The organism is Arenimonas metalli CF5-1, from assembly GCF_000747155.1.
Lineage (GTDB): Bacteria > Pseudomonadota > Gammaproteobacteria > Xanthomonadales > Xanthomonadaceae > Arenimonas > Arenimonas metalli.
Genome location: NZ_AVCK01000064.1, coordinates 1 through 54,854, shown reverse-complemented (window position 1 = coordinate 54,854; position 54,854 = coordinate 1). Strand labels below are relative to the sequence as shown.

At 71.4% G+C, this 54,854-nt stretch carries 55 protein-coding genes; 29 read left to right on the top strand and 26 right to left on the bottom strand.

Features of this window, described 5'->3' with window-relative positions:
- The first annotated feature begins 318 nt into the window (after positions 1–318).
- Together serA and N787_RS13830 are read left to right on the top strand one after the other, a co-directional pair.
- The gene (serA, locus tag N787_RS13835; protein WP_052575497.1) at positions 319–1,881 is read left to right on the top strand and encodes a phosphoglycerate dehydrogenase; all 1,563 of its coding nucleotides are present in this window, start codon (positions 319–321) and stop codon (positions 1,879–1,881) included.
- A complete protein-coding gene (locus N787_RS13830; RefSeq protein WP_034215401.1) occupies positions 1,881–2,531 on the top strand; it encodes a histidine phosphatase family protein in 651 nt (216 codons plus the stop codon). The genes serA and N787_RS13830 overlap by 1 nt, the downstream gene beginning before the upstream one ends.
- A 15-nt stretch (positions 2,532–2,546) precedes the next feature.
- On the opposite strand, the gene N787_RS15165 is transcribed toward N787_RS13830, so the two are convergent.
- Positions 2,547–2,720 carry a hypothetical protein gene (locus N787_RS15165; protein WP_169742314.1) on the bottom strand — a complete coding sequence of 58 codons (174 nt, stop codon included), beginning with the start codon at positions 2,718–2,720 and terminating at the stop codon, positions 2,547–2,549.
- A 79-nt stretch (positions 2,721–2,799) separates the two neighbouring features.
- Here N787_RS15165 and folC point away from each other — a divergent pair, with 79 nt between their 5' ends.
- The 6 genes from folC (at position 2,800) to N787_RS14540 (ending at position 8,903) form a co-directional block, all read left to right on the top strand.
- Complete coding sequence (folC, locus tag N787_RS13825; RefSeq protein ID WP_034215398.1) at positions 2,800–4,050, top strand: bifunctional tetrahydrofolate synthase/dihydrofolate synthase; 1,251 nt, start codon at positions 2,800–2,802, stop codon at positions 4,048–4,050.
- Between the two features lie 60 nt (positions 4,051–4,110).
- The gene (locus tag N787_RS13820; RefSeq protein ID WP_034215395.1) at positions 4,111–5,136 is read left to right on the top strand and encodes an SPOR domain-containing protein; all 1,026 of its coding nucleotides are present in this window, start codon (positions 4,111–4,113) and stop codon (positions 5,134–5,136) included.
- Positions 5,137–5,155: 19 nt separating this feature from the next.
- A complete protein-coding gene (locus N787_RS13815; protein WP_052575496.1) occupies positions 5,156–5,722 on the top strand; it encodes a CvpA family protein in 567 nt (188 codons plus the stop codon).
- Positions 5,723–5,725: 3 nt separating this feature from the next.
- The gene (gene purF, locus N787_RS13810; RefSeq protein ID WP_034215392.1) at positions 5,726–7,195 is read left to right on the top strand and encodes an amidophosphoribosyltransferase; all 1,470 of its coding nucleotides are present in this window, start codon (positions 5,726–5,728) and stop codon (positions 7,193–7,195) included.
- A 242-nt stretch (positions 7,196–7,437) separates the two neighbouring features.
- Positions 7,438–8,211 carry a ferritin-like domain-containing protein gene (locus N787_RS13805; protein WP_052575495.1) on the top strand — a complete coding sequence of 258 codons (774 nt, stop codon included), beginning with the start codon at positions 7,438–7,440 and terminating at the stop codon, positions 8,209–8,211.
- Positions 8,208–8,903, top strand: a complete 696-nt coding sequence (locus N787_RS14540; RefSeq protein ID WP_052575494.1) for a hypothetical protein — start codon at positions 8,208–8,210, stop codon at positions 8,901–8,903. The genes N787_RS13805 and N787_RS14540 overlap by 4 nt, the downstream gene beginning before the upstream one ends.
- Positions 8,904–8,905: 2 nt before the next feature.
- Here N787_RS14540 and lpxH read toward each other — a convergent pair whose 3' ends face one another.
- Both lpxH and N787_RS13790 read right to left on the bottom strand, forming a co-directional pair.
- Positions 8,906–9,634 carry a UDP-2,3-diacylglucosamine diphosphatase gene (gene lpxH, locus N787_RS13795; protein ID WP_034215386.1) on the bottom strand — a complete coding sequence of 243 codons (729 nt, stop codon included), beginning with the start codon at positions 9,632–9,634 and terminating at the stop codon, positions 8,906–8,908.
- Entirely contained in the window at positions 9,631–10,308 is a 678-nt protein-coding gene (locus N787_RS13790) for a peptidylprolyl isomerase (protein WP_034215425.1), read from the bottom strand. The genes lpxH and N787_RS13790 overlap by 4 nt, the downstream gene beginning before the upstream one ends.
- A 355-nt stretch (positions 10,309–10,663) precedes the next feature.
- Between N787_RS13790 and gltX the strand changes: the two genes are divergently transcribed.
- From gltX to N787_RS13775, 3 genes are all read left to right on the top strand, one after another.
- The gene (gene gltX / locus N787_RS13785; RefSeq protein ID WP_034215383.1) at positions 10,664–12,064 is read left to right on the top strand and encodes a glutamate--tRNA ligase; all 1,401 of its coding nucleotides are present in this window, start codon (positions 10,664–10,666) and stop codon (positions 12,062–12,064) included.
- Between the two features lie 64 nt (positions 12,065–12,128).
- Positions 12,129–12,617 (top strand): transcriptional repressor, encoded by a 489-nt coding sequence (locus tag N787_RS13780; RefSeq protein WP_034215380.1) that lies wholly within the window; start codon positions 12,129–12,131, stop codon positions 12,615–12,617.
- Positions 12,593–13,879 (top strand): succinylglutamate desuccinylase/aspartoacylase family protein, encoded by a 1,287-nt coding sequence (locus N787_RS13775; RefSeq protein ID WP_052575493.1) that lies wholly within the window; start codon positions 12,593–12,595, stop codon positions 13,877–13,879. The genes N787_RS13780 and N787_RS13775 overlap by 25 nt, the downstream gene beginning before the upstream one ends.
- Positions 13,880–13,897: 18 nt before the next feature.
- Here N787_RS13775 and N787_RS13770 read toward each other — a convergent pair whose 3' ends face one another.
- A complete protein-coding gene (locus N787_RS13770) occupies positions 13,898–15,970 on the bottom strand; it encodes a TonB-dependent receptor (RefSeq protein WP_034215377.1) in 2,073 nt (690 codons plus the stop codon).
- A 72-nt stretch (positions 15,971–16,042) separates the two neighbouring features.
- Here N787_RS13770 and N787_RS13765 point away from each other — a divergent pair, with 72 nt between their 5' ends.
- Both N787_RS13765 and N787_RS13760 read left to right on the top strand, forming a co-directional pair.
- Positions 16,043–16,453 carry a MerC domain-containing protein gene (locus N787_RS13765; RefSeq protein WP_052575492.1) on the top strand — a complete coding sequence of 137 codons (411 nt, stop codon included), beginning with the start codon at positions 16,043–16,045 and terminating at the stop codon, positions 16,451–16,453.
- Positions 16,454–16,533: 80 nt separating this feature from the next.
- Complete coding sequence (locus tag N787_RS13760; protein ID WP_034215374.1) at positions 16,534–16,728, top strand: 30S ribosomal protein THX; 195 nt, start codon at positions 16,534–16,536, stop codon at positions 16,726–16,728.
- 70 nt (positions 16,729–16,798) lie between these two features.
- Here N787_RS13760 and hutI read toward each other — a convergent pair whose 3' ends face one another.
- Positions 16,799–18,037, bottom strand: coding sequence for an imidazolonepropionase (gene hutI / locus N787_RS13755; protein ID WP_034215371.1), 1,239 nt, complete (start codon positions 18,035–18,037; stop codon positions 16,799–16,801).
- Positions 18,034–19,194, bottom strand: coding sequence for a CaiB/BaiF CoA transferase family protein (locus N787_RS13750; RefSeq protein WP_034215368.1), 1,161 nt, complete (start codon positions 19,192–19,194; stop codon positions 18,034–18,036). The genes hutI and N787_RS13750 overlap by 4 nt, the downstream gene beginning before the upstream one ends.
- Before the next feature lie 48 nt (positions 19,195–19,242).
- On the opposite strand from N787_RS13750, the gene N787_RS13745 reads away from it, so the two are divergent.
- The 4 genes from N787_RS13745 to N787_RS13730 all read left to right on the top strand — a co-directional run bounded on the left by N787_RS13745 (position 19,243) and on the right by N787_RS13730 (position 23,112).
- Positions 19,243–20,505, top strand: coding sequence for a formimidoylglutamate deiminase (locus tag N787_RS13745; protein WP_052575491.1), 1,263 nt, complete (start codon positions 19,243–19,245; stop codon positions 20,503–20,505).
- 97 nt (positions 20,506–20,602) lie between these two features.
- Positions 20,603–20,983, top strand: coding sequence for a hypothetical protein (locus N787_RS13740; protein WP_034215365.1), 381 nt, complete (start codon positions 20,603–20,605; stop codon positions 20,981–20,983).
- A 64-nt stretch (positions 20,984–21,047) separates the two neighbouring features.
- Positions 21,048–22,718: a urocanate hydratase gene (hutU, locus tag N787_RS13735; RefSeq protein ID WP_034215362.1), complete on the top strand. Its 1,671-nt coding sequence runs from the start codon at positions 21,048–21,050 to the stop codon at positions 22,716–22,718.
- A gap of 16 nt (positions 22,719–22,734) precedes the next feature.
- Positions 22,735–23,112, top strand: coding sequence for a VOC family protein (locus N787_RS13730; RefSeq protein ID WP_034215359.1), 378 nt, complete (start codon positions 22,735–22,737; stop codon positions 23,110–23,112).
- An 18-nt stretch (positions 23,113–23,130) separates the two neighbouring features.
- Here N787_RS13730 and N787_RS13725 read toward each other — a convergent pair whose 3' ends face one another.
- On the bottom strand, positions 23,131–23,349 hold the full coding sequence (locus N787_RS13725; RefSeq protein WP_034215356.1) for an RNA-binding S4 domain-containing protein: 219 nt from the start codon (positions 23,347–23,349) through the stop codon (positions 23,131–23,133).
- A 473-nt stretch (positions 23,350–23,822) separates the two neighbouring features.
- Between N787_RS13725 and N787_RS13720 the strand changes: the two genes are divergently transcribed.
- A complete protein-coding gene (locus N787_RS13720; protein ID WP_034215354.1) occupies positions 23,823–24,848 on the top strand; it encodes a fatty acid desaturase in 1,026 nt (341 codons plus the stop codon).
- On the opposite strand, the gene N787_RS13715 is transcribed toward N787_RS13720, so the two are convergent.
- From N787_RS13715 to N787_RS13705, 3 genes are all read right to left on the bottom strand, one after another.
- A complete protein-coding gene (locus tag N787_RS13715) occupies positions 24,849–26,135 on the bottom strand; it encodes an NTP/NDP exchange transporter (protein WP_034215351.1) in 1,287 nt (428 codons plus the stop codon).
- Positions 26,135–27,049 (bottom strand): aldo/keto reductase, encoded by a 915-nt coding sequence (locus tag N787_RS13710; RefSeq protein WP_034215348.1) that lies wholly within the window; start codon positions 27,047–27,049, stop codon positions 26,135–26,137. The genes N787_RS13715 and N787_RS13710 overlap by 1 nt, the downstream gene beginning before the upstream one ends.
- Positions 27,050–27,129: 80 nt before the next feature.
- Positions 27,130–28,653, bottom strand: coding sequence for an esterase/lipase family protein (locus tag N787_RS13705; protein ID WP_034215345.1), 1,524 nt, complete (start codon positions 28,651–28,653; stop codon positions 27,130–27,132).
- A gap of 71 nt (positions 28,654–28,724) precedes the next feature.
- Between N787_RS13705 and N787_RS13700 the strand changes: the two genes are divergently transcribed.
- Positions 28,725–29,945: a cyclic di-GMP phosphodiesterase gene (locus N787_RS13700; RefSeq protein WP_034215342.1), complete on the top strand. Its 1,221-nt coding sequence runs from the start codon at positions 28,725–28,727 to the stop codon at positions 29,943–29,945.
- Positions 29,942–31,210 (top strand): putative bifunctional diguanylate cyclase/phosphodiesterase, encoded by a 1,269-nt coding sequence (locus tag N787_RS13695; RefSeq protein ID WP_052575490.1) that lies wholly within the window; start codon positions 29,942–29,944, stop codon positions 31,208–31,210. The genes N787_RS13700 and N787_RS13695 overlap by 4 nt, the downstream gene beginning before the upstream one ends.
- On the opposite strand, the gene N787_RS13690 is transcribed toward N787_RS13695, so the two are convergent.
- Positions 31,207–31,716: a response regulator gene (locus N787_RS13690; protein ID WP_052575498.1), complete on the bottom strand. Its 510-nt coding sequence runs from the start codon at positions 31,714–31,716 to the stop codon at positions 31,207–31,209. The genes N787_RS13695 and N787_RS13690 overlap by 4 nt on opposite strands.
- 235 nt (positions 31,717–31,951) lie before the next feature.
- Here N787_RS13690 and N787_RS13685 point away from each other — a divergent pair, with 235 nt between their 5' ends.
- Entirely contained in the window at positions 31,952–32,497 is a 546-nt protein-coding gene (locus N787_RS13685) for a YaeQ family protein (RefSeq protein WP_034215339.1), read from the top strand.
- Here the strand turns inward: N787_RS13685 and N787_RS13680 are convergent.
- The 8 genes from N787_RS13680 to ygiD all read right to left on the bottom strand — a co-directional run bounded on the left by N787_RS13680 (position 32,494) and on the right by ygiD (position 38,511).
- Complete coding sequence (locus N787_RS13680) at positions 32,494–33,420, bottom strand: DMT family transporter (RefSeq protein ID WP_034215337.1); 927 nt, start codon at positions 33,418–33,420, stop codon at positions 32,494–32,496. The genes N787_RS13685 and N787_RS13680 overlap by 4 nt on opposite strands.
- Complete coding sequence (locus N787_RS13675; protein WP_034215334.1) at positions 33,417–33,668, bottom strand: GIY-YIG nuclease family protein; 252 nt, start codon at positions 33,666–33,668, stop codon at positions 33,417–33,419. Before N787_RS13675 ends, N787_RS13680 begins: the two co-directional genes overlap by 4 nt.
- A 1-nt stretch (position 33,669) precedes the next feature.
- Entirely contained in the window at positions 33,670–33,963 is a 294-nt protein-coding gene (locus tag N787_RS13670) for a YkgJ family cysteine cluster protein (RefSeq protein WP_034215332.1), read from the bottom strand.
- Positions 33,964–34,060: 97 nt separating this feature from the next.
- Positions 34,061–34,978, bottom strand: a complete 918-nt coding sequence (locus N787_RS13665) for a peptidylprolyl isomerase (protein WP_034215329.1) — start codon at positions 34,976–34,978, stop codon at positions 34,061–34,063.
- 246 nt (positions 34,979–35,224) lie between these two features.
- A complete protein-coding gene (locus tag N787_RS13660) occupies positions 35,225–36,214 on the bottom strand; it encodes a serine/threonine protein kinase (RefSeq protein WP_034215326.1) in 990 nt (329 codons plus the stop codon).
- A gap of 45 nt (positions 36,215–36,259) precedes the next feature.
- A complete protein-coding gene (locus N787_RS13655; protein WP_034215323.1) occupies positions 36,260–36,853 on the bottom strand; it encodes a class I SAM-dependent methyltransferase in 594 nt (197 codons plus the stop codon).
- Positions 36,850–37,716: a bile acid:sodium symporter family protein gene (locus N787_RS13650; RefSeq protein ID WP_034215319.1), complete on the bottom strand. Its 867-nt coding sequence runs from the start codon at positions 37,714–37,716 to the stop codon at positions 36,850–36,852. Before N787_RS13650 ends, N787_RS13655 begins: the two co-directional genes overlap by 4 nt.
- 6 nt (positions 37,717–37,722) lie before the next feature.
- The gene (gene ygiD, locus N787_RS13645; RefSeq protein WP_211252170.1) at positions 37,723–38,511 is read right to left on the bottom strand and encodes a 4,5-DOPA-extradiol-dioxygenase; all 789 of its coding nucleotides are present in this window, start codon (positions 38,509–38,511) and stop codon (positions 37,723–37,725) included.
- Positions 38,512–38,652: 141 nt separating this feature from the next.
- On the opposite strand from ygiD, the gene N787_RS13640 reads away from it, so the two are divergent.
- Positions 38,653–39,018 carry a PadR family transcriptional regulator gene (locus N787_RS13640; RefSeq protein ID WP_034215314.1) on the top strand — a complete coding sequence of 122 codons (366 nt, stop codon included), beginning with the start codon at positions 38,653–38,655 and terminating at the stop codon, positions 39,016–39,018.
- Positions 39,015–39,926, top strand: coding sequence for a sensor domain-containing protein (locus N787_RS13635; RefSeq protein ID WP_034215311.1), 912 nt, complete (start codon positions 39,015–39,017; stop codon positions 39,924–39,926). Before N787_RS13640 ends, N787_RS13635 begins: the two co-directional genes overlap by 4 nt.
- A gap of 50 nt (positions 39,927–39,976) precedes the next feature.
- Here the strand turns inward: N787_RS13635 and N787_RS13630 are convergent, their stop codons facing one another.
- The gene (locus tag N787_RS13630; RefSeq protein ID WP_034215308.1) at positions 39,977–40,372 is read right to left on the bottom strand and encodes an MAPEG family protein; all 396 of its coding nucleotides are present in this window, start codon (positions 40,370–40,372) and stop codon (positions 39,977–39,979) included.
- Between the two features lie 100 nt (positions 40,373–40,472).
- Here N787_RS13630 and N787_RS13625 point away from each other — a divergent pair, with 100 nt between their 5' ends.
- Together N787_RS13625 and N787_RS13620 are read left to right on the top strand one after the other, a co-directional pair.
- Positions 40,473–41,774, top strand: coding sequence for an NADH:flavin oxidoreductase/NADH oxidase family protein (locus N787_RS13625; protein ID WP_034215306.1), 1,302 nt, complete (start codon positions 40,473–40,475; stop codon positions 41,772–41,774).
- A gap of 8 nt (positions 41,775–41,782) precedes the next feature.
- On the top strand, positions 41,783–42,358 hold the full coding sequence (locus tag N787_RS13620) for a DUF1415 domain-containing protein (protein ID WP_425387883.1): 576 nt from the start codon (positions 41,783–41,785) through the stop codon (positions 42,356–42,358).
- A gap of 48 nt (positions 42,359–42,406) precedes the next feature.
- Here N787_RS13620 and N787_RS13615 read toward each other — a convergent pair whose 3' ends face one another.
- The 4 genes from N787_RS13615 to N787_RS13600 form a co-directional block, all read right to left on the bottom strand.
- Entirely contained in the window at positions 42,407–42,940 is a 534-nt protein-coding gene (locus tag N787_RS13615) for a DUF2059 domain-containing protein (protein WP_034215303.1), read from the bottom strand.
- A gap of 72 nt (positions 42,941–43,012) precedes the next feature.
- The gene (locus N787_RS13610; protein WP_034215300.1) at positions 43,013–44,794 is read right to left on the bottom strand and encodes an acyl-CoA dehydrogenase C-terminal domain-containing protein; all 1,782 of its coding nucleotides are present in this window, start codon (positions 44,792–44,794) and stop codon (positions 43,013–43,015) included.
- A gap of 146 nt (positions 44,795–44,940) precedes the next feature.
- Positions 44,941–46,728 carry a vWA domain-containing protein gene (locus tag N787_RS14535; protein ID WP_084590818.1) on the bottom strand — a complete coding sequence of 596 codons (1,788 nt, stop codon included), beginning with the start codon at positions 46,726–46,728 and terminating at the stop codon, positions 44,941–44,943.
- Positions 46,729–46,828: 100 nt separating this feature from the next.
- Positions 46,829–48,007, bottom strand: coding sequence for a BaiN/RdsA family NAD(P)/FAD-dependent oxidoreductase (locus N787_RS13600; RefSeq protein WP_034215298.1), 1,179 nt, complete (start codon positions 48,005–48,007; stop codon positions 46,829–46,831).
- 95 nt (positions 48,008–48,102) lie between these two features.
- On the opposite strand from N787_RS13600, the gene N787_RS13595 reads away from it, so the two are divergent.
- Positions 48,103–48,759 (top strand): hypothetical protein, encoded by a 657-nt coding sequence (locus N787_RS13595; RefSeq protein WP_034215296.1) that lies wholly within the window; start codon positions 48,103–48,105, stop codon positions 48,757–48,759.
- Between the two features lie 60 nt (positions 48,760–48,819).
- Here N787_RS13595 and N787_RS13590 read toward each other — a convergent pair whose 3' ends face one another.
- The gene (locus N787_RS13590; RefSeq protein ID WP_034215294.1) at positions 48,820–50,718 is read right to left on the bottom strand and encodes a DEAD/DEAH box helicase; all 1,899 of its coding nucleotides are present in this window, start codon (positions 50,716–50,718) and stop codon (positions 48,820–48,822) included.
- 181 nt (positions 50,719–50,899) lie between these two features.
- Here N787_RS13590 and N787_RS13585 point away from each other — a divergent pair, with 181 nt between their 5' ends.
- Together N787_RS13585 and N787_RS13580 are read left to right on the top strand one after the other, a co-directional pair.
- On the top strand, positions 50,900–51,694 hold the full coding sequence (locus N787_RS13585) for a M48 family metallopeptidase (RefSeq protein ID WP_034215291.1): 795 nt from the start codon (positions 50,900–50,902) through the stop codon (positions 51,692–51,694).
- Between the two features lie 33 nt (positions 51,695–51,727).
- Positions 51,728–52,147 carry a CopD family protein gene (locus N787_RS13580; RefSeq protein ID WP_034215289.1) on the top strand — a complete coding sequence of 140 codons (420 nt, stop codon included), beginning with the start codon at positions 51,728–51,730 and terminating at the stop codon, positions 52,145–52,147.
- Positions 52,148–52,210: 63 nt separating this feature from the next.
- On the opposite strand, the gene N787_RS13575 is transcribed toward N787_RS13580, so the two are convergent.
- On the bottom strand, positions 52,211–53,284 hold the full coding sequence (locus tag N787_RS13575) for a calcium/sodium antiporter (protein WP_034215287.1): 1,074 nt from the start codon (positions 53,282–53,284) through the stop codon (positions 52,211–52,213).
- Positions 53,285–53,406: 122 nt separating this feature from the next.
- Between N787_RS13575 and N787_RS13570 the strand changes: the two genes are divergently transcribed.
- Positions 53,407–54,681, top strand: coding sequence for a dicarboxylate/amino acid:cation symporter (locus N787_RS13570; RefSeq protein ID WP_034215284.1), 1,275 nt, complete (start codon positions 53,407–53,409; stop codon positions 54,679–54,681).
- The last annotated feature ends 173 nt before the right edge of the window (positions 54,682–54,854 follow it).

Here is a 54,854-nt window from a genome sequence, read left to right as displayed (position 1 = left end):
ATTGCGTACCTTGGGGTCGTTGGTCCTGGACTCCCATGCTCATGAAGCCCCGTCTCCAGACCCGCAGTCACGCCGGTGGCGTCGTTCCGCATCGGCTTTCTGAAGGTCACAGCGCAATCGCGCCATCCGATCGCCCCCGGGCGTCGATGCTCCTTGCCCGCACGTCCGTGCGCCGGCAGACGGTGGAATTCCTGCGTATCCCCCCGGCCGCTCCCGCGGTCGCCGGCGTGTCCGTGGCCTGAATCCGGGCGCGTCGCCGCGTCCCGGCAACGGGGCGGGGCGGCGGGCTCCCACCGCTGTTGATCCGAGGAGATGGCAATGCGCGTTCTGGCCTGTGATGGCATCCATGAAGACGGTCTGGCCCTGTTCAAGCAGGCGGGCTGGACGGTCGAGGTTTCCGATCCGATCAAGGACCCCAAGGTCCTCGCCGGCAAGCTCGAGGGGTTCGACGCCGTGCTGGTGCGCTCGGCCACCCAGGTCCCGGCCGAGGCGCTGGCCAGCGCCGGCAAGCTGCGGGTGATCGGACGTGCCGGCGCCGGCGTGGACACCATCGACGTGGACGCGGCCACCGCCCGCGGCATCGCCGTGATGAATGCGCCCGACGGCAACACCCTCGCCGCCGCCGAGCACGCGCTGTCGCTGCTGTTCGCGCTGGCCCGGCACGTGCCGCGCGCCGATGCCGGCATGAAGGCGGGCGAGTGGCCCAAGGCCGGCCTCACCGGCTTCGAGCTGGAAGGAAAGAAGCTGGGCGTGATCGGCCTGGGCCGCATCGGCGCCACCGTGGCCCGCAAGGCGCAGGGCATCGGCATGGAAGTGGCCGCGCACGATCCCTTCCTGCCGGCCTCGGCCGCGGGCAAGGGCAGCGTGCCGCTGATGTCGCTGCCGGACCTGCTGGCCTGGGCGGACGTGGTCACGCTGCACATCCCGCGTACCAAGGACACCACCAACCTGCTCGACGAAACCCGCCTGCGCGGCATGAAGCCCGGCGCCTTCCTCATCAACGCCGCCCGCGGCGGCCTGGTGGACGAGGACGCGCTGCTGCGCCTGCTCGAGGAAGGCCACCTCGCGGGCGCCGCGCTCGACACCTTCGTGACCGAGCCGCTGCCCAAGGACTCGCCGCTGCGCGGCAATCCCAAGCTCATCCTGACCCCGCACCTCGGCGCGAGCACCGGCGAGGCGCAGCAGGCGGTGAGCACCATCCTCGCGCGCCAGATCATTGATTTCGTCGCCACCGGCGCCGTGGCCGGCTGCGTCAACCTGCCGCCGCTGACGCCGGAAACCGCGCGCGAAGTCGGCCCGTGGATGCCGCTGATGACCGCGCTGGGCAAGCTGGCCGCGCGGCTGGTGCCGGCGCCGACGCGCCTGCAGGTCACCTACGCCGGCCGCACCGAAGGCCTGGACACCCGGCCGCTGACGCGCCTGCTGGTGGCCGCGCTGCTGGGCCCGGCCTCGGGCCGCGTGACGCCGGTGAACGCGCTGCACGAGGCCGCCGCGCGCGGCCTCGAAGTGGCGGAAACCTTGGGCGGCGACGGCGACGGCTTCGACCGCCTGCTGCGCATCCGCGTCGAGGGCGGCGGCACCGTGCGCGAGATCGAGGCCACGCTGCACCGCGGCCCGCGCGTGGTGCGGCTGGACGGCGTCGAGCTCGACTTCGACCCGCTGGCGCACATCCTGCTGATGCGCAACGAGGACAAGCCCGGCGTGATCGGCCTGGTCGGCTCGCACCTGGGCGCGGCCGGCGTGAACATCGTGAACTTCTCGCTCGGCGCCACCGGCGACGGCGGCGCCATCGCCGCGATCACGGTGGACCGCGAAGTGCCGGCGCCGCAGCTGGCCTCGCTGCGCGGCATCCCGGGCATCCTGGCGATGGAGCAGGTCTGATGAAGGTCCTGCTCGCCCGCCACGGGGAAACGCCGTGGAATGCCGAAGGCCGCTACCAGGGCCAGCGCGACATCGCCCTCTCGCCGGTCGGCGAAGAGCAGGCCCGCAAGCTTGGCCAGCGCCTGGCCGGGGTGGACATCACCCGCGCGGTGGCGTCACCGCTGTCGCGCGCGCGCCGCACCGCCGAGCTCGCACTCGGCGAGGCGCGCGCGGCGTCGCTGGCGTTCGATCCCGGTCTGCAGGAAATCGGCCACGGGGAGTGGGAGGGCCTGCTGGCCGCCGAGATCCGCGCGAAGGACCCGGTGCGCCTGAAGGCCTGGCGCGACGCACCGGAGACCGTGCAGATGCCGGGCCCGGGCGGCGAGTCGATCGTCGAAGTGCTCGACCGTGCCTGGCCCGCCTTCCAGCGCGCCTGCGAAGGCCTGGGCGCCGACGACACGCTGCTGGTGGTCGCCCACGACGCGGTGAACCGCGTGATCCTGTGCCGCATCCTCGGCCTGCCGCTGTCGCGGATGTGGAGCTTCCGGCAGGCGCCGACCACGCTGAACCTGCTCGAGGGGGAGTCCGCGCTGTCGCTGGACGTGGTGCGCCTCAACGACTGCAACCACCACACCGGCTTGTTCGGCGAAGCGGTGCACCGGGCGCTCTAGCGCCCGGCCTCGGGGTCAGTCGGCGGACGGGGTGGTCTCGTTGCCTTCGTCCGCATCGGCGTCGTCCTGCGCGTCGGCCGGCTGGCCGGCGCGCTTGCGGGCGGCCTTCTCGGCTTCCTTTTCGGCCTTTTTCTTGGCCTTGGCGAGCTCGCGCTGGCGCTTTTCGAACGAATAATTGGGCTTGGCCATGGGCGGGCTCGGTGCGGGAAGGCGTCCAGTCTAACCGCTGGGATGCGCCGGCGGCCCGCGCGCGGCGGATAATGTGGCCATGAAGCGAACCCTCGAGCAGTGGCTGGCGTACCAGCAGCAGGTCCATCCCCGCGACGTGGCCCTGGGCCTGGAGCGCGTGGGCGAGGTCTACCGGCGGCTGGCGCCGGGCCGGCCCGGGCGCCAGGTCGCGGTGGTCGGCGGCACCAATGGCAAGGGCTCCACCGTGGCCTTCCTCGAGGCGATGGCGCGGGCCGCGGGGCTGCGGGTGGGCGCGTTCACCTCGCCGCACCTGCTGCGCTACAACGAGCGCATCCGCATCGACGGCCGCGACGCCGATGACGCGGCCCTGGTCGATGCCTTCGAGCGCATCGAGGCGGCGCGCGGCGCGATCGCGCTGACCTATTTCGAATTCGGCACGCTGGCGGCGCTGCTGCTGTTCGCCGAGGCCGGGCTGGACCTGGCGATCCTCGAGGTCGGGCTCGGCGGGCGCCTGGACGCGGTGAACATCATCGATGGCGACGTCGCGATCATCACCACCGTCGACCTGGACCACCAGGACTACCTCGGCCCGGACCGCGAGGCCATCGGCGCCGAGAAAGCCGGCATCCTGCGCGCGGGCAAGCCCGCGGTGCTGGCCGAGAAGGATCCGCCGTCCTCCGTGCTGCGCCGTGCCTACGCGATCGGCGCCTTCGCAATCCGCGGGCACTCGGACTACCTCATTGATGACCTGGGCGCCGAGGGCTGGCGCTGGCGCGAGCCCGGCTACGAGATCGTGCTGCCGAATCCCGGCCTGGAAGCGCCCGCCCAGCGCGGCAACGCCGCGGCGGCGATCGCGGCGCTGCGGGCGCTGGACCTGCCGGTGTCCGACGAGGCGCTGCGGGAGGGCGTGCGCGACGCGCGCGTGCCTGGCCGCCTGCAGCGCCAGCCCGGCCCGCCCGAGCGCGTGCTGGACGTCGCCCACAACCCGCAGGGCGCGCGCCAGCTGGCCGAGTGGCTGGCGGCCAACCCGCGCCCCACGGTCGCGGTGTTCAGCGCGCTGGGCGACAAGGACATCGCCGGCATCGTCGGGCCGGTGGCGCCGCACGTGCAGGCCTGGCACCTGGGGCCCATCACCGACGCCGGTCCGCGCGGCCTGCCGGTGGCTGAACTGGCAAGGCGCGTCGCGGAGGCCCTGCCGGACGCCGCCGTCCAGCCGCACGAAAGCCAGGGCGCCGCGCTGGCCGCCGCCGCCGCGGCCTGCGGGCCGGACGGGCGCGTGCTGGTGTTCGGTTCATTCCACACCGTCGCTGAAGCCCTGGCCGCGCGCTGAGCCGGAGCGGGCGGCAACCCGGCTATAATTCGCGCCACTCCCCGGCCGGACCGCGCCCCGATGGATTCAGCCCTGAAACAGCGCCTGATCGGCGCCGCCGTGCTGGTGGCGCTGGCGATGATCTTCCTGCCCATGCTGCTCAAGGGCCCCGACACCACCGAACCCGACGCCGCGCGCGTGCCGCTGGAAATGCCGGGCGCGCCCGACCAGGCCTTCGAGACCCGCGAAGTGCCGCTGACCCTGCCGGCGCCCGAGGCCCCGGAGGGCGGCGTGCTCGGCATGGATCCCCGCCCGGCGGCCAGCGACGACCCGAACGCGGTGGCCACGGTCGACCAGACCGGCCTGCCGCCCGCGCGCACCGACGTCGAACCCGAGCCCGAGGACGCGCCCGCGCTGGCGGTCGATGCCGCCACCGGCCTGCCCGAGCCGGCGCCCGCGCCGGCGCCGGTAGCCACCGCACCGGCCCCCGCGGCCGCGACGCCGACGCCCGAACCCGCGCCGGTCGCCGCGCCCGCGCCGGTCGAACCCGCGCTGCCTGCCACCGCCGCCGGCGGCCGCTACGTGGTGAACGTGGGCAGCTTCTCCAACCTCGCCAACGCCCGCAGCCTGGCCGACAAGCTGCGCTCGCGCGGCCTGCCGCTGACCAGCGAGTCGGTGGATGTCGGCGGCAAGCCGGCGATGCGCCTGCGCGTCGGTCCCTACGGCGACCGCACCGCCGCCGAGGCGGCGCGCCTGCGGGTGGAGTCGGTCACCGGCGGGTCCGCCGCCGTGGTCGCGCTCGACGCCGCGCCGGCGGCTGCCTCGTCTACTCCCGCGCCGGCCCCGGCGCGCGCCAGCACCGCGCCCAGCGTCGGTTTCGCCGTGCAGCTCGGCGCGCTCAGCTCCGAGGCCGACGCCAATGCGCTGCGCGACCGCGCCCGCGCCGCCGGCTTCGTCGCCTTCCACCAGCGCGTGAACACCGACCGCGGCGCCGTCTGGCGCGTGCGCGTGGGCCCCGAGGCCGACCGCGCCGCCGCCGACCGCCTGCGCGACGCCGTGCGCAGCCAGCTCGGCCTGCCCGACGCGATCGTCGTGCCGCACCCGTGATCCTGCGCGCGCGCCACCGATGAACTGGGCCGACTACGCACTGCTGACCGTGCTGCTGGTGTCGATGGGCGTCGGCCTGTGGCGTGGCTTCGTGGTCGAGGTGCTGTCGCTGACGGTGTGGGTCGCCGCGTTCTGGCTCTCGATGGGTTTCGGCGCCGACGTGGCGGCGTGGTTCACGGGCGTCGGGGAACCTTCGGCCCGCCTGTTCCTGGGCTACGCCGGCGTGTTCGTGGGCGTGCTGCTGCTCGGCGGCCTGGTCACCTGGGCGCTGGGCAAGTTCATCGCCAACACCGGGCTGTCGGCCACCGACCGCGTGCTGGGCGTGGGCTTCGGCCTGCTGCGCGGCCTGGTGCTGGCCTGCGTGGCGGTGCTGCTGATGGGCTTCACCTCGCTGCCGTCCGAACCCTGGTGGCAGTCCTCGAAGCTGATGCCCGGCGTGCAGCTGGGCGCGGAATGGATGCAGGGCTTCCTGCCCGCCAGCGCCGCGGAAGAACTGCGTTTCGCGCCGCCGGCCCCGGCGACGCCCGAAGTGATCGACCTGGTCGTGCCGCATGAAACGGCCGATCCCCCTGTTCCGGAGAACTGAACCATGTGCGGCATCATCGGAATCGCCGGCGCCACCGACGTGGCGGCCGCCCTGTACGACGGCCTGACGGTGCTGCAGCACCGCGGCCAGGACGCGGCCGGCATCGCCACCATGGACGGCAACCGCGTGCACCTGCACAAGGGCAACGGCCTGGTGAAGGAAGTGTTCGACGAGCGCGCGATGGCGCTGCTCACCGGCCGCGTCGGCATCGGCCACTGCCGCTACCCGACCGCCGGCTCGGAGGGTTCCGATGAAGCGCAGCCGTTCTACGTGAATTCCCCCTACGGCATCGCGCTGGCCCACAACGGCAACCTGATCAACACCGACGCGCTGCGCCGGCTGGTGTTCGAGGAAGACAAGCGCAACGTCAACACCGAGTCCGACTCCGAAGTGCTGCTCAACGTGTTCGCGCACGAGCTGGCGCAGCAGGGCGCGCTGACGCCGCAGGCCGCGGTGGCCGCGGTGGCTGGCGTGCACCGCCGCTGCACCGGCGGCTACGCGGTGGTGAGCATGGTGCTGGGCCTGGGCCTGGTGGCCTTCCGCGACCCGCACGGCATCCGCCCGCTGGTGCTGGGCAAGCGCGTCGGCCCGAACGGCACCGAGTACGCGGTGGCCTCCGAATCGGTGGCGCTGGACATCCTGGGCTTCGTGCGCGAGCGCGACGTGCAGCCGGGCGAAGCCGTGGTCATCAACTTCCGTGGCGAGCTGCACGCCGAGGTCTGCGCCGCGCCGCGGCCGCATGCGCCCTGCATCTTCGAGTACGTGTACTTCGCGCGCCCGGACTCGATGATCGAGAATATCTCGGTGCACAAGGCGCGCATGCGCATGGGCGTCACCCTCGGCCAGAAGATCCTGCGCCTGCGGCCCGACCACGACATCGACACGGTGATCCCGATCCCCGACACCTCGCGCGACGCCGCGCTGGAGATCGCCAACGTGCTGGGCGTGAAGTACCGCGAGGGCTTCATCAAGAACCGCTACGTCGGCCGCACCTTCATCATGCCGGGGCAGGGCGAGCGCGTGAAATCGGTGCGCCGCAAGCTCAACCCGATCCCGCTGGAGTTCAAGGACCGGGTGGTGCTGCTGGTGGACGATTCGATCGTGCGCGGCACCACCAGCCAGCAGATCGTGCAGATGGCGCGCGACGCCGGCGCCAAGAAGGTCTACCTGGCCTCGGCGGCGCCGCCGGTGCGGCACCCGAACATCTACGGCATCGACATGCCCTCGGCCGACGAGCTGGTGGCGCACGGCCGCACCGAGCAGGAAATCGAGACGCTGCTCGGCTGCGACTGGCTGATCTACCAGGACCTGGCCGACCTCGAGGCGGCGGTCGCCGGCCCGAAGTTCCCGAACCGCCCCTTCGACAGCTCCTGCTTCAGCGGCGAGTACGTGACGGGCATCGAGCCGGGCTACTTCGAACGCATCCAGCAACTCCGCTCCGACGACGCCAAGCGCAAGCGCCGCGCGCCCTGAGCTGGATTTTTGTTTCTTCAGACGCGGATTAACGCGGATAAAAGCAGGTCGAATGGGTCGAGGCCGGATCATTCCGATCGACCGTGACTTGAATCGATAGGAGCAACGGTGCGCCATGAGCAACATCTGCCTTCGCTCGATCCGCGTTTATCCGCGTTAATCCGCGTCTAGATATCTGGTCCCCGAACGTGCCTAGTCCCTCGCCCACGCCATCGCTGCACGAAGCTGCCCTGGCCTGCCTGATGGCGCGGGAGCCGGGGGAGAAGCTGCGGATGACGCATGCGGTGGCGGCGGCGTTTCGGGCGGGGGAGTTGGCGGTGCCGGACGAGGCGCCGGCCGCCGAGGTGATCGCGGTGCCCGGGCGGCCGGACGCGCCGGTGCTGGTGTCGCCGCGGGAAGTGCCGCAGCGCGGGCTGGGCAGCGTGGCCGGGCGGGCGGCGTTCCTGCATGCAGTGGCGCACATCGAGTTCAATGCGGTGAACCTGGCCTGGGACGCGGTTTACCGCTTCCGCGGGATGCCGCGCGATTTCTACGCCGATTGGGTGGCCGTGGCCGACGACGAGGCGCGCCACTTCGCGATGCTGTCCGCGCGGCTCACCGCGCTGGGCGCGGCCTACGGCGACCACCCGGCGCACAACGGGCTGTGGGAAATGGCCGTGGCCACCGCCGACAGCTGCCTGCGGCGGATGGCGCTGGTGCCGCGCGTGCTCGAGGCGCGCGGGCTGGACGTGACGCCCGGCATGATCACGCGGCTGCGCCTGAATGGCGACGACGCCTCGGCGGACGTGCTCGAAGTGATCCTGCGCGAGGAAGTGGCGCACGTCGCCGCCGGCACCCGCTGGTTCCACTGGTGCTGCGAGCGCGAGGGGCTGCCGCCGGGGCGCGAGTTCATCCGGCTGGTGCGCGAGGCCGCGCGCGGCTCGCTGCGCGGCCCGTTCAACCGGCCGGCGCGGCACGCCGCCGGCTTCGATGATTACGAAATGAGCGAACTGGAAGCGATGGAGCCCGCGCGATGAAACGACTGCTGCTGCCCGCCGTGCTGCTGCTGGCTGCCTGCCAGCCGCAGGAAGTGGATCCGGCCTACGACGAGGCCAAGGGCGCCGAGCTGCTGGCCGCCTACGAGGCCGCGCGCGCCGACGGCGACTTCGAGATCGCGGAGGCCCGCGGCGACGAGCTGCGCCAGCGCCACGGCGAGACGAAGGCCGCGGCGACCATGCGCGAAACCCTGGAGCAGGTGCGCGTGGAGGCCGAGGCCATGCGCGAGCGCCGCCGGCTGGTGCAGCTCTGGGATTACCAGGCCAACCCGGCGGCCGGCGGCATCCAGCACACGGCCGGCCTGTACAGCCGCGTGGCCGTGGACCCCGAGACCGGCCGCGGCCTCGCCATTCCCGACGCCCAGCTGATCCTGCGCCGCCACCCGGAATGGGGCGAGAGCGCCTACCTCGTGCTGACGCAGAAGACGCTGCAGTGCGGGCCGCCGTGCCGCCTGAAGATCCGTTTCGACGACGGCGAAACGCTGTCCTTCGAAGGCGACCCGGCCGATACCGGCACCGGGCCGGCGCTGTTCATCGTCGACCGGGACCGTTTCCTGGCCGCGATGACCGAAGCCACGCGCGTGCGCATCGAGCTGCCGCGTTCGGGCGCGCTGGTGCCGGTGTTCGAATTCGAGGTGGGCGGCTTCCAGCCGGCGCGGCACCTGCGCGACTGAGCTCAGCTGGCCGGCGCGAGCGCCTCGAGCCGCAGCCCGTCGCCGTCGAGGCGCAGCACGCTGCCCTGGTCGTACCAGTCGCCGAGCACGATGCGCTGGGCGCGCCGGCCCGCGATTTCCAGCGCGTGGATCGCCGGCCGGTGCGTGTGGCCATGGATGAGCCGCGTCACGCCGTGGCGCGCCATCACGGCGTCCACGGCGTCCGGCGTGACGTCGGTGATGGTTTCCGACATGCCTTTCTGGTGCTGCTGGCTGGCGGCGCGCGCCTGCGCGGCGAAGGCCTGGCGCGCGGCCAGCGGCTGGGCCAGGAAGTTCGCCTGCCAGGCCGGGTCGCGCACCTGGCGGCGGAAGGCCTGGTAGGCGGTGTCTTCGGTGCAAAGCAGGTCGCCGTGCATCAGCAGGGTCGGCACGCCGTGCAGGTCCACCACGCAGGGGTCGGGCAGCAGCGTCGCGCCGCAGCGTTCGGCCATGCGCTGGCCGTACAGGAAGTCGCGGTTGCCGCGCATCAGGAATACCGGCACGCCGCTGTCGGCCACCGACTTGAGCGCCGCGCAGACCGAGGCCCCGGGCTCGCCCGGATCGTCGTCGCCGACCCAGGCCTCGAACAGGTCGCCCAGCACGTAAAGCGCTTCCGCCGAGCGCGCTTCGCCGGCCAGGAAGTCCAGGAACAGCCGGGTGATGCCCGGGCGCGCGGCATCCAGGTGCAGGTCGGAAACGAAGAGCACGGTCATGGCGTCGCGGCTTCCGCGTCGGCCGGCGCGGCCGCGTCGGCGGGCGCCGGGCGGGCGGGCAGCGGGTCGAGCACCTGCACGCGTTCGATCACCACCGGCACCACCGGCACCCAGGCCGCGAACGGGCCCTCGGCCCCGGTGGGCACTGCGGCAATCCGGTCGATCACCTCAAGCCCCTGCAGCACCCGCCCGAACACCGCATAGCCGGCGGTGTAGGGATCGCCCGGCGCGGTCTGGTCCAGCTTCGGGTTGTCGACGAGGTTGAAGAAGAACTGCGACGTCGCCGAATCCAGCACGCCGCGATCGCGCGCCGCCGCGACGGTGCCGCGGCGGTTCGACAGCCCGTTGCCGCCTTCGTGCGGCACCGGCGCCCGGCTCGGCTTCTGCTGCAGGTCGGGCGTGAACGCGCCGGCCTGCACCAGCAGCCCCGGGATGACGCGGTGGAACACGGTGCCGTTGTAGTGGCCGTCGCGGGCGTAGTCGAGGAAGTTCTCGACCGTCTTCGGCGCCTCGGCGGCATCGAGCTCCAGCGTGATCTCGCCCAGCGTCGTCACCAACAGCACCCGCACGGGCGGCGGTGCCGGCGCGAACTCCGGCGTGGGAAGAGCAGGACTCGCCTGCGCGCTGCAGGCCATCAGCGATAGAAACAAAGTCAGGGCAAGGCGGAAAGGCATCGGCACACCGGTTCAAAACCCGCCGCCATGGTACCCCACCCCTGTGGGAGGGACTTCAGTCCCGATGCTTCCGCGGATGGGACAGCCCGGCCCGGATTGCCCGCGGTCCGTCGTGCGCGAGGTCACTTTCCCGGGGTTTCGAAAACATGGACGTTTTCGAAAAGCCTACATGGACGTATTCACGGCGTCCCCGGGAAAGTGACCTCGCGTACGGCGGACCTTCGCGACGGACGAGCCCGGCACCAGAAACCTGGAGGCATCGGGACTGAAGTCCCTCCCACAGGGGTGGGGTGGGGCGGGGGCGGGTGGGGAAATGGCGTAAAATGCGGGGCCCTTTGATCCCGAGCCCGGCCCGATGACCTGCCGCACCCGCTTCGCCCCCAGCCCGACCGGTTTCCTGCACATCGGCGGCGCCCGCACGGCGCTGTACTGCTACCTGGAGGCGCGCCGCCGCGGCGGCCAGTTCATCCTGCGCGTGGAGGACACCGACCGCGAGCGCAGCACCCAGGCCGCCATCGACGCCATCCTCGAGGCGATGGACTGGCTGGGCCTGGAGTACGACGAAGGCCCGGTCTTCCAGACCGCGCGCCTGGACCGCTACCGCGAAGTGGCCGAGCAGATGGTCGCCGCCGGCACCGCCTACTACGCCTACGAGACCAAGGAAGAGCTGGAGGCGATGCGCGAGGCTGCCATGGCCGCGAACCTCAAGCCCCGCTACAACGGCTACTACCGCGACCGGAACGAACCCTTCCGCGACGACCCGAACCGCGTGATCCGCTTCAAGAACCCGATCGGCGGCACGGTGGTGTTCGAGGACAAGATCAAGGGCCGCATCGAGTGGAGCAACGACGAGCTCGACGACCTCGTCATCTTCCGCTCCGATGGTTACCCGACCTACAACTTCGCCGTGGTGGTGGATGACCTGGACATGGGCATCACGGACGTCATCCGCGGCGACGACCACGTCAACAACACCCCGCGCCAGATCAACATCTACAAGGCGCTGGGCGCGACCGTGCCGCACTTCGCGCACATGCCGATGATCCTCGACCCCGAGGGCGCCAAGCTGTCCAAGCGGTCCGGCGCGGCCAACGTGATGTCGTACAAGGAAGAGGGCTACCTGCCGCACGCGCTGGTCAACTACCTGGCGCGCCTGGGCTGGTCGCACGGCGACCAGGAGATCTTCAGCCGCGACGAGCTCAAGCAGCTGTTCGCGATCGAAGACGTGAACCAGAAGGCCTCGCGCCTCGATCCCGCCAAGCTCGGCTGGCTCAACCAGCACTACCTCAAGACCGACGATCCGGCGGAGGTCGCGAAGCATTTCGAGCCGCAGCTGCTCGCGCACGGCTACGACCTGTCCAAGGGTCCGAAGGCCGCCGACGTGGTGGTGGCCCTGCGCGACCGCGTGCAGACGCTGAAGGAAATGGCCGAGCGCGCTGCCGTCTGGTACCAGCCGCTGACCCAGTACGACGAGGCCGCCGTGGCCAAGCACCTGGTGGCGGCCGCCAGGGTTCCGCTGGAAACGGTGCGCGGCGAACTGGCCAAGCTCACCGACTGGTCGGCGGCTTCCGTGCACGGTGCGCTCGAAGCCACCGCCGCGGCGCTCGGCATCGGCCTGGGCAAGATCGCCCAGCCGCTGCGCGTGGCCATCACCGGCACGCAGGTCAGCCCGTCGATCGACCACACGGTGTTCCTGGCCGGCCAGGCCGAGGCGCTGGCCCGCATCGACGCCGCGCTGGCCCGTTTGCCCGCCTGAACCGCGGCCGCGCCTTCACCCGCCGCGAATTGATTTCGCGCCGGGCAGGGGCCACCCTAGCGCCATGCCCAAGACCGCCCGCGAGCACGACTGCACCAACCCCGAGCATCACGTGCACGATGCCGGCGGTTACCTGCAGGCGGTCGAAAAGGCCTGCGAGGAGCGCGGCGTCCGCCTGACGCCGCTGCGCGCCCAGGTGCTGGGCCTGATCGCCGAGGCCGGCCGCCCGGTGAAGGCCTACGACCTGCTCGATTCGATGAAGGCGCTCAATGGCTCCAGCGCGCCGCCCACCGTGTACCGGGCGCTGGACTTCCTGCTCGAGCAGGGCTTCATCCATCGCCTGGCCTCGATGAACGCCTTCGTCGGCTGCCACCACCCGCACGAGCGCCATTCGGTGCCTTTCCTGATCTGCGACGGCTGCCACTCGGCGGTCGAGCTCGAGGACGAGCGCATCACCCGCCTGCTCGACGCGCAGGCCAAGGCCATGGGCTTCTCGCCCCGCGCCCAGACCCTCGAGGTACACGGCCTGTGCGCCCACTGCTCCGCGGCCTGAGCCACACCCTGCTGGCGACCGCCGTGGCCCTGGCCGCGGCCGGCGCGCAGGCGCAGGACTATCCGATCGATCCGCCGGGCACCGGGCCCGGGCAGGGGCCGGTGCCGCCCGTCGGCATCGCGGCGCCGGAGCTGCTGGCGCCCCCGCCCGAGCTGGTGACGCCGCTGGCCCTGCTCGATCGCCTGGTGGTGCCGGGCACGCGCCTGCAGCTGGAATGGCGCCCCGGCGGCGGCATCAGCAATGCCGAGATCCCCAGCCCGGTGATCGTCGCCCGCGGCGCCAAGGCCGGCCCCGTGCTGTGCCTGGTGGCTGGCATCCATGGCGACGAGATCAACGGCGTCGAGATAGTCCGCCGCCTCTCGCACGGCGTCGATCCGACCCGGCTGTCGGGCACCGTGATCGGCGTGCCGATCGTCAACGTGTTCGGCTACTCGCGCGGCAGCCGCTACCTGCCGGACCGGCGCGACCTCAACCGGCACTTCCCGGGCAGCCGCAGCGGCTCGATCGCCTCGCGCATCGCCAACGCCTTCTTCCAGGACATCGTGCGCCACTGCGACGTGCTGGTGGATTTCCACACCGGTTCGTTCGACCGCAGCAACCTGCCGCAGGTGCGCGCCGACCTCACCAACCCCGACGTACTCGAGTTCACCCGCGGCTTCGGCGCCACCGTGGTGCTGCACAGCCCGGGCAACCGCGGCATGCTGCGCGTCGCCGCCACCAAGGTCGGCATCCCTTCGGTCACGTTCGAGGCCGGCGCGCCGACCCGGCTCGAGCCGGCCGAAATCGCGCAGGCCGTGGCCGCCATCGACCGGCTGATGATCAAGCTGGGCATGCGCGAGGATCCGAGCGCGGGCCAGCTGGTCACCGTCGACGCCCCGCTCGTCGTGGCGGAAGCGCCCGAGCCGGCGCCGATTTTCCTGGACTCACGCTGGGTGCGCGCCAACTCCGGCGGCCTGCTGATCAGCGACGTGTCGCTGGGCCAGCGCGTGCTGGCCGGGCAGCGGCTGGGCAAGGTGATTGATCCGGTCAGCAACGTCGAGCGCTACATCCTGGCGCCGGTGCCGGGCCGCGTGATCGGCATGGCGCAGAACCAGGCCGTGCTGCCCGGCTACGCCGCCTTCCACCTGGGCACCGAGACCAGCGAGCAGCAGGCCGTGCAGGAAGCCGCCGCGCCGGGCCCCGCGCCGGCCGAAGCCGTGGCCGAGGATCCCGAGGACCGGCCCGAGGCCGTGGACGTCGAGGACGGCGAGGACTACGAGTAGCCCCCGCCGCGCCGCGCGTCAGAAGTCGACGCGCACGCCGACCGCGATGTTGCGACCCGCCAGCGGCGCGACGTCCTTGAGGTAGGACGTGTGTGCGCGCGCTTCCTCGTCGCCGAGGTTGCGGCCTTCGACGAAGGCTTCCCAGCCGGCGCCGCCGACGTCCCAGTGATAGGTCAGTCCCGCGTCGAACAGCGTGTAGCCGTCGGTCGCCGATTCCAGCGCGGCCACGTCGTCCTGGTCGGCGACGCGGATGGCGCCGACGCGGGCGCGCCAGTTGCCGCGCGTCCACGACAGGTCGGTGCCGACGCGCGAGGGCGCGATGCGCGGCAGCTTGCCACCGGCGTCGAGCTCGGCGTCCACCGCATCGGCGAACACGCGCAGCGTCCACAGGCCGGTCGCGTTCTCGACCAGGTCCACCTGGCCCTCGGCTTCCCAGCCGGTGAAGGTGGCGTCGCCCTGCACCCAGGCGCGAACCGGCAGCTCGTCGAGCTCGAGGCCGGTGTCGGCGAGGTAGATGAAGTCGTCGAAGCGCGACTGGTACACCGAGACCTTGCCCTCGAAGCGGCCGGCGTGCACGTGCAGGCCGAGCTCGCCGCTCAGCGCGGTCTCGGTGTCGAGGCCGGCGTCGCCGATCTCGTAGCTCTGGGTGGCGATGTGCGGGCCGTCCGAGAACAGCTCCTCGGCCGAGGGCGCGCGCTGGGCGCGGTCGAGGTTGGCGCTCAGGTGCATGTTCTCGCTGAAGCGCCAGAGCGCGCCGACGGCGAGGCTGGTGGCGTTCTGGTCCACGGTCGGCAGGTCGCCGGCCGGGTCGATGCTGACGCGGTCGTGGCGCGCGCCGAGCTCAAGCTTCACGTCGCCGAAGTCGCGCTCCTGCACCACGAAGACACCGAGGTCGCGGCTCACCGACGGCGGCACGAAGGCCTCGTCGCCGATCGCGGAGAAATCGCGGTCGCCGTACTGCAGGCCGAAGGCGCCGCGCCAGCCGTTGATTTCGTTCTGCACGGCCTCGAGGCGCGCCTCGGTGCCGCGGTTCTCGAACACCGTGCCCACTTCCTCGCCCTCGAACTCGGTGTGCTCGTACTGGCTGCGGGTGACGCGGTAATTCAGCTCCTGCAGTGGGCCGATACCGCGGATGCCGCCGCGCACGTCGAGGCGGTCCTGCAGCATGTCCAGGCGCACGACTTCCTCTTCTTCCTCCTCCCCGCCGCCGTGGTCCTCGCCTTCCTCCTCGTGCGCATGCGCGCCCGGCGGGATGCCGTAGTCGGTGCGATAGGTGCTGACCGAGGCACCAAGCCAGCTGCGCTCGCCGAACCAGGTGGCGCCGACGGCACCGCCCAAGGTCGAGAGCGAGCTGTTGGGCAGGCGGCCCTGGGCGAGCTCGTCCGGCGACACGCCTTCCTCGATTTCCTCGGCCACCAGCTCCGGCGAGTAGGCGAAGCCCGGGATGCGGACGTCGCTGGCCTCGCGGCGGAAGCCGTCGGCGTGGAAGGTCCACGGGCCGGCGTCGGCGTCGAGGCGGAACATCGCGGTGTTCTCGTCGGCGGCGCTGCCGTGGCGGACCTCGGCGCGGCCGGCGACGTCGCGGCCGACGCGGCGGGTCGGCACGCGCCCGTCCACCACGTTCACCGCGCCGCCGATGGCGCCGCTGCCGTAGAGCAGGGTGGCCGGGCCCTTGAGCACTTCGATCTGCTCGGCCAGGAAGGGCTCGATGGTGACCGCGTGGTCGACGCTGACGGTGGACACATCGAGCGAGCCGGTGCCGCTGCTGAGCACCTGCACGCGGGCGCCGTCCTGGCCGCGGATGATCGGGCGGCCGACACCGGCGCCGAAGAAGGAGGACTGCACGCCGGTCTGGCGCTCCAGGGTTTCGCCGAGGTTGCCGGCCTTGCGGGCGTCGAGCTCTTCGCCACGAAGGACGTCGACCGGACGGGTCAGGTCGTCGATGGCGTTGCGCAGCGGGGAGGCGGTGACTTCGACCGCGTCCAGCACGCGGGCGTCTTCATGCTGGTGGCGGTCGGCGCGCTCGTCGGCCTGGGCGAACAGGGGCAGGGCCAGCAGGATGGCGGCGGTCAGCGGAGCGTGGCGGGGCATCTCTGGGGTCCGGTTGATTGGCGTCGGGCCGCAATGTTATATTGTTCCAACCTCAGCGCAAGCCCCCAAGCCATGGTCGCGATCGTCAAACGCCGCAAGCTGCAGCTGCCGCCCTGGGCCGACCGCCTGGGCGCGATCGGCGCCTTCATCTGCGCCCTGCATTGCGCCCTGATCCCGATCGCGCTGGCGCTGATCCCGACGCTGGGCCTGGGCCTGGTGGCCTGGCACGGCGCCGAGATCGGCTTCAGCGTGCTGGCCACGGTGCTGGCCATCACCAGCCTGGTGCTGGGCTACCGCAACCACCGCGCCTACCACGCCTGGCTGCTGGTGGCGCCGGGCCTGGCCCTGATCTGGGGCTCGCTGCTGTACCCGCCGCTGCACGCCTCGGTGCTGCCGCATGCGGTGGCGATGACCGTGGGCGGCGTGCTGATCGCGCTGGCGCACCTGGTCAACCTGCGCCTGTCCTACGGCCACACCCACTGAACCCCGCGCCCCGGCTTGGTGGGGCGGGCACGCGGTGATAGGCTACGCGCCTCACCGGACACCACTTTCAAGGAATCACCATGGGTAGGGGCGACAAGAAGACCGCCAAGGGCAAGCGTTTCACCGGCAGCCACGGCAATGCGCGACCGCAGACCAGCAAGAAGCCGACCGCCGGCAAGACCGCGGCCACGGTGAAGGCCCCGGCCAAGGCCCCGGCCGCCGCCAAGGCGCCCGCGAAGAAGGCCCCGGCCAAGAAGGCCGCCGCCGCGAAGTAATTCGCCGCGCACCGGCTGCACCGCACGAAGCCCCGCCATCGCGGGGCTTCGTCGTTTCGGGGCGTCGGCGTCAGGCGCCCACGCGGCGGCCGGCGATGTGCACGGCGTGCACGAGGTCGCCGCCGAGCCAGTAGGCCAGTTCGGCGGGGTGCGCGATGTTCCACTGCACGAAGTCGGCGCGCTGGCCGGGCAGCAGGCGGCCGCGGTCGTGCAGACCGAGCGCGAGCGCGGCGTTCACGGTGGCGCCGCGCAGCGCTTCCTCGGGCGTGAGGCGGAAGTGGGTGCAGGCCAGGCTCATCGCCAGGCGCAGCGACTGCAGCGGCGAGGTGCCGGGATTGAGGTCGGTGGCGACGGCCATGGGCACGGCCTGCTCGCGCAGCGCCGCGATCGGCGGCAGCTTCGTTTCGCGCAGCACGTGGAAGGCACCGGGCAGCAGCACGGCGACGGTGCCGGCGGCGGCCATCGCGCGCACGGCGTCTTCGCCGGTGTATTCGATGTGGTCGGCGGAGAGGCCGCCGAATTCCGCGGCGAGCGCCGCGCCGCCGAGGTCGCTGAGCTGGTCGGCGTGCAGCTTCACCGGCAGGCCGAGGGCGCGCGCGGCCTCGAACACGCGCCGGGTCTGCGCGGGACTGAAGCCGATGCCTTCGCAAAAGGCGTCGACGGCATCGACCAGGCCTTCCGCGTGCAGGCGCGGCAGCCAGGCGCAAACCTCGGTGATGTAGTCGTCGGCGCGGCCGGCGAACTCGGGCGGCAGCGCGTGGGCGGCCAGGTAGGTGGTGCGCACCGTGAGTCCGAGCGATTCGCCGACGTCGCGCGCGACCTGCAGCATCTTCCGCTCGTTGTCGAAATCCAGGCCATAGCCCGATTTGATCTCTAGCGTGGTCACGCCGTCGGCACGCAGCGCGCGGGCGCGGGGCAGGGCCGCGGCCAGCAGCTGTTCGCGCGAGGCGGCGCGGGTGGCGCGCACGGTGGAGACGATGCCGCCGCCCTCGCGTGCGATCTGCTCGTAGCTGGCGCCCTGCAGCCGGCGTTCGAATTCGGGGGCGCGGTCACCGGCGAACACGAGGTGGGTGTGGCAGTCGACCAGGCCCGGCGTGATCCAGCGGTTGTCGGCGGATTCGATGCGGGCGGCCAGCGCGGCGGGTTCGCCGGGCAGGTCGGCGCGCGGGCCGGCGTAGGCGAGCAGGCCGTTCTTCCAGGCCAGCGCGGCGTCTTCGATCGCGCCCCAGGCACCGAGATCGTCGCGCAGCGTCACCAGCCGCGCATCGAGCAGCAGCTTGTCCCAGGGCGGCGCGAGGCGGCCGATCATCGGATCGCACCTTCGTGGCGCAGCAATTCGGGCACGAAGCCGTACTCGCGCGCGATCTCGTCGCTGTGCTGGCCCAGGGTCGGCGGCGCGCGCTCCAGCCGCAGCGGCGAAGCCGACAGCCGCAGCGGACTGCCCACCATCGGGATGCCGTCGATCACCACGCGCATGCCGCCGGCGGTGGCCACCGGGTGGTCGAGCGCCTGGCGCACGGTGTTGATCGGCGCCGCCGGCACGCCGGCCTGGCTGAATAGGTCGAGCCAGTGCGCGGCGTCCTCGGTGGCGAACAGTTCGGCCATCGCCGCGCACAGCGCCTGCCGGTGCTGCACGCGCGCGGCGTTGTTGCCGAAGCGCGGGTCGCGCAGCCAGTCCTCGCGGCCCAGGGCCTGGCAGGCCTGGATCCACAGCTTCTCGCTGGCGACGGCGAGCACGAACTCGCGGTCGCGCGCCATGAAGGCCTGGTAGGGCACGATGCTGGCGTGCGCATTGCCCTGGCGCGGCGCGTCGGCGCCGGTGAACAGCGCATTGCTGCCGACGTTGGCCAGCATCGCCAGCTGGCTGTCGAACAGCGAGACATCGATGCGCTGGCCGCGGCCCGTGCGGTGCCGCTGCAGCAGCGCGGCCAGGATGGCCGTCGCGGCGTTCTGGCCGGTGGCGAGGTCGGCCACCGCGACGCCGGCCTTGTAGGCGCCGCCGTCGGCCGGCCCGGTGATGGCCATCATGCCGGCCTCGGCCTGCACCACGTAGTCGTAGCCGGGCAGCTTCGCGCCGGGGCCGGTGCGGCCGTAGCCCGAGATCGAGCAGTAGACGAGGCGCGGGTTGATCGCGGCCATCGCCTCGTAGCCCACGCCCAGCGCCTCGGCGCCGCCGGTGCGGTAGTTCTCCACCAGCACGTCGGCTTCGCGCACCAGGGCTTCGAGCAGGGGGCGCGCGGACGGCGCGCGCAGGTCGATCGCCAGCGAGCGCTTGTTGCGGTTGCAGCAGGCGAAGTAGGCCGACATGCCGTCGAGGAAGGGCGGGCCGAGGCCGCGGGTGTCGTCGCCGTCGAAGGACTCGAGCTTGATCACGTCGGCGCCGAGGTCGGCCAGCACCATGCCGCACCACGGGCCGGCCAGCACCCGCGACAGCTCCAGTACCCGGACACCGGTCAACGCATTCATGGCCGGGATTGTATGCGCCCCGCGCGGCCGCATGCGAAACTCGCGGCCATGCCCGCCGCCGCCGCCCCGACTTTCCCGACCGCCGCCGGGCCCGACGGCCACTGGCGCCTGCCGGGCCTGCCGAACCTGCATTCGCATGCCTTCCAGCGCGCCATGGCCGGGCTGGCCGAGCGCCAGAGCGACCCGCAGGACAGCTTCTGGACCTGGCGCGAGCTGATGTACCGCTTCGCCGGCCGCGTCGACCCGGACTCGCAGTACGCCATCGCCACCCAGCTCTACGCCGAGATGCTGGAAGCCGGCTACACCAGCGTCTGCGAGTTCCACTACCTGCACCACGCGCCGGACGGCCAGCCCTACGCCGATCCCGCGGCGATGTCGCACTCGCTCATCGCCGCCGCGCGCGACACCGGCATCCGCCTGACCCTGCTGCCGGTGCTGTACATGAGCGGCGGCTTCGACGGCCGCCCGCTCGGCGAACGGCAGCGCCGTTTCGGCCATTCGCTCGAGGCCTACCTGGCGCTGCTGCAGTCGCTGCGCGCGCAGGAGTCGGCCACGTTGAAAGTCGGCGTCGCCTTCCACAGCCTGCGTGCGGTGCCGCCGCCGGCACTCTCCGCCGTGCTGCAGGCGATCGGCGACGCGCCGATGCCGATCCACATCCACGTGGCCGAACAGGTGGGCGAAGTGCAGGACTGCCTGGCGCTGCGCGGCGCCCGCCCGGTCGAATGGCTGCTGGCCAATGCGCCGGTGGACGCGCGCTGGACCCTGGTGCACGCCACCCACCTCGAGCCCGCGGAAGTGCAGGGCATCGCCCGCAGCGGCGCCACGGTGGCGATCTGCCCGACCACGGAAGCCAACCTTGGCGACGGCCTGTTCCCGCTGCGCGACTACCTGCAGGCGGGCGGGCACTGGGGCATCGGCTCGGATTCGCATGTGTCGGTGTCGCCGGTCGAGGAGTTGCGCTGGCTGGAGTACGGGCAGCGCCTGGTGACGCGCCGCCGCAACATCGCCGTCAGCGCGGACCAGCCCAGCACCGGCGCGCTGCTGTACGCGCAGGCCCTGGCCGGCGGGCGGCGCGCCTGCGGCCAGGGGTCCGACGCCGCCGCCGACACCGTCGTGCTGGACGGGCAGGCCCCGGCCCTGGCCGGCGCGCGCCCGGCCGACCTGCTTGATCGCGTGGTCTTCGGCGGCAACCGCCCCCTGGTGCGCGAAACCCATGTCGCCGGCCAACGCGTGGTCGCCGACGGCCGCCACCGCGACGGCGAGGCCATCGCCGCGCGCTATCGCCGCACCCTGGCCGACCTGCTGGCCTGACCGGCTCGATTTTCCTGAACGTCGCCGGTCAGCCGAAAGCCAGCTTTCCGGCGCGGGCGGGCGTAGTCTGGCGGCAACGATCCACCGGGAGCCCGCCGTGAACCGTGCCGTCCTGACCCTGTTGTTCGTGCTTTCCCCGCTGGCCGTGCTGGCGCAATCGCCCGCCGCGCCCGCGCCCGAAGCTCCGGTGCCGACCCCTGCGGCCGGGCGCGTCGCGGTCACCGACGCCACCCCACCGGCCGAACCCGCGGCCGAAGGCAACGCCGAAGCCCGCCCCGAATCCGAAGACCTCGCCGAATCCGAGGCCACGCACGACCGCCACTGCCTGCGCGACACCGGCACCCGCATCCAGCGCCGCGACCGCCGCGGCTGCACCCCGGGCATCGGCGAGTCCTACACCGGCGAGGAGCTGCGCCAGACGGGCGCGACCTCCACCGCCGAGGCCCTGCGCCTGCTGAGCCCGCGCGTCGGCGGCTGAACCCCTGGGCGCGCCGCGCCCGCACGGGAACCTATAATCGGCGCCTGCCTTCCCGGAGCCGCCGATGCCCACGTCCCCGCGCCACGATCCCTCCCGCCTGGTCCGCGCCCCGCGCGGCAACCAGCTCAGCTGCCGCAGCTGGCTGACCGAAGCGGCCTACCGGATGCTGCAGAACAACCTCGACCCCGACGTGGCCGAGAACCCGGCCGGCCTGGTGGTGTACGGCGGCATCGGCCGCGCCGCCCGCGACTGGGCCTGCTACGACAAGCTCCTCGAAACCCTTCGTACGCTCGGCGACGACGAGACCCTGCTGGTGCAGAGCGGCAAGCCCGTCGGCGTCTTCCCCTCGCACCCCGATGCGCCCCGCGTGCTGATCGCCAACTCCAACCTGGTGCCGCACTGGGCCACCTGGGAGCACTTCAACGAACTCGATGCCAAGGGCCTGATGATGTACGGCCAGATGACGGCCGGCAGCTGGATCTACATCGGCTCGCAGGGCATCGTCCAGGGCACCTACGAAACCTTCGTCGAGATGGGCCGCCAGCACTACGGCGGCAGCCTCTCTGGCCGCTGGATCCTCACCGCGGGCCTGGGCGGCATGGGCGGCGCGCAGCCGCTGGCCGCCTCGCTGGCCGGCGCCTGCTCGCTCAACATCGAATGCCAGCAGAGCCGCATCGACATGCGCCTGCGCACCCGCTACGTGGACGAGCAGGCCACCGACCTGGACGACGCCCTCGCGCGCCTCGAAAAGTACTGCGCCGCCGGCGAGGCCAAGTCGATCGCGCTGCTGGGCAATGCCGCCGAGATCCTGCCCGAGCTGGTGCGCCGCGGCGTGCGCCCCGATGCCGTCACCGACCAGACCAGCGCCCACGACCCGCTGCACGGCTACCTGCCGGCCGGCTGGACGCTCGAGGAGTGGTTCAGCGAGCAGAAGAACAACCCGCAGCGCGTCATCGACGCCGCCAAGCACTCGATGCGCACCCACGTGGAGGCGATGCTCAACTTCGAGGACATGGGCATCCCCACCTTCGACTACGGCAACAACATCCGGCAGATGGCCTTCGATGTCGGCTGCAAGGATGCGTTCGATTTCCCGGGCTTCGTGCCGGCCTACGTGCGGCCGCTGTTCTGCCGCGGCATCGGGCCGTTCCGCTGGGTCGCGCTCAGCGGCGACCCGGAGGACATCTACAAGACCGACGCCAAGGTGAAGGAGCTCATCCCCGACAACCCGCACCTGCACCGCTGGCTCGACATGGCGCGCGAGCGCATCGAATTCCAGGGCCTGCCGGCGCGCATCTGCTGGGTCGGCCTGGGCGATCGCCACCGCCTGGCGCTGGCCTTCAACGAGATGGTGAAGAACGGCGAAGTCAGCGCGCCGATCGTGATCGGCCGCGACCACCTCGACTCCGGCTCGGTCGCCAGCCCCAACCGCGAGACCGAGGCCATGATGGACGGCAGCGACGCCGTGTCCGACTGGCCGCTGCTCAACGCCATGCTCAACGTCGCCGGCGGCGCCACCTGGGTGTCGCTGCACCATGGCGGCGGCGTCGGCATGGGCTACAGCCAGCACAGCGGCGTGGTGATCGTGGCCGACGGCACCGCCGCCGCCGCCGCGCGCCTGGGCCGCGTGCTGTGGAACGACCCCGGCACCGGCGTGATGCGCCACGCCGACGCCGGCTACGACATCGCCAAGGCCTGCGCCCGCGAGCAGGGCCTGAAACTTCCCATGCTGTAAGCACCGGAGCATCCCGATGATTGGCTACGTCACGATGGGCACCAACGACCTGCCGCGCGCGGTCGCGTTTTACGACGCGCTGTTCGGCGCGATGGGCGGCAAGCGCTTCATGGAGCACGAAGGCGTCTTCGTGGCCTGGGTCACCGACCCCAAGGGCGCGGGCCTCAGCGTCACCAAGCCCTTCGACGGCCAGCCGGCCACGGTGGGCAACGGCGTGATGGTGGCGCTGGACGCCCCCAACCCGGCCGAAGTGGACCGCCTGCATGCGCTGGCGCTGTCGCTGGGCGGCACCGACGAGGGTGCGCCGGGCCCGCGTGGCGACAGCTTCTACTGCGCCTACTTCCGCGACCTGGACGGCAACAAGCTCAACTTCTTCTGCTTCACGGGCGGATAAGCCCGCCGCGTCCCCGGCTCAGCCGGGGATGACGTGGATCTCGATGTCGTCCAGGCGCACGACCTGGCCGGCGCGGATCTTGGCGGTCTTGCGCAGTTCCTGGACCTCGTCCACCGTCACTTCGCCGGTGGCGACGATCTGCTTGCCCATGCCGCCACTGTCGCAGACGCCCGCCAGCTTCAGCAGCTGGTTGAGCTCGACAAACTCCCGATCCAACTCGAAATCAATGCGCGGCATGGCGACCCAAACTCCCGGTGGGCCGCCATTGTGCGCCACCGCGCCAAACGCGGGGCAAAAAAATGGCAGGGCCGCCTGTCCCGAAAACAGTCGATTGCCCTGCCCAAGGTCGTCAACGCCAGGGGGCTGTTGAACGTAAAACCACCGGCCCGAATCGACGAGGAAGAAGTCGTGCCGGCCGCGTGGGAGGCAATGGACCACCGACCCGGGGTCACCGGCAAGGGGGTGGGGCAATAGCCGGGGGTGTTGGCTGTCCTTGCCTGCTCAAAGCCACTAACGACCCGGTCTTCATGCCCCGTTTATCCGGGCGAATCGCTCGAACTAGCAGTAAATCAGGACAACTTGTGCCTAGTGCTGCTTACTACGTCCTGTTTTGCTGACATCCGCGGGTCGGTTGCGCGTTTCCATCAAGCGCTTGAAGTTGCCCTTGGCCGGGACCGCCCACACAATACAGTTGTCCTCCAGGAGCCCCGATGAGTAATCCCGCCGAAGCCTCGCCCCAGACCGTCAACCTGCGCCAGCTTTGCGCGCAGTTCGCGAAACCCCAGCTCGGCAAGGCCGTCTGGCAACTCATCAACACCCTGCCGCTGTTCGCGGCGATCTGGGCCCTGATGGCCTGGAGCATCCACGCCGGCTGGCACTACGGCTTCACCCTGCTGCTGGCGCTGCCGGCGGCGGGCCTGTACGTGCGCACCTTCATCATCCAGCACGACTGCGGCCACGGCAGCTTCTTCGCCAGCACCCGCGCCAACAACATCGTCGGCGGCGTGCTCGGCCTGATCACCCTGTTCCCCTACGGCTACTGGAAGAAGACCCACGCCGTGCACCACGGCACCTCGGGCAACCTCGACCGCCGCGAGATGGGCGACATCGACACGCTCACCGTCGCCGAGTACCAGGCGCTGCCGGCGTTCAAGCGCTTCTGCTACCGGTTCTACCGCAGCACCCCGGTGCTGCTGGGCATCGGCCCGGCCTACCAGTTCGTGATCAAGCACCGCTTCCCGTTCGACCTGCCGTTCACCTGGAAGAAGGAATGGGCCAGCGTGCTGGTCAACAACCTGATGCTGCTGCTGGTCGGCGGCCTGATGGGCTGGGCGATCGGCTGGAAGACGGTGCTGATGGTGCACCTGCCGATCGTGCTGATCGCCGGTGCGCTGGGCGTGTGGCTGTTCTACGTGCAGCACACCTTCGAGAACGCGTACTGGAAGCGCGGCCACGAGTGGGATTCGAACGAGGCCGCCATCAACGGCAGCTCCTACTTCGACCTGCCGCGGGTGCTGCACTGGTTCACCGGCAACATCGGCTACCACCACATCCACCACCTGGCCAGCCGCATCCCGAACTACCGCCTGCGCGAAGCCTTCCTGTCGCATCCGCTGCTGCAGGCGGGTCCGCGCGTCACGCTGTGGAGCAGCTTCAAGTCGGCGAAGCTGAAGCTGTGGGACGAAGAGCTGAACCGGATGGTCGGCTTCCCCAAGCGTCGGCGCGCCAGCGCCTGATCAGTCGCGCGGCAGCGCCCGTCGCTGCTGCGCCTTCGCCAGCGACCAGCCGGTGAACGCCCAGGCCACGGCCAGGGCGGCACCGGCCACGGCCACTACCGCCGGGTTGGACGCGAGCGCGTCGATGCCCGCCTTCACCCAGCCGCTCACCGCGTCGGCACCGCGATAGACCGCGGTGTCGATGACGTTCTTGGCTTTGTACTTGGCCTCCGGCGGGACCACGGTGAACAGCATCTCGCGGCCCGGGCGGGCGAGGGCGTATTCGCCGGCGCGGCGCGTCACCATCACGATCGCGAACACCGCGAAGGTCGGCGCCAGCGCCAGCCACAGGAAGCCGAAGGCCATCACCACCGGCACCGTGACCAGCAGCACGGCCAGGCCGAGGCGCTGGACGATGCGGCCGGTGATGAAGACCTGGGTCAGGATCGCCAGGCCCTGCACGATCGCATCCAGGATCCCGAACACCCGCGTCTGGTCGACCCGGTCGGGGAAGTGCAGCGCCACCAGCCGGGCCTGCTCGAAGTACAGGAAGGTGGTGACGCTGGCCAGCAGCACCACGAACAGCGCGATGCCCATCAGGTAGGGCGAGCGCAGCACCGTGGAAATGCCCGCGAAGGGATTGCCGCCCAGCGGCACCCGCGGGGCCGCCTGCTCACCGGGCGGCAGCGGCTGGCGCTCCCGCCAGCGCTGCAGCACCAGCGCGCAGCCGGCCGACGCCAGCAGGAAGGCCGTGGCCATGACCATCAGGCCGGCCTGTCCGATCCATCCCACCAGCGCGATGCCCAGCAGCGGCCCGGCCAGTCCGCCGGCGCTGGCGCCCGCGGCCATCAGCGCGAACAGGCGCTTGGCCTGGCTGATCGCGAACACGTCGGCCAGCACGCTCCACGCCACCGAGATCGCCAGCAGGTTGAACACCGACAGCCAGATGTAGAACGCCCGCGCCAGCCACGGGTTCTCCGGCCACGCCGCGAGGGCCGCGGCGAAGCCGAGCAGGTTGCTGGCGAAGAAGCCGTAGGTCCACGGCAGGATCCGCCGCCGGGGCGCGACCGTCGCGATCGCGCCGAACAGCGGGATCGCCAGCAGGGTCGCGACGAAGGTGCCCGTGAACAGCCACTGCAGGTTGTCGACGCCGCCCGCGATGCCCATCGTCTCGCGCACCGGCCGCAGCATGAAATAGCCGGTGAACAGCAGGAAGAACATCGCGACGCCGGCCAGCACCGCCGGCGCCTCGCCGTCCTCGAGGTTGAACAGCCGGGCCAGCCGGCGTACCCCCGGCCCGGTCGCCATCAGGCGAACATCGCCACGAGTTCGGCCTGCTGCGCCGCGCTCAGCAGCGGGCCAACGCCGCCCTTGAGGTTGTCGTCCTGGCGGTCGGGCTTGCCGGTGGCCGGGATGACCACGGTGACGGCTTCGTGGCTGATGGCGAACTTCAGGAACATCTGCGCCCAGGACGTGACGCCGGCCTCGGCGGCCCAGCCCGGCAGCGCCTTGCCGGCGACGCGGGCGAACAGCCGGCCGTCGTCGAAGGCGCGGTTGATCATCACCGCCGTGCCGCTGTCGCGGGCCACCGGCAGCACGCGCTTGGCCGCGTTGGGTGCGCTGACGGAATAATTGATCTGCACGAAGTCGGGCTTCTCGGCCGCGACGATGTCGGCCAGCGCGTCATGCTGGGCGTCCATGAAGTGCGTGAGGCCGACGTACTTCACCTTGCCCTGCGCCTTGAGTTCGCGCGCGTAGGCCAGCTGGGTCTTCCAGTCGCGCAGGTTGTGCACGGCCAGCAGTTCGAAGCGGTCGGTGCGCAGGCGCCGCAGCGAGTCGGCGAACTGGGCCTCGCCGGCGGCGCGGTCGTCGGCGGCGAGCTTGGTGGCGAGCCAGATCCGGTCGCGCAGGCCGAGCCCGGCCATCAGGTCGCCGAGCACGTCCTCGGCGTTGGAATAGTTGGGCGAGGTGTCGATGACCGAGGCGCCGCCGGCGACGAAGCGCCGCAGCACTTCCTCCAGCGGGGCGCGGCCGGCGGCATCCACCTCGAAGCTGCCCGAGGTGCCCATGCCGATCACCGGGATCAGCTCGCCGGTCGAGGGAATCGCCCGCCGCAGCAGCGTGGGAGGCGGCACGGTCAGTGCGAGGGCGGGCAGGGGACGCAGCGCGGCGGCGGTGGCGGCGACCGCGGCGGCGGCCAGGAAGGAGCGGCGGGTGGTCATGGCGAGCCTCCGTTGGACGGGTGTGGCGCGAGGGTGCCCAAGCCTGCGTGAACTTCCCGTTCACCGTCCCCTGCCAACGGTCACGGCGGCCCGGCGATGGGTCCGCCGGGCGGATCATCCCGGAACTTGCGCGCCGCGAGCTGGCGGGTGAACCGCAGCACGCCCTCGCGCACCACCCGGGTCAGGCGCAGGTCGATGATCGTGGTTTCGTTGGGGCGCACCAGGTCGAGCAGGCTGGCGACGTCGGCGCCCAGTTCGGCGAGCCAGTGTTCGACGAGCTGCTCGTCCTGGCGCGGCAGCAGCCGCAGGCCGTAGGGCGGGCGCGGCACCAGGGCCTCGCGCACCAAGCGCTCGCCGTCGCGGATCTCCGGGCAGCCGGCCAGCGCGGCGTGGTTGAGGAAGAAGCACAGGTTGCCCGGCGCGCGCCGGTTGCCCTGGCGGTCGGTGAGGAAGCCCTGCGGCAGCTGGTTCGGGTCGGCCGACGGGCCGGCGGTCAGCAGCAGGTTCATCTCGGGCACGCGCGCGCCGCTGTCGTCGAGCAGGCGGAACAGCACCATCGCGTGCGGGTCGTGCACGTAGCGGCGGTCCGGCAGCACCGGCACCTTCTCCACTTCGACGCGGCGCGCCGGCGCCTGGTGCTCCGCGTTCTCGCGCTCGAACTCGCAGCACAGCGCAGCGTAGCCGCGGGCGTCGCGCACGCCCAGGCAGCGCAGGATCGCGTCCACCGTGGGGTGGGGGCGGGCGTCGTTGCCCACGCTGCCCATGATTCCCATGCGCTCGCCGCTATGCGAGACGCCCGGCACGATCTTGAAGGCGGTGGCCGGCGCGCGATGGGCGGACACCTTATCCAGCGTGCGCAGCCGCTTGCGCGCGGCCGGCAGCGCTTCGCCCGGCGCCAGCGCCGGCTGGGCCAGCACCAGGTGGCTGGCGTTGAGGTTGGCCGCGGCCAGGCGCACCACGCCGTCGCCGCCGGTCTCGCCGGTGTAGGCGTTGACGTGGTCGTAGAGCTTGCGGTCGATGGCGTCGCCGCTGAGCACGAAGGGGAACACCGGCCGCGGCCGCGACGGCAGGTCGAGCGCGGGGTAGTCGTGGATCCAGCGCAGGTTGAGCGCGATCGATTCCGGGCTGGCCAACTCCAGCCAGTCGAGCACGCCCTGGCCCGGCTCGATGCCGCCGAACCAGGCCTTCATCGCCCCGAGCCGGCTCTTGCCCAGCTGCGCCAGGGCGGAGCCGAAGTTGGCCGGGGCCAGCATCACCAGGTGGCTCATGGGGCAGTCGTCGAGGCGGCCGGTGCGGACGTAGTGCCGGTCCAGCCATTCCCGCACCACCGGCCCGCCGGTGCTGTGGGTGATGCAGGCGAAGCGCCGGCCGCGCCCGGCCTCGGCCAGGACCGGCCCGAGCGCGGCTTCGAAGGCGCGCGCGATGTCGTCGATCCTCACCTCGTCACGGAAGCTGACGTACTGGCCCAGGTGGACGTGGGCCACGTCGATGCCGGGACCGCCTTCACGCGCCGCCTCGGCCTTCAAGCGGGCCGGCAGGCCGCCATAGGTGCCGGTGCTGGTGACGCTCCAGCCATGGACGAAGACCAGCAGGGGCTTGGGCATGGCGGGGGGTCAGCGGGGGGCTGGGGGCATGCTAACTTAGCCCGGCGACACAGGTCACAGGGGCGTTGCAGATGGCGCTGGAAGAGCGGCGGATGCTGGTGGGTCTGCTTGAAAAGGGGATGTTCGTCAGTCGCCTCGACCGCGACTGGGTCGGTACGCCGTTTCCGTTCCAGGGCTTCTTCATCGAATCCGAGAAGGACGTCGAGCTGCTGGGCAACTACTGCACCAGCGTCTTCATCGACGTGATCAAGTCGAACGCGCCGGCCGAGCCGCTGCTGACGCTCGGGCGCAACGGCAAGTCGGTGTTCCCGCCGCGCGTGCAGGAGTACCGAAACACCGTCGACCTGCACGACGAGCTCCCGCGCGCGCGCGAGGCCCACGCCAGCGCCCGCAAGCTCGCCGAACGGCTCGAGGCCGACGTGCGCGGCAGCCGGCGCCTGGTCGCCGGCGACATCCATGAGGCGGTCGAGCCCATGGTCGAGAGCCTGATCCGCAACGTCGACGCCTTCTTCTGGCTGATGGCGCTGCTGCGCCGCGACGACTACGCCTACAGCCACGCCGTGCACTGCAGCGCGCTGGCCGCCGCGTTCGGCCGGCACCTGGCGCTGCCGCGCGAGGTGCTGGTGGATCTGGCCACCGGCGGCATGCTGCTCGACATCGGCAAGGCCGCGCTGCCGGAGGAATTGTTCAAGCATCCCGGTCCGCTGTCGCCCGAGGCGGTGGTGGCGATGCGCAGCCACGTCGCCGAGGGCCTGAAGGTGTTCGACGAGTCCGGGCTGCACGGCACCTGGGCCCGCGACATCCTGGCCGGCCACCACGAGCGGCACGACGGCAGCGGCTACCCGAACGGCCTCAAGGGCGACCAGATCCCGCTGGCCGCGCGCATGGGCGGCATCATCGATACCTACGACGCCATTTGCAGCGACCGGCCGCACGCCAAGGGCGCGTCCCGCCACGTCGCGCTGCAGGCGGTCTACCGGGCCAGCGACAAGCTCTACCAGGGCGAAGTGGTCGAGCAGTTCCTGCAGTGCCTGTGCGTGTATCCCACCGGCTCGCTGGTCGAGCTCAGCTCGGGCGAGGTCGGCATCGTGATGGCCCAGAACCAGGCCCGGCGCCTGCGGCCGCGGGTGATGCTGCTGCTCGACGCCGACAAGCGCGCCTACAAACCCTATCGCGACATCGACCTGATGGCGGTCGAGCGCGACGCCGGCGGCAGCACCGCCGTGCGCATCGTCACCTCGCTCGAGCCCGGCGCCCACGGCCTCGACCCGGCGGCGCTCTTCCTGGCATGAACGCGCCCCTGGCCCTGCGCGGCGCCGAGCTGCTGGCCCACCTGCAGCCGCACGTGCGCGGCAGCCTGCGCAAGGGCGAGCCGATGGCGCTGCTGCGGATGAGCCTGCTCGGCTCGCGCGCCTTCAACATCCAGCACGGCCCGGCGGTGGCCGACGAACTCGCGGCCCGGATGCAGGCCCAGGCCCAGGCTGCGCTGCGCCCGGGCGACGAAGTGATCGCGCTCGGCGCCAGCGATTTCGCGGTGTTCCTGCCGACGGTGAGCGACGGCAACCATGCGCTGCTGGCGGCGGCCCGGCTGCTGCGCCAGTTCGAGCAGGCGCTCGAGCTCGACGGCCGCCCGGTGATGACGCCGGTGGCGGTGGGCGTGGCGGTGACGCCCGACCATGGCGACGACGCCGAGTCGCTCTGCCGCAGCGCCGAAGCGGCGCTGGCGCTGGCCGAGTCCTCCGCCGACCGCATGTCGCTGGCGCCGCCGCGCGACGCGACGCCGCTGATTTCTCCGTCCGACCTGCGCGACGCCATCCACGCGGGCCAGCTCGAGATCCACTTCCAGCCGATCTGGGACCTGCGCGCCGCCCGCATCACCGGCGCCGAGGCGCTGGCGCGGTGGACGCACCCGAAGCTGGGGCCGATCAGCCCGGCGCAGTTCGTGGCCATGGCCGAGACCAGCGGCATGATCGCCGAGCTCACCCGCTGGAGCGTCAACGCCAGCCTGCAGCACGCGGTCGAGGCGCGGAAGGCGGGCCTGCGCCTGCCGGTGTCGATCAATCTTTCGGTGGTGGCCTTCGCCGAGCGCGGGCTGGTCGAGCACCTGCTCGATGCACTCAAGCTCTGGGGCGTGCCGCCGCGCGACCTGGTGATCGAAGTGACCGAGACCGCGATCATCGCCGACCTCGACAAGGGCGCGCACATCCTCGACCGGCTGGCGAAGGAGGGCGTGCGGGTGTCGATCGACGACTTCGGCGTGGGCAACTCGTCCTTCGCCTACCTGCGCGAGTTCCCGGCCACCGAGCTCAAGATCGACCGATCCTTCGTCACCGGCATGGTGCAGAACGCGCGCTCGGCCAAGCTGGCCAAGGCCATGATCGACTTCGCCCACCACCTCGGCATGCAGGTCGTCGCCGAGGGCGTGGAGGACAAGGCCACGCTGGGCAAGCTGGCCGAACTCGACTGCGACTATGCCCAGGGCTACGTGCTGGGCCACGCCAAGCCGGCGGCGCAGTTCGTCGCGGCGATGATCGCCACGCGCGGGCCTTCGGGCTAGCCTTCGGTTTCCGCCGCGGCCTGCGGCTGCGCGGGCAGGCGGCGCGGCACGGAGTGGGCGTCGAGCAGGCGCTCGATGCGCGCGAACACCTCGGCCCGCGCGAAGGGCTTCTTCATGAAGTCGTCGGCGCCGATGCGGTGCACGTAGAACTGCTCGGTGGCCTGTTCGTTGCCGCTGATCATGATCACCGGGATGTCGCGCGTGGCCGGGTCGCGGCGCAGCTGGCGCAGGGCGGCGAAGCCATCCATGCCCGGCAGCACGATGTCGAGGAAGATCAGCTCGGGCGCCTGGGTGCGTGCGATCTCTAGGCCGGACTCGGCGTCGGCGGCCTCGAGCACGGTGTAGTCGTTCTGGCGCAGCATGCGGCCCAGCAGGGCGACGATGGTCGGGGAATCGTCGACCACCAGCATGCGGGTGCCCGCGCGCGCGTTCATGCGCGGCTTGCCGCGGCGTTCGGTGCCCTTGGGGCCGGTTTCGGCGGGCGCCGCCGGCGCGGCGGGCGGCATCGGCGTGTCGTCGGCCAGCAGCGGCTCGCTGGAGGCCTTCGGACTCACCGGCCGGGTGTCCCAGCCGAACATCAGCTTGATCTTGTCGTAGAAGGACACCGTGCGCTCCCCAACGCGGAATGGGCGATAGTGTCCCTGTCGCGCGCCCCGCTGGCAATCGCGGCCGGCGCGGGCTGGACATGGCGGCCCGCAGCGCGCACCCTGCCGGCCCGAACGTCGCCCCCGAGGAGCGCCCGTGGCCCCGAAGTCCACCGTCTACAAGGCCCAGCTGCAGGTCAGCGACATGGACCGGCACTACTACGCCGGCCACGACCTGGTGCTGGCCCAGCATCCGTCCGAAACCGAGGAGCGGCTGATGCTGCGCCTGCTCGCCTTCGCCCTGTTCGCGCACGAGCGGCTGGAGTTCGGCCGCGGCCTGAGCACCGAGGACGAGCCCGACCTGTGGCGCAAGGACCTCACCGGCCTGGTGGAGCAGTGGATCGAGCTGGGGCATCCCGACGAATCGCGCGTGCGCAAGGCCGGCGGCCGCGCGGCCGAGGTGGTGGTGCTGACCTACGGTGGCCGTGCCTCCGACCTGTGGTGGGAAAAGAACGAAGCCGCGCTGGCCCGCTGCCGCAACCTCACCGTGGTCGACGTGTCGCCCGAGGATGCGAAGGCGCTGGCCGCGCGGCTGCGTCGCGGCATGGACCTGCAGGCGATGGTGCAGGACGGCGTGCTGCAGCTGGTGGACGGCGACGTGACGCTGGAGATCACCCCGCGCCTGCGCCGCGGCCCGGGCTAGTCGACCGTCTTGGATTCCGCGGTGCCCAGCGGCATCGGGTCGGCCCGGTGCGGCGGCCGCCGCACCAGCAGCGGGTGCGCGAACACGCCCACCAGGATGATGGCCACGCCGGCGTAGAACATGCCGCCGAGCTCGCGCTGCTCGCCCAGCAGCACGATGGCGAGCAGGATCGCGTACACCGGCTCCAGGTTCACCGCCAGCTGCGCCGCGAACGCGCTCAGATGCCGCAGCGCCACCAGCGACAGCGCGAACGGCAGCAGGGTGCAGGCCATCGCCAGCACCAGCAGGAGGATGCCGTCCTGCAGCCCCGGCAGCACCAGCGGCGAGCCGAACCACGGCAGCAGCGGCGTGCACAGCGCCAGGAACAGCCCGCCGGCGCCCAGTTCGACGAAGGTGACCGTGAGCGGGTCGCCGCGCTCGACGTGGCGCTTGTTGAGCGCGCCGAAGAAGGCCACCAGCAGCGCCGACACCGTGCCCACGACGATGCCCAGGTACATCTCGGGAGGCACGCCGCCGACCACCAGCGCGACGCCCGGCACCACGGCCACGCCGATCAGCAGTTCGCGCGGCTGGAAGCGCTGGCCGGTGATCCAGGGTTCGACCAGCGGCACGAACACCGTGGCCAGCGCGATGCAGGTCACCGCCACCGAGGCGTTCGCCAGCTTGATCGCGCCGTAGAAGGTGAGCCAGTGCAGCGCCACCAGGAAGCCGATGCCGGCGTAGATCGCCAGCTGCCGCGCCGGCATCGCCCGAAGCCCGCGCCACACCCGCGGCACCAGCAGCAGCGCCGCGGTGACCAGGCCCATGCGCCAGACCACCAGCGCCATCGCGTCGAGCGTGATCGCCTTGCCCAGGATCGCGGTGAAGCCCCACAGCAGCACGCAGAAATGCATCTGCCACTGGGCCTTGGCCACCGGCGTCATGCGCCGGCCCCGGCGACGAGCGCGCGCTTGGCCTCGGCCGGCAGCTGCTTGATGGCGTACTCGGCCTTCAGCGCGCTGGAGCGGTCGGGGTGTTCGAACCGCGCCAGCAGCCGGCGCGGCGGATGCGAGCGGGTGTAGCGCGCGCCCTTGCCGGCGGCGTGTTCGGCGTAGCGTTTGTCCACGTCCACGGCGATGCCGGTGTAGATGCTGCCGTCCTGGCATTCGACCAGGTACACGAACCAGGCCACGTCAGCGCAGGCTCAGCGCGATGCGGCGCCAGTCGTCGCGCACTTCGGCGCAGTCTCCGCCGCCCATCGCGAACTCTCGGCAGACGAAGGGGCGCTGCTCGTAGATGCCGCAGCACATTTGCTCGCGGTCGAGCGCGACGCACCAGCCGTCGTCGGCCTTGGCCATGATCAGGTAGCCGTCCTCGTCCTCGTCGAGGAAGTGCTCGGGCGGCGCGTCGCCCGGCAGCACGCGCACGGGCAGCTGGCAGCAGCAGGCCTGGCAGTCGCTGCACTGGATGGCGGGGTCGGTGTCCACGCGCGCATTGTCCCACGCCGGCGCGGCCGCGGGACCCTTTGGCCCCGCGAGGCCAGGGCGATGCCGGCGGTCCCGCCCGGGCGCGGCGGGCGGTACCTTACGGGGTGACGGCGGCGCGCACCGGCACCGGCACGTTGCACAGGTCGATGTGGCCGGCCGGGTGCACGTACCAGTCGTCGCGGCGGTTGCGGCGCGATTCCACCAGCCTGGCGAAGGCCGGGCGGTCGGTGCGGAAGACTTCGAGCCGGGTGCGCTCGGCTTCGGGCACGTCGGCGGCGAGCTTGATCGACAGCATCGGCACCCGCTGCTCCGGCTTCTCGTAGAAGCCCAGCGGGCCGGTGCCGCGCGGCAGCACGCTAAGCAGCTCCATCCCCTGCACGACGCGGCCGACGGTGGTGATGTTGCGGTCGAGCTGGCGCGGCGACTGGCCGGTGACCACGTAAAGCTGGTTACCGGTGCTGCTGTCCGCGGCCGTGGCGCGGCCGGCGCCGACGGTGGCGTAGCAGTGCGCCAGCCAGGCGATGCCGGCCTTCGGGTCGCGCGCCGCCGGGAAGCCCTGCACGAAGCCGACCTCCGGGGCCCAGCCGTCGGCGTCGGGCAGGCGGGCGAATTCGAGGCCTTCGCTGGTGCGGGTGAACTCGGCGGGCAGTTTCGCCTTGGCCTCGCCCATTGGGCGTGCCTTGGCCGGGTCCTCGCCCTCGGCATCGCCCCACTGCACGACGAAGTTGTCCTGCGAGCGGTTGATGGTGAGCCCGTCGAAGTAGCCGGCACGCACCAGGGTACGGATGTTGGCGACGTGCTGCGGCGCGAACTCGGGCGCGAGTTCGATCACGACCCGGCCGCCGGCCAGTTCGAGGTAGAGGGTGTTCTCGGGATCGAGCGCGCGCCAGTCGTCCGGCGTCGAGGCGTCGAGCACTTCCTGCATGGTCAGCGCCTTCTGCGGCGGGCTGGTGGCGCTGGCGCTGCCCAGCGGCAGCACCAGGGCAAGGGCAAGCAGGGCAGGGCGCAGCGTCATGGCTCGTCTTCCTCGTCGGGGTTCTTGGCGCAGCGTAACGTATCCGCATGGGTGGGGATCAGAGCCTTCAACGCGGATCAAAGCGGATGAACGCGGATAAACACGGATAGAGCAAGGACGAAAACGGTCAGGAAGCGAAAAACCACTCCCATCGCTTTTGCCCTATCCGCATTTATCCGCGTTCATCTGCCTTGATCCGCGTTCAAATTGTGCTCTCCCACCCCGCGCCGAATCGCCTCGGTAACCTCAGGTCGGATCGGGCGGGGGTTCGTGGAGGGCGGCGAGTTGTTCCTGCATTTGGGTGATGACGGATTCCCAGTGGCGAGGGGCTTCGAACCAGGGGAAGGCGGCGGGGAAGGCGGGGTCGTGCCAGCGGCGGGCGATCCAGGCGTTGTAGTGCAGCAGGCGCAGGGTGCGCATCACTTCCACCAGGTGCAGCTCGCGGCGGTCGAAGCGGCGGAACTGCTCGTAACCTTCCAGCAGCCAGCGCAGCGGCGCGGCGCTGTCCTCGCGGCGGCCGGCCAGCATCCACAGGTCCTGCACCGCGGGGCCCGACAGGCAGTCGTCGAGGTCCACGAAGTGGGCCTGGTGCTCGCGCCACAGGATGTTGCCGGGGTGGCAGTCGCCGTGCAGGCGCAGTTCGTGCACGTCACCGGCGCGCGCCCAGGCGTCGTCCATCGCATCCACCAGCGCATCGGCCAGGGTGGCGAAATTGTCCTCGAGCTCGGGCGGGATCCAGTGGCCTTCCAGCAGGAAATCCACCGGCGCCTCCGCGTGGCTTTCGATGCCGATGCGCCCGCGATGTTCGAAGCGGGCACCGTCGCCGACCGCGTGCATCCGGCCCAGCACGCGCCCGAGGTGGGTCAGCACCGCGCGGTCGCCCAGCTCCGGCGCGTGGCCGCCGCGCAGCGGGAACAGCGCGAAGCGATGGCCCTCGAACGGGTGCAGCGTGCGCCCCTGGTGCACGATCGGCGCCACCACCGAGAGGTCGGCGGCCAGCAGCTCGGCCGAGAAGGCGTGCTCCTCCGCGATCGCCGCGTCGGTCCAGCGGCCGGGCCGGTAGAACTTGGCCACCAGCGGCGGGCCGCCCTCGATGCCGATGCGGTAGACGCGGTTCTCGTAGCTGTTGAGCGACAGCACGCGCCCGTCGCTGGCCAGCCCGAGCGATTCCACGGCATCGAGGATGCGGTCGGGGCCGAGGTCGGCGTAGGGCGTGTCGCTGGGCGCGTCGGTCATGGACGCAGGTTACCTGCGGAAGCAGTCGCGCGTGCAGCTATCGAGTCAGCGCGGCAGTTCGAGCGCGGTGGCCGCCGCGGCGACCGGGGCGCTGAGGTAGGTGTGCGAGCCGACCGCGGTGAACCCCGCGCGGGCGAAGGCGCGGCGGTACCAGGCCGCGGGTCGGCGCCGCATCTCTTGCAGGTCGCCGATGATCTCGTCGCCCTCGGCGAACACCTCGAGGAAGGCGACGCCGTCGCAGAGGCGCGCGAACTCGGCCAGGCCGCGCTTGAGCTCTTCGTCCGACAGGTAGTGCATCACGTCCGAACACACCAGCAGGTCCACGGGCTTGATGGGCGGCAGCGCGGCCAGGTCGCCGAAGGGCAGCCAGTGCAGGTTGCGGCGGGCGCCGTGGCGGGCGATCGCATATTCGCTCGAATCCAGCCCCATGTAGTGCAGCTTCGGCCGCAGCGCCAGCAGCGGCGCGCGCCAGGCGCCTTCGCCGCAGCCCACGTCCAGCACCGATCGGACCGGGCGGCCCAGGTGGTATTCCGCCAGCGCGACGGCCAGCGCCACCTTGCGCGCCAGCGCTGCCTTGCCGCCGAGGTCGCGCTGCCGGTACCAGGTGTCGAAGTAGCGCTTGTCGTAGGCCTTGCTCACTTCACGCGCTTCCGGCGGTGCAGCAGCCAGGCGGCGAACAGCGCGCCGGTGAGGTACATGCTCAGCGAGTAGATCGCCGGGGCGATGGTGGCCTGGGTGCGGCCCAGCACTTCGATGGCGATGAAGATGGCCAGCGTCCCGTTGTGGATGCCGATCTCGAAGCCGATCGCGATCGCCTGCGGTTCGGCCAGGCGTGCGCCCTTGGCCGCGAAGTAGCCCGACAGCAGGCTGGCCAGGTTGAAGCTGATGCAGGCCAGCCCGACCACCGGCGCGAAGGCCCGAACGGTGTCCCATTCGGAATAGAAGGCCAGCGCGATCAGCACGCCCAGCAGCAGCGAGGACAGCGAGCGCACGGGCTTCTCGGCGGCATCGGCCAGCTTCGGGTACCAGGCGCGCAGCGCCATGCCCAGCGTGACCGGGGCGATCACCAGCACGGCCACTTCCAGCACCTTGCCCACCGGCGGCGGCACGTGCGCCTCGGCGCCGAGGAACCACGACAGCGCCAGCGCGGTCCACAGCGGCAGCGTCAGCAGCGCGAGCAGGCTGTTGATGGCGGTGAGCGTGATGTTGAGCGCGACGTCGCCGCGCGTGATGTGGCTGAACAGGTTGGCGGTGACGCCACCCGGCGACGCGGCCAGCAGCACCAGGCCCAGGGCCAGCTCACCCGGGAGCGCGAAGGCCAGGCACAGCCCGATCGCCACCGGCGGCAGCAGCAGGGTCTGTACCACCAGCGCCACGGCCACGGCGCGCGGCACCTGCAGCACGCGCCGGAAGTCGGCCAGCGTGAGGTGCAGGCCCAGCCCCGCCATCACCACGGCCAGGGCGATGGGCAGGAAGACGACCAGGAGTTGATTGTCGGCCATGCGTGCTCAGGCGCCGATCAGCACGGAGCGCATCGAGATCGAGCTGGCCACGCTGTCGTTGAAGAACTCGACCGCGTCGTCCTGGCGCTGCAGGGCCAGGATGTAGAGCAGGGGCAGGTAGTGCTCGGGCGTCGGGATGGCGAGAAGCGCATCCGGGCCCAGGGTTTCGTAGCCGAGCATGCCCTCGTGGTGGCCCTCGGCGATGCGGTCGGCGATGTCTTCGTCGAAGCGCTGGGCCCAGTCGTAGGGATCGGCCTGGTTCTGCTTCCAGTGGCGCAGGTTGTGCACGATGTTGCCGCTGCCCACCACCAGCACGCCCTCGTCGCGCAGCGGCGCCAGCTGGCGCGCCAGGTCGTAGTGCCACGCGCCCGGCTGCAGGCTCGACAGGCTCAGCTGGACCACCGGGATGTCGGCTTCCGGGTACATCGGGCGAAGCACGCCCCAGGCGCCGTGGTCGAGGCCGCGGTGGCTGTCGAGATGCACGCGCGGCTGGGGGATCAGTTCGGCGACGCGATGCGCCAGCGCCGGGCTGCCCGGGGCCGGGTAGCGCACGTCGAACAGCGCCCGCGGGAACCCGTGGAAGTCGTGGATGGTCTCGGGCTTCTCGGTCGAGCTGACGTACACGCCCTGAGTTTCCCAGTGCGCCGAGATGCAGAGGATGGCCTTCGGCCGCGGCAGGCGCTGGCCCAGGGCCTGCCAACTTCGCCGCCAGGCGTTGTCCTCGATGGCGTTCATTGGCGAACCGTGCCCCAGGAAAACCGCGGGCATCGGGCCGTTCATGGACGCAGCGCTCATCGAGGACTTCTCCGGTCGGGGGTGGCTTTGGACAAGACATTACCACCCTGACTTCCGGCACTGCGAAGCCCCCGGGCAGTTTGCCTAGTATTGACTCAACGATACCGTCAATGGCGCTATACCCAGCGCCCGGAGAGTGCGATGAGCGACACCGAGCCGCACCTGAAGAAGTTCCAGAAGGAGCTCAGTACCGGGACCGTTTCCCTGGTGCTGCTGGCCGTCCTGGCCCAGTCCGGCGAGCCGCTGTACGGCTACCAGATCGCCAAGCGCCTCGAGCAGACCGGCGACCCGCTGCTGGGCGGCAAGCAGAGCGCCCTGTACCCCGTGCTGCGCAACCTCAGCGCCGCCGGCCTGGCCGACAGCCACGTCGAGCCCTCGGTCAGCGGTCCGCCGCGCCGCTACTACCGCATCACCCCACTGGGCCGGCGCGTGCTGGCCGAGTGGCGAACGAGCTGGGACACCACCCGCCAATCCGTCGACGCCGTGCTGGAAGGACAACTGCGATGAATACCGCCACCCCGGGCACCATCCCCGAATACCTCGACGCGCTGCGCCGCGAGCTGCGCGGCGCCGATCCCTCGCTGGTGCAGGACGCGCTGTACGACGCCGAGGAATACCTGCGCTCCGAGCTGGCCGAAAACCCCGGCACCGACGAGGCCACGCTGCTGGCCAGCATCGCCGGCAGCTACGGCGACCCGGCCGAAGTCGCCGCGATCTACCGCGACACCGAAGTCCAGGTGGCGCAGGCGCTGCGCACGCCGCCGCCGGCGCCGCGCGCCAGCCTCGCCGGTCGATTCTTTGGCGTGGCGGCGGATTCGCGCGCCTGGACGGCGCTGTTCTACATGCTGCTGTCGCTGGCCACGGGCATCGTCTACTTCACGACGGTGGTGACCGGCCTGAGCCTGTCGGCGGGCATGGCGATGCTGGTCATCGGCATCCCCGTCGTGATCCTCTTCGTCGGCATCGTGCGGCTGCTGGCGCTGGTGGAAGGGCGGCTGGTGGAAGCGATGCTGGGCGAGCGCATGCCGCGCCGGCCGCTTTACGTGGGCCGCGGGCTGCCGTGGCTGGAGCGGATCGCGGCGATGTTCACCGATCCGCGCACCTGGTCGGCCATGCTTTACCAGGTGCTGATGCTGCCGCTGGGCACGCTGTACTTCACCGCGGCGATCGCCGGGCTGTCGGTGTCGCTGGGCCTGGTGGTCGGCGGCTTCGCCGCGCTGCTGGAGGGCCTGGGCCTGCTGGATTTCGACGGCACGCTGCACGTGTGGCCATTCGCCAGCCCGCTGGTGGCGGGGCCGGTGCTGGTCGTGGTGGGCGTGCTGGGCCTGTTCGTGGTGCTGCACCTGGCCCGCGGCGTCGGCAAGGTGCACGGTGCGCTCGCGAAGCACCTGCTGGTGAAGACCGCGCAGCACTGATTCCGGCGGGGTGGATCGCGGGGCCGCCGGCCCCGCGGTCCGGGCAGGACTCAGCCGGCCAGCAGCAGCGTCCAGGTGAGGCCCCAGGAGGCCATCACCAGCAGCACCGCCAGCGCCAGCAGGCTGATGGCGAAGCCCGGGCCGCGGTTGCGGCCCGGCACGGCGTAAGCCGCCGCGTACCAGATGCGCCCGGCCAGCCACACCGCGCCGGCCAGCGCCGCCCACTCCGGATTGCCGAAATACGCCGCCAGCCACAGCGTCGGCAGGAACATGATCGCGCCTTCCTGAGTGTTCATCTGCACGCGGAACGCGCGCTCGAAGCCCTCGTGGCCGGTGGTGGCCGGGGCCTGGATCTTGTACTTGCCGCGGGCGCGGCCGACCAGGATCGTGCAGGCGATCATCAGGACGATCGTGAGCAGGGTGACGAGGGCGATCAGCGGGTGCATGGCGGGCCTTGGCGGTGGAGTGGCGCCACTCTAGCCCGGCCCGCGGCGCGCGTCGTGAATCCGGTATCTTGGCCGTCCCGAACCGGCCTGCGAACCCGTGATGAACGATCCCCTGGCCCAGCCGCTGGAACTGCCCTGCGGTGCCGTCATCCCCAACCGCCTGTGCAAGGCGGCGATGACCGAAGGCCTGGGCGACGCGCGGCTGCGCGCGACCGAGCGCCACGTTCGCCTCTACCGCGCCTGGAGCGAAGGCGGCGCCGGCCTGCATATCACCGGCAACGTGATGATCGACCGGCACGTGATCGAGCGCCCGGGCAACGTCGCCATCGATACCACGCATGCGCCGAGCGTCGATGCCGAGGCGCGCGCGCGGCTCCGGGCCTGGGCTGCCGCCGGCACGGTCGGCGGCAACGGGCTGTGGATGCAGGTATCGCACGCGGGCCGGCAGTCGCCGCGCTACGCCACGCGCCAGCCGGTGGGGCCGTCGGCGGTGCAGCTGGAGCTGCTGGGCAATTACGCGCGCCCGCGCGCGCTACGCGAGGACGAGATCCTGGACCTCGTGCAGCGCTTCGCCGCGGTCGCGGTGATCGCGCGCGAGACCGGCTTCACCGGCGTGCAGGTGCATGGCGCGCATGGCTACCTGCTCAGCAGTTTCCTTTCGCCGGTCACCAACCAGCGCACCGATGCCTGGGGCGGATCGCTCGAGAACCGCGCGCGCTTCCTCGTCGAGGCCGTGCGCGCGGTGCGCAAGGCGGTCGGCGCGGATTTCCCGGTGTCGGTGAAGCTCAACTCCGACGACTTCCGCAAGGGCGGCTTCAGCCATGCCGACTGCCTGGGCGTGGTGCAGCGGCTCAATGGTTGCGGGATCGACCTGCTCGAGATCTCCGGCGGCAACTACGAGCAGCCGCGCCTGCTTGGCGTGTCGGGTCGCGACGGCGACGCGGTGGCGGTGCGGGAAAGCACCAAGGTCCGCGAGGCCTATTTCCTCGATTACGCCGCCGCCATCCGCAAGGTGGCGACGATGCCGATGATGGTGACCGGCGGCTTCCGCACCCGCGCCGGCATGGAGGCGGCGCTGGCCAGCGGCGATACCGACCTGATCGGCCTGGCCCGCCCGTTCTGCACGCATCCGGACGTGGCGCGGCGCCTGCTGGCGCGCGAGATCGACGAGCTGCCGGCCTTCGAGCGCGGCCTGCACCTGCGGCCGCGCGGCTGGCTGTCGCCGGCCAGCCCGTGGCTGCTGCCCAAGATGGTGAACGTGCTGGGCGCGCAGGGCTGGTATTACCAGCAGATGGACCGCCTGGCCGACGGGCGCGCGCCGGACCTCGGGCGTGGCATGCTGCGCTCGTTCGCGCGCTACTGGTGGAACGACCTGGGCAAGGCCGCCCGGCTCACGCGTTAGGAGGCCCGATGCACACCCACGATCCGATGCATGGTGACGAGCCGCTGGCCGACGAGGCGGTGGTGGCGGCGATGCGCGACTGGCTCGAGAAGGCCGTGATCGGCCTGAACCTGTGCCCGTTCGCCAAGGCGGTGCACGTGAAGCGGCAGATCCGCTACGTGGTCAGCCAGGCCGAGACCGAAGAGGCGTTGATCGAGGACCTGCTGCACGAACTGCAGCTGCTGGCCTCGGCCGACCCGGGCGACATCGAGACCACGCTACTGGTGCACCCGCGGGTGCTGGGCGATTTCCTCGACTACAACGATTTCCTGGACGTCGCCGACGCGGCGGTCGAGGAGCTCGGGCTGGACGGCGTGCTGCAGGTGGCGAGTTTCCACCCGCAGTACCAGTTCGCCGACAGCGACGCCGACGACATGGCGAACTACAGCAACCGGGCGCCGTACCCGACGCTGCACCTGCTGCGGGAAGACAGCGTCGACCGGGCGGTGGCCGCGTTCCCGGAGGCGGACCGGATCTACGAAGCCAACATCGAGGCGCTGCGCGCGCTCGGGCCGGACGGCTGGAAGAAGCTGTTCCCGCGCTAGGCGGGGGAGGGCGGCGGGGCTCGCCGCCCGTCTCCGGGGTTCGCTCGCTTATTTTTCGTTGCTCGGGGCGTCGGCTGCGTCGTCGGCGCCGGAGGCACCCGCTTCCTCGGCCAGGCGCGCGTCCTCGGCCTGCAGCGCGGCAACCAGCTCGCCCATGTTCTCCATCACCTGGCGCTGGCCGAGCTCGCCGCCCAGCTGCATCATCCGCGGCATCTTGGCCAGGAAGGTCTTGCCGGCCGGGGTGGAATAGAAGTCGCTCGCGGCGCGCATTTCGTCGGCGGTGAATTCCTGCGCGTAGAGTTCGACCAGCGGCTCGCGCAGCGCGTCGTAGCTCATGTGCTTGGCGAAGAAGGCCTCCATCACGCTGCGATAGCGCACCAGCTCGGGCTTCTCCTGCAGCTGCATGTCCATCATCACCTTGAGGGCACCGGCGAGCTGGGTGTCCATGTCCATGGCGTCGAGCAGGCGCAGGGCTTCCTTGCGCGTTTCGGCATCGGCGGCGGGCGGCGCGGCGGCCTGGGCCGCGGCGGCCAGCGGCAGGGCCAGGAGGAGGGTGCAGAGCAGGCGGCGGACGAGGGTCATGGGATTCCAGTAGTGCGTGGGGTGGCCGCGAGTGTGCCAGACGGACGCGCGCGGGCGCGACCGCCGGCGTCGTCAGAAGTCGTCGGCGGCGATCGCCATCAGGGTGGCGGCGCCGGCGCGGGCCGCCCTGAACTGGTGCGCGGTCTCCGGCAGCAGCCAGGCGAAGTAGAAGCGCGCGGTCGCCAGCTTGGTGCCGTAAAACCCTTCGCCCCCGTGCTGCAGCGACGCGGCCGCCATCCGCGCCCACATCCACGCGTAGGCGAGGTGGCCGATGATGCGCAGGTAGGGCACCGAGGCGGCGCCGACTTCATCGGGGTTGGACTGCGCGCGCGCGCCGAGTTCCTGCGTCAGCGCCACGGTGTCGGCCAGCAGCTTGGCCAGCGGGCCGTTGAACTCCGCCATCGCGGCGTTCGCAGCGTGCTCCTTCAGGAAGCCCTGGATGAGCGCCGCGAAACGGCCGAACTTCTTGCCGCCGTCCATCAGCACCTTGCGGCCCAGCAGGTCCAGCGCCTGGATGCCGTTGGTGCCCTCGTAGATCATGTTGATGCGCGAATCGCGCACGAACTGGTCCATGCCCCACTCGGCGATGTAGCCGTGGCCGCCGAACACCTGCTGGCACAGCGTGGTGGTTTCCCAGGCGTTGTCGGTGATGAAGGCCTTGACCACCGGCGTGAGCAGGGCCATCAGCTCGTCGGCCTCTTCGCGCACGGCCGGGTCGGGATGCGCGTGCTCGCGGTCGATCAGCAGCGCGGTCCAGGTGGTGAAGGCGCGGCCGGCCTCGGTGTAGGCGCGGCTGGTGAGCAGCATGCGGCGCACGTCGGGGTGCACGATGATCGGGTCCGCGGCCTTCGACGGCTGCGCGGCGCCGGTCGGCGCGCGGCCCTGCAGGCGGTCCTTCGCGTAGGCCACGGCGTTCTGGTGCGCGGCCTCGGCCTGGCCCAGCGACTGCATGCCGACGCCGAGGCGGGCCGAGTTCATCATCACGAACATCGCCGCCAGGCCCTTGTGCGGCTCGCCGATCAGCCAGCCGCGGGCGCCGTCGAGGTTGATGACGCAGGTGGCATTGCCGTGGATGCCCATCTTGTGTTCGATCGAGCCGGCCTTGATGGCGTTGCGCTCGCCGGGCTGGCCGTTCGCGTCCGGGATGAACTTGGGCACGAGGAACAGCGAGATGCCCTTGGTGCCCGCGGGCGCATCGGGCAGGCGGGCGAGCACCAGGTGCAGGATGTTCGGAGCGAGGTCGTGCTCGCCGGCGCTGATGAAGATCTTGGTGCCGCTGAGCGCGAAGCTGCCGTCGCCGTTGGGCTCGGCCTTGGTCTTGAGGATGCCGAGGTCAGTGCCGCAGTGCGGCTCGGTCAGGCACATGGTGCCGGTCCACTCGCCCGAGACGATCTTGGTCAGGTACACCTGCTTCTGCTCGTCGGTGCCGAAGGCGTGCAGGCACTCATAGGCGCTGTGCGACAGGCCCGGGTACATCAGCCAGGCCTGGTTGGCCGAGTTCCACATTTCGTAGAGGCGGTTGTTGACGATCGCCGGCAGGCCCTGGCCGCCGAAGTCCGGATCGCAGCTGACCGAGGGCCAGCCGGCTTCGACGAACTGCGCGTAGGCCTCCTTGAAGCCGGGCGGCGCCGTGACCACGCCGTCGCCGTGCCAGGTGCAGCCCTCGCGGTCACCGACCTGGTTGAGCGGCTGGATCACCTGGCTGGCGAACTTCGCGCCTTCCTCCAGCACCGCCTCGATGGTCTCGCGGTCGACCTCGGCGTAGCGCGGCAGCGCCTTGAGTTCATCCTCGACCTTGAGCAGGTCGAACAGCACGAAGTGCATGTCGCGGAGCGGAGCGGTGTACTGGGGCATGGTCGATGGCGCCGGCTAGTCAGGGGAGGCCGGACTCTACCATACCCGCCCGTACGGGCCGGGTGAACAAGCCTTACCGGGTTCATTTTCTTTCTCGGTGAGACTGAGTCTCACCGAGAAAGAAAATGAACCCGGTACGGCTTTGGTTACTCGACGATCAGGGGGCGGGTGGCCAGGACGGCGCGGTTGTCGCCGTTGTAGTAGCGCAGCTGGTAGGTGCCCGCCGCCTTGGGGGTGCGCAGGGTCGCCTCGCGGCGGGCGAAGCCCGGGTCGGTGGTGACGCGGCGGTTGACGACCAGTTGGCCCTCGCCGTTGCGGGCGGCCGGGTCGTGGATCTCGATGTTGTCGAAGGGGGCGCCGGGGCCGGTCCAGCGCACGGTGATCAGGCTGTCGACGGGCACGCGATCGGGTGCCTGCAGGCTGACGTCGATCGCGGTCACCGTGATCGGACGGGTCGCCAGGACAGTGCGGTTGTCGCCGTTGTAGTAGCGCAGCTGGTATTGGCCGGGGACCGCCGGCGCAACCACCGTGGCCTGCTTCTGCGCCGCGCCCTTGTCGGTGGCGACGCGCTGGTTGTCGACCACCCGGCCATCGCCGCCCTTGGCCGCGGGGTCGAACAGCTGTACTTCGTCGAAGCGGGCGCCGGGGCCGGCCCAGCCGACGGTGATGCGCGAGGCCATCGGCGCCGACGCCGGTGCGTCGAGCGATACTTCGGCGGCCACCACGCGCAGTGGCCGGGTCACGAGCACTTCGCGGTTGTCGCCGTTGTAGTAGCGCAGCTGGTAGTCGCCCGGCACCGCGGGCGCGACGACCGTGACCTGCCGCTGCGCGGCGCCGGGGTCGGTCGCGACGCGCTGGCTGTCGAGCACCTGGCCCTGGCCGCCGCGCGCCGCCGGATCGAACACCTGCACGTCGTCGTAGCGCGCTCCCGGGCCGGTCCAGCCCACGGTGATGCGCGACGCGATCGCGACTTCATCCGGCGCGGACAGCGCCACGTCGGTCGCCACCACGTCCAGCGCACGCGCGGCAATGACGCGACGCAATTCGCCGTGGTAGTAGCGCAGCTGATAATCGCCCGGCACGGCCGGCGCGACGACGGTCACTTTCTTCTCGCCGAAGCCTGCGTCGGTGCGGACCCGCTGGCTGTCCAGCACCACGCCCAGGCCGCCGCGCCCGGCCGGGTCGAAGACCTGCACGTCGTCGTAGCGGTCGCCCGGGCCGGTCCAGCCGACGCTGAAGCGCGACGACATCGGCACGCTGTCCGGCGCGTCCAGGCCCGCGGGGGGCGAGGGCGCGGCGGGCGGCGCATCGACCACGGTCCGGGCGATCGCGGCCGCCAGCGACGAGGCGTCGTTCGCGGCGAAGTAGCGGCCGCCGGTGTTCTCGGCCAGGCAGGCGACCTGCTTGCCCTCCTCGGCGCTGAGGCCGAAGCCGACCACGTGCGCGGTGAAGTCGACGCCGGATTCTTCCAGCGCCTTGGCGACGGCGCAGGGATCGGCCTTGCACGTTTCCAGGCCGTCGGTGACCAGCACGACGGTGGCGCGGCGCTCGGTGTGGCGAAGCTCGCGCGCCGCGGCCGTGACGGCATCGGACAGCGGGGTCATGCCGAGGAACTTCATCTTCGCCACTGCGTCGTTGATCGCGGGCGCGGTGCCGGCCCCGGGGCGGATCACCAGCTCGATGTCGCGGCAGTCGCCCTTGCTGCGGTGGCCGTAGGCAACCAGGCCCAGCTCCGTCCCCGCCGGTGTGTCGGCCAGCACGGTGGCCAGGGTTTCCCGCGCGATCTGCAGCTTCGGCTTGCCGTCGATCTGGCCCCACATCGAACCCGACGCGTCGAGCACGATCATCACCTGGCCATCGTCTGCGGCCGCTGGCAGCGCAGGCGCCAGGGAAAGTGCAAGAAAACCGGCCATGCCCAGGGAATTCCTGTCCATCGTTCCGCAGCTCCGCGTAGGGTTCGTCATGCAGTGAACGCCAGAACCACCCCCATCAGGTCGCAGGGCGGGAAAAACAAATGAACCGGGTTCATTTGTCTCAGGCGGACTGGCCGGCGGCGTGGCCGGAGGCCCAGGCCCACTGGAAGTTGTAGCCGCCCAGCCAGCCGGTGACGTCTAGCACTTCGCCGACGAAGTACAGGCCGGGCGCCCGCATCGATTCCATCGTGGTCGAGGAGACCCCGCGGGTGTCCACGCCACCCAGGGTGACCTCGGCGGTGCGGTAGCCCTCGGTGCCGCTGGCCACGATGGGCCAGTCGGCCAGCTTGCGGGCGATGTCGGGCAGTTCGCGGTGGGTGTACTGGCGCATCGGCTTGTTGGCGAACCAGACCTCGCACAGTCGCTGCGCGAAGCGCTGCGGAAAGGCTTCGCCCAGCACGGTCTTGAGTTCGGCGGCCGGCTTGGCGGACTGGCGTTCGAGCAGCCACGCTTCGGCGTCGCGGTCGGGCAGCAGGTCCAGCCGCAGTTCGCGGCCCGGCTCCCAATACGAAGAGATCTGCAGGATGCTGGGTCCGCTGAGCCCGCGATGGGTCACCAGCAGCGCATTGTCGAAGCGCGCCTTGCCGCAGCGCGCCGACACCGGAAACGACACCCCCGCGAGCTCGGCATAGTGCTCCTGGTGCTTGCCGCTCAGCGTCAGCGGCACCAGCCCGGCGCGCGTGGGCAGCACCTCGTGGCCGAACTGCCGCGCCAGCTCGTAGCCGAAGCCGGTGGCGCCCATGCTCGGGATCGAAAGCCCGCCGGTGGCCACCACCAGCGAGGGCGCCGTGAGCGGGCCCTGCGAGGTACGCACGCGGTAGCCACCGCCCGCCATTGCCTCCACCGATTCCACCGCGCACGACACCTGCACCACCACGCCGGCGCGCGCGCATTCCTCGAGCAGCATCGCCACGATCTGCTTCGAGGACTCGTCGCAGAACAGCTGGCCCAGCTCCTTCTCGTGCCAGGCGATGCCGTGCGCGTCGACCATGGCGATGAAGTGCTCGGGCCGGTAACGGGCCAGCGCCGACTTGCAGAAGTGGGGGTTGGCCGAAAGGAAATTCGCGGGCGTGGTGCCGGTGTTGGTGAAGTTGCAGCGGCCGCCACCCGACATCAGGATCTTCTTGCCGCAGCGGTTGGCGTGCTCGACGACGTGCACGCGGCGCCCGCGCCGGCCGGCGGTCAGCGCGCACATCAGTCCCGCGGCGCCGCCGCCGATCACGATCACGTCGGTTTCCATGCCAGGCACTTTAGCCGCCGCGCACGGGGCTGGCGACCGTTCCCGCGGCCGCCCGGCGTGGCTATGCTGGGCCGGAATCCCAGACGGAGGCCGCGATGGCCGCAAAGAAGCTGCTCACGGGTTGCCTGGTCGTGGTGCTGGTGCTGGTGGTCGGCGCGGGCGCCGCCTGGTGGTTCCTGCTGCGACCGATGTGGAACGCGGGCGGGGAGATGCTGTCGGGCGCCAAGGACTGGGCCTCCAGCCTGGACCTGGGCAGCGGGATCACCAACCAGGCGCCTTACGATCCGCCCGCCGACGGCCGCCTGACGCCGGCGCAGGTCGCGGCGCTGGTCACGGTGCAGGAGGTCGTGGTGCGCGAGATGGGCAGCGATCTGCGCGCGCTGGCCGAGCGTGCGCAGCAGGCGCAGGCGGCGCGCGCCGCCGACCAGCCGCCCAACCTGCAGGACCTCGCCAGCGCCTATCGCGAAACCAGCGCGCTGCTGGGTCGCCTGAAGGCGGCCCAGGCCGCGGGCGTGAACGAGGCCGGCCTGTCGCGCGATGAATACGCCTTCGTGCGGCGGCAGGCCTTGGCCGCGCTGCCGCTGCTGGTGGACGTGCAGGGCATGCCGGGCCTTCCCGGCATCCCCGGTCTGGACGCGGTGGCGCCGCGCGACGACGCCGAACGCGAAGCGGCCCGCCACAACGCCGAACTGCTGCGCCCGCACCTGCCGCTGCTGCGGCAGACCCTGGGCGCCGGCGCGCCGGCGCGCTGAGCCCGGACAGCAGAACGCCCGGCAGGGCCGGGCGTTCGCAGGCGTCGCGCGGGGCAGGGCTCAGTCCTGCGACGGGCCCTTGCGGTGCGGCTTCTTGAAGCCCGGCTTGTCACCGCCGAACTTGCGCGGGCCGAACTCCTTCTTGCCGCCGGCGAAGGGCTTCTTGCCAAAGCCCGGCTTCCCCGAAGCCTTGCCGGCGGTATCCGGCGCCTCGCCGTCGCGGGTGATGCGCAGCTGCTGGCCGGCGCACCAGACCGTCTTGAGGTGCTGCATCACGTCCGGCGGCATGCCGTCGGGCAGGTCGAGCAGGGTGTGGTCCTCGAAGATCTCGATGCGGCCGATGTGCTTGGCGTCCAGCCCGGCCTCGTTGGCGATCGCGCCGACGATGTTGCCCGGCTTCACGCCGTGGTCGTAGCCCACTTCGATGCGGAAGGTGCTCTTGCCCTCGTCGGGCGTGCGCGGCTCGCGGACCTTCTTGGCGAAGGCCGGCCGCTCGGGACGCTCGGCGCGCGCCGGGCGCTCGCCGCGCTCGGGCTTGTCGAAGCGCGAGGGCTTGGCGTACTTGTCGGTGGCGGCCTGCACGTCGCGGTCGAAGGCGCGCTTCTTGGCCTCGAACTTCGGCGGCTCCATCAGCAGCGGCACGTCGCCGCGTGCCATCTTGGCCAGGGCGGTGGCGATCTCGATGGCCGGCACGTTCTTCTCGCGCTCGTAGTCCTCGATCAGCTTGCGGAACTCGCCCAGTTCGCCGGCGGCCAGGGTGTCGCTGATCTGCTGCTTGAACTTGGCGATGCGCACGTCGTTGACCGCGGCCACGGTGGGCAGCTCCATCGGCGTGATCGGCTGGCGGGTGGCGCGCTCGATCGCGCGCAGCATGCCGCGTTCGCGCGGGGCGATGAACAGGATCGCCTCGCCGCTGCGGCCGGCGCGGCCGGTGCGGCCGATGCGGTGCACGTAGCTCTCGGTGTCGTAGGGCACGTCGTAGTTCACGACGTGGCTGATGCGGTCCACGTCCAGGCCGCGGGCGGCGACGTCGGTGGCGACCAGGATGTCGATCTTGCCGTTCTTGAGCTGCTCGATGGTGCGCTCGCGCTGCGCCTGGACCACGTCGCCGTTGATCGAGGCGGCGGAAAACCCCCGGGCGCACAGCTTCTCGGCCAGCTCGTCGGTGGCCTGCTTGGTGCGGGCGAAGACGATCATGGCGTCGAAGGGCTCAGCCTCGAGGATGCGGGTGAGGGCGTCGAGCTTGTGCAGGCCGGACACTTCCCAGCTGCGCTGGCGGATGTTCTCGGCGGTGCGGGTCTTGGCCTCGATCGTGACCTCGACCGGATCCTTGAGGTAGGTCTGGGCGATGCGGCGGATCGCGTGCGGCATGGTGGCCGAGAACAGCGCGGTCTGGCGCGTGGCCGGCATCTTCTTGAGGATGGCCTCGACGTCGTCGATGAAGCCCATGCGCAGCATCTCGTCGGCTTCGTCGAGCACGAGGTTCTTGAGCAGCGACAGGTCCAGCGAGCCCTTGTCGAGGTGGTCGATGATGCGGCCCGGGGTGCCGACCACGACGTGCACGCCGCGGCGCAGCGCCTGCAGCTGCGGGCCGTAGGGCTGGCCGCCGTACACCGGCAGCACGTGGAAGCCCGGCATGTGCGCGGCGTAGCGCTGGAAGGCCTCGGCGACCTGGATGCCCAGCTCGCGGGTCGGCGCCAGCACCAGGGCCTGCGGCTTGGTCTGGGTCAGGTCGATCTGCGCCAGGATGGGCAGCGCGAAGGCGGCGGTCTTGCCGGTGCCGGTCTGGGCCTGGCCCAGCACGTCGCGGCCGCCCAGCAGGTGCGGGATGGTCGCGGCCTGGATCGGCGAGGGCGACTCGTAGCCGACCTCGGCGAGCACCTTGAGCAGGGGCTCGCCCAGGGCGAGGTCACGGAAATGCAGCGGCGCGCTGGGCGCCTCGGTCGTCTGGGCGGTCATGGGGAGTCCGTAGGTCTGGGTCCGATTGAATCGGGAAGACTTCGCATACCGGCACACCACGGACACGAAGAAGGCGCGCGATTGTACCCCAGCGGCGCTTCAGGCACCTGAACCGCGCCCGGCTTGCGGCATCCGGGCGATGCGCCAATCATGGGGCCCGGTCCTAGCAAGGAGTCTCCCCATGCGCCTGCGCCCCGCGAAACTCGCCGCCCTGCTGACCCTGGGCCTCGCCGCTGCCTGCAGCACCACGCCCACCGGCCGCTCCCAGCTGATCCTGGTCGGCGACGCCGACATGGACCGGATGGGCGCCACCGCCTTCGCCCAGGTCAAGGCCGGCGGCAAGGTCTCCGGCGATGCGGCATCCACCCGCTACGTGAACTGCGTGGCCCGCGCCCTGATTGCCCAGCTGCCCGAGCCCGCCCGCAGCAAGCCCTGGGAAGTGGCCCTGATCGACGACGCCAGCGCCAACGCCTTCGCCCTGCCGGGCGGCAAGGTGGGCGTGCACACCGGCCTGCTGAAGGTGGCCGCCAACCAGGACCAGCTGGCCTCGGTGATCGGCCACGAGCTGGGCCACGTCACCTCGCGCCACGCGGCCGAACGCGTGTCCAACCAGTTCGCCACCGACACCGCCCTGCAGGTGCTCAACTCCGCCACCGGCGGCCAGCGCCAGCAGCTGCTGGGCCTGCTCGGCCTGGGCGCGCAGGCGGGCATCGCGCTGCCGTTCTCGCGCCAGCACGAGACCGAGGCCGACGTGCTCGGCCAGCGCTACATGGCCAGCGCCGGCTTCGACCCGCGCGCCGCCGCCACGCTGTGGGAGAACATGCAGAAGCAGGCCGGCGGCAGCCGCCCGCCGGCCTGGCTGTCCACCCACCCGGACCCGCAGCGCCGCATCCAGACCCTGGCCGCGGCCGCGCCCGGCCTGATGCCGGCCTACGAGCAGGCGCGCAGCGCCGGCCGTCGCCCTGCCTGCCGCTGACCCTTTCCCTCCCACGCCGAGACCCGTCGCCCCATGGCCTACCTCTGGACCAAGCTCTTCCACGTGCTGTTCGTGATTTCCTGGATGGCGACGGTGTTCTACCTGCCGCGCATCCTGGTCAACCTGGCCGAGGCCGGCGCCGAGCCGGCGGTGCGCGCGCGGCTGGCGCTGATGGGCGCGCGGCTCTACCGCTTCGGGCACGTGATGTTCGGCATCGCGCTGCTGCTGGGCCTGGCGCTGTGGCTGCACTTCGACCGCAGCGGCGGCTGGGTGCACGCGAAGCTGACGCTGGTGGCGCTGATGCTGGCGCACTTCATCGCGACCGGCCGCTGGATCAAGCGCGCCGCCACGGGCGCGCCGCTGCCGTCGCCGACCGCGCTGCGCTGGTTCAACGAAGTGCCGCTGGTGCTGGTGGTGCCGATCCTCTGGCTGGTCTACTTCAAGCCGTTCTGAGGACGGTTGGCGCTAGGCCCGCCGACGCGTGGCGGGCCATGCCGGTGCGGGCCGCGCGCGGCGTCAGGCCCGGCGGCGGCGGCGCCGCAGCTCGCGCACGACCACCACCGCGAGCGTGATCACCGTCAGCGGGATCACCACCGCGCGCATCACCAGGCTGTATTCGTCGAGCGCGTCGTGCTCCTGCGCGTACAGCACGAGGTAGGTGGTGTAGGCGACGTAGTAACCCAGGAACACGGCGCCTTCCCAGCGCGCGATCAGGTGCCCGGTGAACAGCACCGGCAGGCAGGCCACCGCCACCGCGATCATCACCGGCAGGTCGAAGGCCAGCAGCGAGGGCGGCACGGTGAGGCCGCTGCCCGACACGATCGAGCTGATGCCCAGCACGGCGCCGAGGTTGAAGATGTTGCTGCCCAGCACGTTGCCCACCGCGATCTCGCGCTCGCCGCGCAGCGCCGCGATGACCGAGGTGGCGACCTCCGGCAGCGAGGTGCCGGCGGCGACGATGGTCAGGCCGATGACGAGCTGGCTGACGCCCAGCATCTCGGCGAACGTGATGGCCGAGTCCACCAGCCAGCGCGACCCGAGCACCAGCATGCCAAGGCCGACGAGGATCAGCGCCAGCTGTGCCGGCAGCCGCGACAGCCAGGCCGGGCCGGTGGGCAGCAAGTCGTCGGTGACTTCGCTGGCCGGGGCGTTCTTGCCCTGGAAGTAGAGCAGCAGCGTGTAGCCGGCGATCAGCAGTACCAGCAGCGCGCCCTCCGCCGCGGACAGCCTCAGGTCCAGGACCATGCCGCCGACCAGCAGGCTCAGGCCGATCACGATCGGCACTTCCTGGCGGATCAGCTGCCGGTCCACGACCAGCGGCGCGATCAGGGCCGACAGGCCGAGGATGAACAGGATGTTGAAGATGTTGCTGCCGACCACGTTGCCCAGCGCGATGTCGGTCTGGCCGTCGAGCGCGCCCTTCACGGACACGGCCAGCTCCGGGGCGCTGGTGCCGAAGGCGACCACGGTCAGGCCCACCACCAGCGGGGCGATGCCCAGCGACAGCGACAGGCGCGAGGCGCCGCGGACGAGCAGGTCGGCGCCGACGATCAGCAGGGCCAGGCCGGCGAGGAACAGGATCAGGGTCATTGGGGGCTCCGGGGACAGGCCGCCATTATCTCCCGGAACGCTGCGTTTCCGGGCGTGAAGAACCGGATGACCCGGTGGGCGCCTCCCGGTATCGTCCGTCCACGCTCTTCGAGGCAAGCCTGATGTCCCTGGTCTCCCGCTGGTTCCGCATCCCCTTCTGGCAGCGCGTGCTCGCCGGCTTCGTCCTGGGCGCCCTCGCGGGCTGGGCCATTGGCGAGACGGCCGCGGCCTGGTTCCAGCCGCTGGGCACGCTCTACGTCACCCTGATCAAGATGATCGCGACGCCGCTGGTGTTCTTCGCGGTGATCAACGCCGTGGCCAGCCTGCACGGGCAACAGTCGGTGGCGGCGCTGGGCGGGCGTACCTTCGCCTGGTTCGCGGCCACCGCGGCGCTGGCGGTGGGCGTGGCCCTCGCGGTGGGCGCGGTGATGCAGCCAGGGCTGGGCCTGGGCGAGCTGGCCGTGGCCGAGAGCTATGTCGAGAAGGTGGTGCCGGGCCCGGTGGCGGTGCTGCTGGACGTGGTGCCGGCCAATCCGTTCGCGGCCCTGGCCGAGGGCAAGATCCTGCAGGTGATCTTCTTCGCGGGCCTGGTCGGGTTCGCGCTGGTGAAGCTGGGCGAGAAGACCGCGAAGCTGCGTGCGCTGGCCGGCGAGGCCAGCGACGTGATGATCCAGGTGACGCGCTTCGTGCTCGAGGTCACGCCGATCGGCACCTTCGGCCTGATCGCGGCGCTGGTGGGCAGCTACGGCTTCGAGCGGCTGCTGCCCTTGGGTGGCTTCGTCGTGGCGTTGTACCTGGCCTGCGCCCTGCACATCGTGTTCGTCTACGGCGGGCTGCTGCTGGCGCACGGGCTGAACCCGCTGCGCTTCCTGCGCGGGGCGCTGCCGGCGATGCAGGTGGCCTTCGTCGCCTCGTCCAGCTTCGCGGCGCTGCCGGCCTCGCTGCGCGCGGCGACCCACGCGCTGGGCGTGAAGCAGGAATACGCGGCGTTCGCGGTGCCGCTGGGCGCCAGCATCAAGATGGACGGCTGTGGCGCGATCTTCCCCACGCTGACGGCCATGTTCGTGGCGCAGTACTTCGGCATCGAGCTCAGCGCCTCGCAGTACTTCGTGATCCTGCTGGCCTCGGTGCTGGGCAGCTTCGGCACCGCCGGCGTGCCGGGCACGGCGATGGTGATGGCCACGGTGGTGCTCAGCTCGGCCGGCCTGCCGCTCGAGGGCATCGGTTACCTGGTCGCGATCGACCGCGTGCTGGACATGATGCGCACGATGACCAACGTCACCGGCCAGGTGCTGGTGCCGGTGCTGGTGGCGAAGGAGACCGGCCTGCTCGACCAGGCCGTGTACGACCGCGCCACCGGCGACATCGGCCTCGACGACGCGGCGCCGCGCGCCTGATGACGCCGCGCCGCGCCACCCTCGCCGGGTTCGCGGCCGTGCTGCTGTGGTCCTCGCTGGCGGTGCTCACCGGCGGCACCGCCGGCATCCCGCCGTTCCAGCTGCTGGCGATGGGCTTCGGCATCGCAGGGCTCGCCGGCTGCGCGCTGCTGCTGCGGCCCGGCGGGCCCGGG

Coding starts and splice junctions, on each gene's coding strand:
- serA (WP_052575497.1), top strand. CDS start 319: ATGCGCGTTCTGGCCTGTGATGGCATCCATGAAGACGGTCTGGCCCTG.
- N787_RS13830 (WP_034215401.1), top strand. CDS start 1,881: ATGAAGGTCCTGCTCGCCCGCCACGGGGAAACGCCGTGGAATGCCGAA.
- N787_RS15165 (WP_169742314.1), bottom strand. CDS start 2,720: ATGGCCAAGCCCAATTATTCGTTCGAAAAGCGCCAGCGCGAGCTCGCC.
- folC (WP_034215398.1), top strand. CDS start 2,800: ATGAAGCGAACCCTCGAGCAGTGGCTGGCGTACCAGCAGCAGGTCCAT.
- N787_RS13820 (WP_034215395.1), top strand. CDS start 4,111: ATGGATTCAGCCCTGAAACAGCGCCTGATCGGCGCCGCCGTGCTGGTG.
- N787_RS13815 (WP_052575496.1), top strand. CDS start 5,156: ATGAACTGGGCCGACTACGCACTGCTGACCGTGCTGCTGGTGTCGATG.
- purF (WP_034215392.1), top strand. CDS start 5,726: ATGTGCGGCATCATCGGAATCGCCGGCGCCACCGACGTGGCGGCCGCC.
- N787_RS13805 (WP_052575495.1), top strand. CDS start 7,438: ATGGCGCGGGAGCCGGGGGAGAAGCTGCGGATGACGCATGCGGTGGCG.
- N787_RS14540 (WP_052575494.1), top strand. CDS start 8,208: ATGAAACGACTGCTGCTGCCCGCCGTGCTGCTGCTGGCTGCCTGCCAG.
- lpxH (WP_034215386.1), bottom strand. CDS start 9,634: ATGACCGTGCTCTTCGTTTCCGACCTGCACCTGGATGCCGCGCGCCCG.
- N787_RS13790 (WP_034215425.1), bottom strand. CDS start 10,308: ATGCCTTTCCGCCTTGCCCTGACTTTGTTTCTATCGCTGATGGCCTGC.
- gltX (WP_034215383.1), top strand. CDS start 10,664: ATGACCTGCCGCACCCGCTTCGCCCCCAGCCCGACCGGTTTCCTGCAC.
- N787_RS13780 (WP_034215380.1), top strand. CDS start 12,129: ATGCCCAAGACCGCCCGCGAGCACGACTGCACCAACCCCGAGCATCAC.
- N787_RS13770 (WP_034215377.1), bottom strand. CDS start 15,970: ATGCCCCGCCACGCTCCGCTGACCGCCGCCATCCTGCTGGCCCTGCCC.
- N787_RS13765 (WP_052575492.1), top strand. CDS start 16,043: ATGGTCGCGATCGTCAAACGCCGCAAGCTGCAGCTGCCGCCCTGGGCC.
- N787_RS13760 (WP_034215374.1), top strand. CDS start 16,534: ATGGGTAGGGGCGACAAGAAGACCGCCAAGGGCAAGCGTTTCACCGGC.
- hutI (WP_034215371.1), bottom strand. CDS start 18,037: ATGATCGGCCGCCTCGCGCCGCCCTGGGACAAGCTGCTGCTCGATGCG.
- N787_RS13750 (WP_034215368.1), bottom strand. CDS start 19,194: ATGAATGCGTTGACCGGTGTCCGGGTACTGGAGCTGTCGCGGGTGCTG.
- N787_RS13745 (WP_052575491.1), top strand. CDS start 19,243: ATGCCCGCCGCCGCCGCCCCGACTTTCCCGACCGCCGCCGGGCCCGAC.
- hutU (WP_034215362.1), top strand. CDS start 21,048: ATGCCCACGTCCCCGCGCCACGATCCCTCCCGCCTGGTCCGCGCCCCG.
- N787_RS13730 (WP_034215359.1), top strand. CDS start 22,735: ATGATTGGCTACGTCACGATGGGCACCAACGACCTGCCGCGCGCGGTC.
- N787_RS13725 (WP_034215356.1), bottom strand. CDS start 23,349: ATGCCGCGCATTGATTTCGAGTTGGATCGGGAGTTTGTCGAGCTCAAC.
- N787_RS13720 (WP_034215354.1), top strand. CDS start 23,823: ATGAGTAATCCCGCCGAAGCCTCGCCCCAGACCGTCAACCTGCGCCAG.
- N787_RS13715 (WP_034215351.1), bottom strand. CDS start 26,135: ATGGCGACCGGGCCGGGGGTACGCCGGCTGGCCCGGCTGTTCAACCTC.
- N787_RS13710 (WP_034215348.1), bottom strand. CDS start 27,049: ATGACCACCCGCCGCTCCTTCCTGGCCGCCGCCGCGGTCGCCGCCACC.
- N787_RS13705 (WP_034215345.1), bottom strand. CDS start 28,653: ATGCCCAAGCCCCTGCTGGTCTTCGTCCATGGCTGGAGCGTCACCAGC.
- N787_RS13700 (WP_034215342.1), top strand. CDS start 28,725: ATGGCGCTGGAAGAGCGGCGGATGCTGGTGGGTCTGCTTGAAAAGGGG.
- N787_RS13695 (WP_052575490.1), top strand. CDS start 29,942: ATGAACGCGCCCCTGGCCCTGCGCGGCGCCGAGCTGCTGGCCCACCTG.
- N787_RS13690 (WP_052575498.1), bottom strand. CDS start 31,716: ATGCCGCCCGCCGCGCCGGCGGCGCCCGCCGAAACCGGCCCCAAGGGC.
- N787_RS13680 (WP_034215337.1), bottom strand. CDS start 33,420: ATGACGCCGGTGGCCAAGGCCCAGTGGCAGATGCATTTCTGCGTGCTG.
- N787_RS13665 (WP_034215329.1), bottom strand. CDS start 34,978: ATGACGCTGCGCCCTGCCCTGCTTGCCCTTGCCCTGGTGCTGCCGCTG.
- N787_RS13660 (WP_034215326.1), bottom strand. CDS start 36,214: ATGACCGACGCGCCCAGCGACACGCCCTACGCCGACCTCGGCCCCGAC.
- N787_RS13650 (WP_034215319.1), bottom strand. CDS start 37,716: ATGGCCGACAATCAACTCCTGGTCGTCTTCCTGCCCATCGCCCTGGCC.
- ygiD (WP_211252170.1), bottom strand. CDS start 38,511: ATGAGCGCTGCGTCCATGAACGGCCCGATGCCCGCGGTTTTCCTGGGG.
- N787_RS13640 (WP_034215314.1), top strand. CDS start 38,653: ATGAGCGACACCGAGCCGCACCTGAAGAAGTTCCAGAAGGAGCTCAGT.
- N787_RS13635 (WP_034215311.1), top strand. CDS start 39,015: ATGAATACCGCCACCCCGGGCACCATCCCCGAATACCTCGACGCGCTG.
- N787_RS13630 (WP_034215308.1), bottom strand. CDS start 40,372: ATGCACCCGCTGATCGCCCTCGTCACCCTGCTCACGATCGTCCTGATG.
- N787_RS13625 (WP_034215306.1), top strand. CDS start 40,473: ATGAACGATCCCCTGGCCCAGCCGCTGGAACTGCCCTGCGGTGCCGTC.
- N787_RS13620 (WP_425387883.1), top strand. CDS start 41,783: ATGCACACCCACGATCCGATGCATGGTGACGAGCCGCTGGCCGACGAG.
- N787_RS13615 (WP_034215303.1), bottom strand. CDS start 42,940: ATGACCCTCGTCCGCCGCCTGCTCTGCACCCTCCTCCTGGCCCTGCCG.
- N787_RS13610 (WP_034215300.1), bottom strand. CDS start 44,794: ATGCCCCAGTACACCGCTCCGCTCCGCGACATGCACTTCGTGCTGTTC.
- N787_RS14535 (WP_084590818.1), bottom strand. CDS start 46,728: ATGGACAGGAATTCCCTGGGCATGGCCGGTTTTCTTGCACTTTCCCTG.
- N787_RS13600 (WP_034215298.1), bottom strand. CDS start 48,007: ATGGAAACCGACGTGATCGTGATCGGCGGCGGCGCCGCGGGACTGATG.
- N787_RS13595 (WP_034215296.1), top strand. CDS start 48,103: ATGGCCGCAAAGAAGCTGCTCACGGGTTGCCTGGTCGTGGTGCTGGTG.
- N787_RS13590 (WP_034215294.1), bottom strand. CDS start 50,718: ATGACCGCCCAGACGACCGAGGCGCCCAGCGCGCCGCTGCATTTCCGT.
- N787_RS13585 (WP_034215291.1), top strand. CDS start 50,900: ATGCGCCTGCGCCCCGCGAAACTCGCCGCCCTGCTGACCCTGGGCCTC.
- N787_RS13580 (WP_034215289.1), top strand. CDS start 51,728: ATGGCCTACCTCTGGACCAAGCTCTTCCACGTGCTGTTCGTGATTTCC.
- N787_RS13575 (WP_034215287.1), bottom strand. CDS start 53,284: ATGACCCTGATCCTGTTCCTCGCCGGCCTGGCCCTGCTGATCGTCGGC.
- N787_RS13570 (WP_034215284.1), top strand. CDS start 53,407: ATGTCCCTGGTCTCCCGCTGGTTCCGCATCCCCTTCTGGCAGCGCGTG.